Below are 56780 nucleotides of genomic sequence, written 5' to 3'. Positions count from 1 at the left end.
GCAGTTCAACATGTATCATCACTACACCGTCGACGAGCATCTGATCCGCTGCGTCGGCTTCCTGCAGGACATCGAGCGCGGCGGCATCGAGGAGTTCACGCTCGCCAGCGATCTCTTCCGCAAGATCCGGCCCGAGCACCGTGCGGTGATTTACATCACGACGCTGCTGCACGACATCGCCAAGGGACGGCCGGAGGATCACTCGATCGCGGGCGCCAAGGTGGCGCGCCGGCTGTGCCCGCGGCTCGGCTTCAGCGCGGCCGACACCGAGCTCGTGGCCTGGCTGATCGAGGAGCATCTGACGATGTCCACGGTCGCGCAATCGCGCGACCTCTCCGACCGCAAGACGATCGAGAATTTCGCCGCCGTGGTGCAATCGGTCGAGCAGATGAAATTGCTCACGATCCTGACCACCGCCGACATCCGCGGCGTCGGCCCGGGCGTGTGGAACGGCTGGAAGGCGCAGCTCCTGCGCTCGCTCTACTATGAAACCGAACCTGTGCTGACCGGCGGCTTCTCGGAAGTCGACCGCGGCAAGCGCCTGACGGCCGCCTACGCCGAATTCCGCATGGCCTTCGCCGAGTGGCCGGCGGACGAGCTCGATGCCTATATCGGCCGGCACTATCCCGCCTATTGGCTCAAGGTCGAGTTGCCGCGCAAGATCCGCCATGCCCGCTTCGTCCGCTCCAGCGAACAGGCCGGCCACAAGCTCGCGATCAATGTCGGCTTCGACGAGGTGCGCGGCGTCACCGAGCTCACGATCTTCGCCGCCGATCATCCCTGGCTGCTCTCGATCATCGCCGGCGCCTGCGCCTCGGCCGGCGCCAACATCGTCGACGCGCAGATCTACACCACGACCGACGGCCGCGCGCTCGACACGATCTCGATCTCCAGGGAATACGACCGCGACGAGGACGAGGGCCGGCGCGCCACGCGCATCGGCGAGATGATCGAGGACGTGCTGGAAGGCAAGCTGCGCCTGCCCGAAGTGGTGGCGCGGCGCACCGTGCGCAGCAAGGCGCGGCCTTTCACGATCGAGCCGGAAGTGACCATCAACAACCAATGGTCCGACCGCTACACCGTGATCGAGATGTCCGGCCTCGACCGCCCCGGCCTGCTCTACGAGCTGACCACCGCGATCTCGAAGCTCAACCTCAACATCGCCTCGGCCCATGTCGCGACCTTCGGCGAGCGTGCCCGCGACGTGTTCTACGTCACCGACCTCCTGGGCGCGCAGATCAACGCGCCGACGCGCCAGTCCGCAATCAAGAGCGCGCTGACCCACGTGATGGCCGGCGACAAGGCGATTGCTGCACCGGCGGCGTGAGGTCTACCGTTCGAGTGCGGCTCTCTCCTCTCGTCATTCCGGGATGGCCCGAAGGACACGCCCGGAATCCATAACCCCGGCTGGTGGATATGGATTCTCAGGTGCGCAATTGTGCACCATAGCTCGCCGCTGCGCGACGCCCCGGAATGACCGAGGAGAGAGGTTGGCGCGCAACGCCTCTAGACCTCCACCCCCTCATGCCGCAGCAGCCACCTCTTCCGCTCGAGCCCACCGCCATATTTCACCAGCGAGCCATCCGCGCCGATCAGGCGGTGACAGGGCAGCACCACGCTGATCGGGTTGGAGCCGTTGGCATGACCGACGGCGCGAATGGCTTTCGGCATGTCGATCCTTGCGGCCAGCGCGCCATAGCCCATCGTGGTGCCGGCCGGGATCTTTGCCAACGCGGTCCAGACCTTCTGCTGGAACGGCGTGCCGGCGATGCGCCATGCGACGCCCGAGAGCTGGCCGAGATCGCCTTCGAAATATGCTGACAGCGAGGTCTTCATCGCCGCCGGCGCGGACCGATCAACCAGGTCCACGGCGCCGTATTGCAAGCGCAACAGCTCGCGCATGCGGTGCTCGTAGTCTTCCCAGTCGAGTGCACGCAAGGCGCCCTCGGCATCGGTGACGAGCAGCGCGATCCCGATTGGCGTCGTCAGGCGATCGAGGCCGAATCGTTCAGGCGGTTTGGTTGATCGAGCGGGCATTGCGACACCAGGCCATCGAAACACGCCATCGCACTTGCCATGCCGGCCGTGCTAACGTCCACCCGAAAGCTGACGCTTTGGGGGGCTCAACTTGATTCTGATCACCAATGTCCTGGTGGCGCTGGTCGCCGCACTGCACGCCTACTTCCTGATCCTGGAGATGTTTCTCTGGGACAAGCCGCTTGGCTTGAAGACATTCCGCAATACGCCCGAAAAGGCCGAGATCACGAAGGTGCTGGCGGCCAACCAAGGGCTCTATAACGGCTTCCTCGCCGCCGGCCTGATCTGGGGCCTCGTCCACGGCAACCCGGCCTTCGCATTCCAGATCAAGGCATTCTTCCTGCTCTGCGTGATCGTGGCCGGCGCCTACGGCGCGGCGACCGTCAGCACCCGCATCCTGCTCGTGCAGGCGCTGCCGGCGGCGATCGCGCTGGTTGCGCTGCTTCTGACCTGATTCTCCTGACCTGAGACGCTACGGCGCAGCGTCGCGATCCTTGCGCGGCGCCGGACCTTCCTCCACACTCTCCGGCAGCGATGGCGACCGTTGCAATCAACGGGAAAAGACCGTCGACCGGAAATTCCGTCAGGAGGAACAACCCAACATGAGCAATCGCAGAGCCTTCATAGCTGCCACGGCGGCGCTCGCCTTCGCGTTCTCCGCCAGCCAAGCCCTCGCCCAGAAGAAATATGACACCGGCGCGAGCGACACCGAGATCAAGATCGGCCAGACCGTGCCGTTCTCCGGCGCCTATTCCGTCTACGCCAATATCGGCAAGACCCAGGCCGCCTACTTCAAGATGATCAACGATCAGGGCGGCATCAACGGCCGCAAGATCAATCTGATCCAGTATGACGATGCCTATTCGCCGCCGAAGACGGTCGAGCAGGTGCGCAAGCTCGTCGAAGGCGACGAGGTGCTGTTCACGTTCCAGATCATCGGCACGGCCGCGAACGCCGCCGTGCAAAAATATCTCAACGGCAAGAAGATCCCGCAGCTGCTGGCCTCTACCGGCGCCGCACGCTTCAACGACCCGCAGAACTATCCCTGGACCATCGCCTACAATCCCAACTACGTGTCCGAGGGACGCATCTACGCCAAGTACATTCTCGCCAATCACCCCAATGCCAAGATCGGCGTGCTCTACCAGAACGACGACATGGGCCGCGACTATCTCGCCGGCCTCAAGAGCGGCCTCGGCGACAAGGCAGCCAAGATGATCGTCGGCGAGGTGTCCTACGAGGTCACCGACCCGACGGTGGACTCACAGGTGGTCAAGCTGAAGTCGCTGGGCGCCGATCTTTTCTACGATGCCTCGACGCCGAAGTTCGCGGCGCAGGCCATCAAGAAGGTGGCCGAGCTCGGCTGGACGCCGGTGCACATCCTCGACATCAATGCGAGCCCGATCTCGGCGACGCTGAAGCCGGCCGGCCTCGACATCTCCAAGGGCATCATCTCGACCCAATACGGCAAGGAGCCGAGTGATCCGCAGTGGAAGGACGATCCGGGCGTGAAGGCGTTCTTCGCCTTCATGGACAAGTATTTCCCCGAAGGCGACAAGCTCAACACGGTCAACACCTATGCTTATTCGGTCGCCGAGTTGCTGACGCAGGTGCTGAAACAGTGCGGCGACGACCTGTCGCGTGAGAACGTGATGAAGCAGGTCGCCAACATCAAGGACTTCACCCCGAGCTTCGCGCTGCCCGGCATCAAGATCAACACCGGACCGAACGATTATCGCGTCAACAAGCAGATGCAGATGATGAAGTTCAACGGCGAGCGTTGGGAGCTGTTCGGCCCGATCATCGAGGACAACGGCCCGGCGGGTTAGTCACTGCGTAGGGCGGATTAGCCCTGCAGATGCGCAAAGCGCATCTGCTCGGCGTAATCCACCTCTTCGACATCCGCGGCAACAGAAGTGGTGGGTTACGCCTGGCGGACTGCGCTTCGCGCAGCCGCAAGGCTGACCCACCCTACGAACTGCGCGTCTCCACCCACCTTGCGTTGCAGCAACGCCTCATCCACAATCGCACTCAGCGGTGACGTCCTGTGCGCAAGAGCATCCGGGCAGATCATCGGCAATAACAAACTGAGGAAATTGCGAATGAGGAATGGAATGCTGCATCTGGCCGCGGCAACGGCGCTGACCCTGGCGCTGTCGGTCACCACGGCCAGTGCCCAGAAAAAATATGATCCGGGCGCCAGCGACACCGAGATCAAGGTCGGACAGACCATGCCGTTCTCGGGACCTGCGTCGGCCTATTCGTCGATCGGCAAGACCCAGGCCGCCTATTTCAAGATGATCAACGACCAGGGCGGCATCAATGGTCGCAAGATCAATCTGATCCAGTATGACGACGCCTATTCGCCGCCGAAGGCCGTGGAGCAGATCCGCAAGCTCGTCGAGAGCGACGAGGTGCTGCTGACCTTCCAGATCATCGGCACGCCGGTGAACGCGGCCGTGCAGAAATATCTCAATTCCAAGAAGGTGCCGCAGCTGTTCGCGGCGACCGGCGCCTCAAGGTTCACCGATCCGAAGAACTTTCCGTGGACCATGGGCTACAATCCCAACTACTTCGTCGAAGGCCGAATCTACGGCCAGTACATTCTGAAGCAGCATCCGGCCGCCAAGATCGGCGTGCTTTATCAGAACGACGACCTCGGCAAGGACTATCTGAACGGCATCAAGGCCGGCCTCGGCGACAAAGCCGCCAAGATGATCGTGACCGAAGCGTCCTACGAGGTCTCCGATCCGACCGTCGATTCGCAGATCCTCAAGATCAAGGACGCCGGCGCCGATTTGTTCTTCAGCGCCACCACGCCGAAGCAGGCCGCACAGGCGATCAAGAAGATCGCCGAAATGGGCTGGCATCCGATCCAGATCGTCGACATCAACGCCACCTCGGTCGGCGCGGTGCTGAAGCCGGCAGGCCTTGATGCGGCCAAGGGCCTGATCAGCGTCAACTACGGTAAAGAACCGCTCGATCCAACCTGGAAGGACGACGCCGGCCTGAAGAAGTATTTTGACTTCATGGCGAAGTACTATCCTGACGGCGACAAGGACTCGAACTTCAACACCTATGGTTATGGCACAGCCCAGCTCCTGGTCCATGTGTTGAAGCAATGCGGCGACAACCTGACGCGCGAGAACGTCATGAAGCAGGCGGCGTCGCTGAAGGACGTCACCAGCGATATCGCGCTGCCCGGTATCAAGGCCAACACCTCGGCGACCGACTACCGCGTCAACAAGCAGCTTCAGATGATGAAGTTCAACGGCGAGCGCTGGGAGCTGTTCGGCCCGATCCTGGAGGATGCCGGCCCGATCGATTAGTTCTCGGAAACAACTGCCTCAACGACGTCATGCCCGGGCTTGTCCCGGGCATCCACGTTCTTGGAGCGGCAAGGCAAGGGCGTGGATGGCCGGGTCAAGCCCGGCCATGACGGCGGAGGGAGATGCGCGCAGAGACATCTACTCCGGTATCTCCCCAAAATTCTTCCCCACCGGCAGCACCGCGTGCCGGATCAGCCGTGAATCCTCCACCGCGGCCTGGCGATGCTTCACCGCTTCGCGATAGACGGGATCGCGGATCATCTCGACGAAGGCGGCGACGCTTGGATATTCGGCGATGAAGCAATGGTCCCAGCGCTCCTCTTGCGGGCCGATCAGCATCAGCTCGAATTTGCCCTGCCAGACGATGCGGCCGCCGAGGCGCTCGAACACCGGGCCGCTCTCGCGGCCGTAGGCCGCATAGGCTTCCGCGCCGCTCGCCTTGCGGCCGTCGGGATAGGCCGCCTCTTCGCGCAAGCGCACGAGGTTCAGCATGTGGATCGGGCCGGGACGGTCGTTGTCCCGGAACTGCGCAAAAATCTCCTTGCTCGGATCGATATGGCCCATGCCGGTTCCCTCTTGTTTTATGCGGGCGATCCTAGCTCTGCCGCCGGGCGAGCGGAACTGCGGCAGGCGAATGCCGCACCTCCTAATCGCGCGTTAAGCTCTGGGTAACCGGGCCTTAAACAGCGACCGGTAGCGTGCGACGGGGCGGACTGACCGGGCGTTTTGCGTATGGCGTGGGGAAAGAAGAAGGGTGGGCGGAAGGAGCCGTTGTTCGGCTTGCCTGCTGCGCTCGCCGATCTGCGCCTGACCGCGGCCGACCGCGTCCCCGGCGGCGAGGACAAGCCGAAGAAATCAACGAAATCATCCGCCAAGCGCAAGAGCGAGGATGCCGGCGACGAGCCGCCGCGCGAGCGGAAGGCACAAGCCGGCCGCAGCGGCGCCAAGCGCCGGTCGAAATCGGGCGGAGGCTTCAGCCTCGGCCGCCTCGTCTATTGGGGTGCGGTGCTCAGCCTGTGGGGCATGATCGCGGTGATCGGCGTCGTGATCTATGTCGGCGCCCATCTGCCGCCGATCCAGTCGCTGGAGATTCCCAAGCGGCCGCCGACGATCCAGATCGTCGGCATCGACGGCAGCATGCTGGCGCAGCGCGGCGAGATGGCCGGCGCCAACGTCTCGCTGAAGGACCTGCCGCCCTATCTGCCGAAGGCCTTCATCGCCATCGAGGATCGCCGCTTCTACTCGCATTTCGGCATCGACCCGATTGGCATCCTGCGCGCCCTCGTCACCAACGTACTCCATCGCGGCGTCTCGCAGGGCGGCTCGACCTTGACGCAGCAGCTCGCGAAAAACCTGTTCCTGACCCAGGAGCGGACCATGGCGCGCAAGCTGCAGGAGGCGGAGCTCGCGATCTGGCTGGAGCGCAAGCATTCCAAGAACGAGATCCTGGAGCTCTATCTCAACCGCGTCTATTTCGGCTCGGGCGCCTATGGCGTCGAGGCCGCGGCGCAGAAATATTTCGGCAAGTCGGCGAAGGACGTCACCGTCGCCGAAGCCGCGATGCTGGCGGGCCTCGTCAAGTCGCCGTCGCGGCTGGCGCCGAACCGCAATCCGGAAGGCGCGGAAGCGCGCGCGCAGATCGTGCTCGCGGCGATGGCGGATGCAAAATTCATCACCGAAGCACAGGCGCAGGCCTCGATCGGCCACCCCTCCTACAACGTGAAGCCGGCCGGAGCCGGCACGCTCAACTACGTCGCCGACTGGATCGGCGAGGTGCTGGACGATCTGGTCGGCCAGATCGACGAGAGCATCAAGGTCGAGACCACGATCGATCCGAAGCTGCAGAGCGTGGCGGAAGCCGCCATCATCGACGAGCTCGCGGCCAAGAGCGTCAAGTTCAATGTCAGCCAGGGCGCGCTGGTGGCGATGACGCCCGACGGAGCGGTACGCGCCATGGTCGGCGGGCGGAACTATTCCGACAGCCAGTACAACCGCGCAGTCACTGCGAAGCGCCAGCCGGGCTCCTCGTTCAAGCCGTTCGTGTACCTGACCGCGCTCGAGCAGGGGCTGACGCCGGACACGGTGCGCCAGGACGCCCCGATCGAGGTCAAGGGCTGGAAACCCGAGAACTACACCCACGAATATTTCGGCGCGGTGACGCTGACGCAGGCGCTGGCGATGTCGCTCAACACCGTCGCCATCCGCCTCGGTCTCGAGGTCGGGCCGAAGAACGTGGTGCGCACCGCGCACCGGCTCGGCATCTCCTCGAAACTCGAGCCCAATGCCTCGATCGCGCTCGGCACCTCCGAAGTCTCGGTCGTCGAGCTGGTCGGCGCCTATGCCCCCTTCGCCAATGGCGGCTTCGCGGTGGCGCCGCACGTCGTCACGCGGATCAGGACGCTCAGTGGCAAGCTGCTCTACATGCGGCAAGCGGAAGAGCGCAACCAGGTGATCGACCCGCGCTATGTCGGCATGATGAACACGATGATGCGGGAGACGCTGATATCAGGCACCGCCAAGAAGGCGGAGATCCCCGGCTGGCCGGCGGCCGGCAAGACCGGTACGAGCCAGGATTACCGCGACGCCTGGTTCATCGGCTACACCGCCAACCTCGTCACCGGCGTCTGGCTCGGCAATGACGACAACTCGCCGACCAAGAAGGCGACCGGCGGCGGCCTGCCCGTCGAAGTCTGGTCCCGCTTCATGCGCACGGCGCACGAGGGCGTGCCGGTGGCCGCCTTGCCGAACTCGCAAGCGAGCTGGGGCCTCTCGAACCTCGCGCAGGCGGCATCGCAGGTGTCGCCGCCGACGGCGACGACAGCGCCGGGGCCGGCACCGGCGAGCAGTGGCGGCTATCGCCCGCCTCCGACGCGCGCCAATGTGCGGCCGGAAGCCGCAGCAGGCCTCGACGGCTGGCTGATGGACCGGCTGTTCGGCGGAAATCGGTAGCTTTGAGCTGAGGTCCCCAGGGCCTCAAAACGAAAAACGCGAAAACAACCCCATGCACAGTAGCCGGTGGTATCAGGCGCGCCGCGCGGTGGGTTGTAGGAAACGTTTGATCCGGCGGGACAAATCGAGCGTGCCGCGCAATCGTCGCGAACTATGGCGGGGATCGCGCAAAGCGCGCTGACGTCGCCCTACTCACAACTGTCATTCCCCGCCACCGGGTCTCGCCTTCGGCGAGCCCGATGACAGGCTCCAGCGGGGAATCCAGTACGCCGAGGCGTCGAGATTCAAAGCAGCTGCCGCGACGTGCTGGATCGCCCGCCTTCGCGGGCGATGACAGTGATGGATACGGCCAGCAGCGTTTGCTCCGGCTGACATCGCGCCACGGCTTCGGCAAGTCCTGCCCAACAAGTCCTGCCCAACAAGTCCTGCCCAAGACGGCAAGATTTACCGATGCCGAAATATCCCTGAACGCCAAAACACCAGTCTCTTCAAGGCTCCGACATCGGCCCAGGAATTGCTCTCTTAGGTTGAGTCCAAAAGACTCGGGTTTAGTGGGAAGGAGCGTTCCATGATTACAGGTCCATCCAGCGCGGCGTTGCCCTATCTGCGTCCTGCATCAACGTCCGGTTCCAACGCGACAACGACATCAGATCTCCAGCCGGAGGCGTCGACTGCAACTGACGCTGCGACCAGCAGCCCCGGAATCAGCGTATCGCAACTCAAGCCGCTGCAAGGCGCCAAGCCGATCTCGGTGGCTGATAACCCGGTCCTGCGCGACCTGATGGCAACGAATTGGCTGATGACCCACGGCGCGAACGCGACTCAACCGGCCGTCTCGGACGATGCGCCTGAGAACACCTATGCCCAGGTGAAGGTTGACGGCAAAGTGGTGGCCACACTGTACAATGGCGGGTCCTCGACGATGACCAACGCGGCGGCCGCAAAGATCGGCAAGCTCGAGGATCCTCCCGGTCTGAGTGGACCTGATCTGGCGCAATGGCGAGCCGACAATTACGCCAAGCTGCTTGGCGGTACCGTCGAAAAAGCATCCACCGCGATCAAGCAATCGCAATGGACACCGCGTCAGAGCCATTCTGCGACCTATAGTCGCGATCAACTCGACGCGGCCTTCCAGGCGATGCTGGCCGAGGGCCCGAAGGCCGCCGTGCAACTGCAATCGTCCTATCTCGCCTCGCGCGCGCAGCCGGGGACAAGCGCAGATATCAGCGCCTGACCTGAGAGATGGTCTGAGGACGCGCGGCATCCGGGCGACGAGTCAAAGCACATCAAGCAAGATCATCCCGGCTGACGCCGAACAACGAGCAGCTATCGCCGGCGTTCAGCGTCCGCGATGTCGCGCGACGAGAGCTGCTCGCCTTAGATAGTCCGATGGGTCAGTCGTTCGGGGAAATCGGAAAGCGTGGCACGAGACGCACTGATGTCGCCCCGTCCTCCGCTGTCATTCTCCGCGAAAGCGGGGAATCCAGTACGCTGCGGCTTCTCGGCTTAACAATAACCGCCTCTGGAATACTGGGTCGTCCGGTCAAGCCGGGCGACGACAGTGAGTGTTGGGCTAGCAGCGAGGCCTAGTCTGCGACGAGGATCAATCCTCGACCCCATAGCGGTGCAGGTCGTTGCCGTGCGTATCGAGCCACTTCTTGGCGCGCTCCATCGACGGGCAGGCCTTTCCGCAGACGCGCCAGAACCGCGCTGAGTGGTTCATCTCGACGAGATGGGCGACCTCGTGCGCGGCGAGGTAGTCGAGCACGTAGGGCGGCGCGAGGATCAGGCGCCAGGAGAACGACAGCGAGCCGGCCGAGGTGCAGGAGCCCCAACGGCTCGACTGATCGCGGATCGAGAGGCGCTTGACCCTGACGCCGAGCTCGACGGCATAGGCCTCCGCCGAGCGCTGGAGATCGTGGCGCGCCTCGCGCTTGAGGAAGTCGCTGACGCGGCGGTCGACATGCTCGACCCCGCCGGCGACGCAGAGAATGCGTTCACCGCTGTCGCGCACTTCCGTCCATACCGTGCCGCGCGTGCCGGCACGATGAACGATACGATGGGGCGTGCCGCGTAGCGGTATCACTGTGCCGGGTTGGAACGGCGCAGCCTTCGGCAAACGGCCGAGACGTGCAGCGATCCACGCGCCGTGACGCTGCGCGAAGTCCTTGGCTTCGGCCAGCGTGCCGCGCGGCGGGATGGTGAGGATGGCTTCGCGATCGCTCGGATGAATTCTGAGCGTGTAGCGGCGCGCACGGCGGTGCCGGCGCAATCGAATCGCAAAAAACTGCGATCCATGGGTGATGACCAGGGTCTTCGGCTCGTGGGGCCGTCGATAGAGGAGTGCGCGAGTGGCCATGTCTGTCAGTCCGGGGGGCAGGAGGGCGCCCGGATTCTGCCATAACCGCCGCCAGGGAAAGCGCTCGGCGCAAAAACAAATCATTTGCCCAATATACAGCGGTCTAGCGTCCGGGAGACCCTACAGACTGGGGTTGGAACCCGGTTTTTTCGCCCCCGCTGGACGCATGCGGCACCCCCAAGGGCTGAGGTGGGACTCACTCCTATAAGGCTACCTAAATACCGCGAATCTGGAGGGAACCAGCCCCTGCCGGAACCTCCGACGGGGCGCCGATTTTCAGCGGGAAAGCCGAAAAACGCGTTTATTCGGCCGCAAGAGCCTGCAACGAGCTCGGATTCGCAGCCGAGACCATGAAGTCATGGATGCGCGGCACGATTTCCGACTTGAATCGCGAGCCGTTGAACACGCCGTAATGCCCGACGCCCTTCTGGACGTAATGAACGCGGCGATGATCGGGGATCGAGCTGCACAATGTGTGCGTTGCTTCGGTCTGACCGAGCCCGGAGATGTCGTCGTTCTCGCCTTCGACCGTCATCAGCGCCACCCGCGTGACCTTCGAGGGGTCGACGCGTGTTCCGCGATGGGTCATCTCGCCCTTCGGCAGCGAGTGCTTCACGAACACGGTGTCGACCGTCTGCAGATAATACTCGGCGGAGAGATCCATCACCGCGAGATATTCGTCGTAGAAGTCGCGATGCTTGTCGACGAGGTCGCCGTCGCCCTTCACCAGATTGGCGAACAGGCGCTTGTGGGCGTCCATGTGCCGGTCGAGGTTCATGCTGATGAACCCGTTGAGCTGCAGGAAGCCCGGATAGACGTCGCGCATCATGCCCGGATGCGGGAACGGCACCTTGGTGATGACGGTGTTGCGGAACCAGTCGATGCCGCGCTCCTGGGCGAGCTTGTTCACCCCGGTCGGATTGCGGCGGGTGTCGATCGGGCCGCCCATCAGCGTCATCGAGGTCGGCACGAAGGGGTCGCGCCGCGCTTCCATGATCGAGACGGCGGCAACGACGGGAACGGAGGGCTGGCACACCGCCATGACATGGGTGTTGCCGCCAAGGACGTGCAGCATCTCGATGACGTAGTCGATGTAGTCGTCGAGATCGAAGCGACCTTCGCTCAGGGGCACCATGCGGGCGTCGGCCCAATCGGTGATGTAGACCTCATGCGCCGGAAGGAACGCCTCGACCGTGCCGCGCAGCAGCGTCGCGTAGTGGCCGGACATCGGCGCCACGATCAGCACGCGCGGCTGCGGGCTGCGCAAGGGACGGGCGAACTTGCGATCGAAGTAGAGCAGCTTGCAGAACGGCTTTTCCCAGACCGAGCGGACCTCGACGGGAACGCGGATGCCGTTGACCTCGGTGTCGTTGAGGCCCCATTCCGGCTTGCCGTAACGGCGCGTGGTGCGTTCGAACAATTCACAGGCCGCGGCGACGGACTTGCCGACCTCGGTGCGCGCCCACGGATTGAGGGGATTCTGAAACAGGAGCTTGGTCGCATCGGTGACCGCACGCGCCGGATTGAGAGAGGCCTGCCCCATCTCGTACATCCAGTACATCGGCGTCGTCAGGACCGGACTGCCTTCGGCCGCCAGGGGCGGCGCGCCGCCGAACTCACCAATAGGCATCGTTAAAATCCTCTTCGCATCGCAACATACTGCCGAATGCGTAATATTGCGTCAATGCATGGTTCCGTACATCTACGGAGCCGGAACGGCTAAATCAGCCTGAATCCACGGGAAAGTGAGATTATTCACCGCTCGAGAGCAGCGAGCCGTGCTTCTTGGCGCTCCGCAAAAGGGCAAGGAATGCCCCAAAAGATGCAACCAGCAGCACCGCATTGATGGCCAACGCACGCAACATCAGATCGATCCGGAGGGTCTGTTCGATCAGGAGCGCCCGCATTCCCTCGAACACATAGGTCGGCGGCAGCGACCAGGCGACGTACTGCAGCCATGCCGGCAGCACGCTGACGGGATAGTAGACGCAGGCGAGCGGCATGATCGCGAACATCAGGGTCCAGACGATGCTCTCGGCGCCAAGGCCGTTTCGTAAGACCAGCCCCGAGACGAAGATGCCGACCGCCCAGCTGGTGAAGATCAGATTGCAGAAGAACGCGATCAGCGGCAGACCGAGGGCATAGACGTTGAAGTGAAACAGGAACAGCGCGAGCAGCGTCATCGGGATGACGCCGATCGCGAGCCGGATCATGCTCATGATCATCAGCGACAGCAGAAACTCGATCGGCTTCAAGGGGCTCATCATGAGGTTGCCGATGTTGCGCGCCCACATCTCCTCCAGGAACGAGATCGAGAAGCCGAGCTGGCCGCGGAACAGGATGTCCCAGAGGATGACGGCGCCGATCAGCGTGCCGCCGGCGCGCGCGAAGAAATTGGCGTTCTCGGCGATGTAGAGCTGGAGAAAGCCCCAGGTGATGACCTGGAGCGCGGGCCAATAAAGCAGCTCGAGCAGCCGCGGCCAGGACGACATCAACAGATACCAGTAGCGCAGGATCATCGCGCCGATGCGATGGATGGAAATGCCGCGGTGGAGGGAGAGCTCGGTCATCGCGCCGCCTCCTTCGCACCGTTCACCCGCCCGCGCGCGACGTCCAGGAACACCTCCTCCAGCGTGGTGCGGTTGTAGCGCGCCATGATGGCCTCCGGCGTGTCGTCGTCCTCGATGCGGCCGCGCTTCATGATGATGACGCGGTCGCACAGACGCTCGACCTCGAGCATGTTGTGCGAAGCCAGAAGGATGGTCGCGTTGTTCTCCTTGCGATAGCGCTCCATATGCGCCCGCACCCAGTCGGCCGTATCCGGGTCGAGCGAGGCGGTGGGCTCGTCCAGCAACAAAAGCGCGGGCTGGTTGATCAGCGCCTTCGCCAGCGCGACGCGGGTCTTCTGCCCGGCGGAGAGCTTGCCGTTGGCGCGGTCGATGAATTCGGTGAGATCAAGCTCGTCGGCCAGCCTGGCGATGCGATCGGAGACGTTCTTCACTGCGTAGAGCTTGCCGAACACGGTGAGGTTCTGCCGCACCGTGAGCCGCATCGGCATGTCGACATAGGGGCTCTCGAAATTCATCCGCCCCAGTACCGCCGCGCTCTCCTCCGGCATCCGATGCCCGAGCACCTGCACGCGGCCGGAGGTCGGCAGCACCAGGCCCATGATCATCGCGATGGTCGTGGTCTTGCCGGCGCCGTTGCCGCCCAGAAGCCCGGTGATGCTGCCACGCGGCAGCGAAAAGGAGATATCATCGACGGCGCGGGTCTGCTTGTAGACCTTGACGAGGTGATCGACCGCAATGGCCGCAGAGGAGCCGCGCTCCGCGACAGTCGGCGGACTTGAAGCTTTGTCGTTCCCGGTCATGCTAGCCGTTCTTCTGCTATTGCAGCGGATAGCGCAAGGCTTGTAATCCGGGTGGTTCCGCGAGCCCCGCGTTTGTGACCGAGAAGGCACCGCCACATTGGCCGAGATGACTGAGACTGCCGATACCGACTTCCGCCACGCACAGCGGCATATCCGCCTGGACACGATCCTGCGGCTGCGCTGGCTGGCGGTGCTCGGCCAGCTCGCGGCGATCTTCATCGTGGCGCAGGGGCTGGAGTTCAACGTCGAGATCGTCCCCTGCGTCAGCATCATCGCGCTGTCGGCGGCGCTCAACCTGGCGCTACAGACCGTGTCCAATCCGCTGCAACGGCTAGAGCCGATGCAGGCGGCCGGACTGCTGGCGCTGAACATCGTGGAGCTGGCGGGGCTGCTGTTCTTCACCGGCGGACTGCAGAACCCGTTCTCGTTCCTGTTCCTCGCGCCGGTGCTGATCTCGGCCACGGCGCTGCCGGCCCGCCTCACCTTCGGCCTCGGCCTGCTCGCGGTGGCCTGTGCTTCGGTCCTGTTCTTCTTCCATCTGCCGCTGCCCTGGGATTCCGACGATCCGCTGGTGCTGCCGCCGATTTATCTCATCGGCATCTGGCTCTCGATCGTGCTCGCGATCGGCGTCACCAGTCTCTACTCGTTCCAGGTGACGGAGGAGGCGCGCAAGCTCGCCGACGCGCTGGCTGCGACCGAGCTGGTGCTGACACGCGAGCAGCATCTGACCCAGCTCGACGGCCTGGCTGCCGCAGCCGCGCACGAGCTCGGCACGCCGCTCGCGACCATCTTCTTGATCTCGCGCGAACTGGAAAAGACGGTGAAGGACCCGAGTTTCGCCGCCGATCTGAAGACCCTGCGCGAGCAGACCCAGCGCTGCCGCGACATCTTGAGCAAGATCACCCAGCTTTCCTCGGAAGGCGCACCGTTCGACCGCATGAAAATGTCGGAGCTGATCGAGGAGGTGGTGGCCCCGCACCGCGATTTCGGCGTCGACATCAAGGTGCGGATCGCGGTGGCGGCCTTCGCCGAGCCGATCGGCTCGCGCAACCCCGCGATCCTCTACGGGGTCGGCAACATCGTCGAGAACGCGGTCGACTTCGCCCGCACCACCGTCGAGGTGAATGCATGGTGGAACAAGGACACGATCGAGCTCGTGATCTCCGACGACGGCCCGGGCATTCCGCCTGATATCCTTAACCGGATCGGCGAGCCCTATTTGTCGCGGCGGCGCAATCTGGATGACGGCGGCGGCGAGCGGCGTGGGCTCGGGCTTGGCGTGTTCATCGCGCGCACCTTGCTGGAACGCACCGGGGCCAAGGTCTCGTTTACCAACCGGACCTTTCCGGAACACGGTGCTGTGGTTCACATCAATTGGCCGAGAGAGCGTTTTGAGACTATCGAGACGCTCGAAGAAACAATAGGATAGGCCGCGACCTTGCGTCGCACAGCAGGGCCGATCGACTATTTGCGGCCTTGGCACCGCCTGATTGCGACGCCATATGTGGATGTGCAGAGAGAGGACAACACCTTGAACGCCATCGCCGAACTGAACGAACAGACCGACCGCTCGCTTCTCATCGTGGAGGACGACAAGCCGTTCCTGGAGCGGTTGTCGCGCGCGATGGAGACCCGTGGCTTTGCGGTGACGTCGTGTGACACCGTCTCGGATGGCCTCGCGCAGATCGGCAAGGCCGCGCCCGCATTCGCCGTCGTGGATCTGCGGCTCGGCGACGGCAATGGTCTCGACGTCGTCTCCGCGCTGAAGAAGAAGCGCCCCGAAGCCCGCGCGATCGTGCTGACCGGCTATGGCAACATCGCCACCGCCGTGACCGCCGTGAAGATGGGTGCGATCGATTATCTGTCGAAGCCCGCGGATGCCGACGACGTCGTCGCCGCGCTGCTCTCGACCAGCTCGGAGAAATCCGAGTTGCCGACCAACCCGATGTCCGCCGACCGCGTCCGCTGGGAGCACATCCAGCGCATCTACGAGATGTGCAACCGCAACGTCTCGGAGACGGCGCGCAGGCTGAATATGCACCGTCGTACGTTGCAGCGGATTCTGGCGAAGCGCGCGCCGCGGTAACGGTCTCGTAGGGTGGGCAAAGGCGCGTAGCGCCGTGCCCACCGCTTCTACTCCAATCCTGATCGGCTTGGATGGTGGGCACGCTTTCGCTTTGCCCACCCTACGGCGTCCGCGTTCGCCGCGCCGCTATTCCCAAAAATCCGCGTGGCCCTGCGGGTCGACCAGACGGTTGATCCGCAGCGCTGCCGCCATCGCGAAACGCACCGTCATCTGCTTGCGCGTGGCAGCGGCGATCTTGTGCTCGGGCGCCTCGCACTGCATGTGCGCGCCATAGGCGTCCGCAATGATCAGGCCGGTGTCTTGCGGAAAGATCTCGCAGGGCAGATCCTGCGTGAAGGCGAAGAACAGCCGGTCGCAATGGGCGCGGTATTCGTGCCATTTCTGGTCGGCACGCAAATCCTCGACCGACGATTTGATCTCCACGATCCAGATCTCGCCGCGCTCGTTGAGCGCCACCAGATCGGCGCGCCGGCCCGACGGCAGCGGCAGTTCGCTGATGCAGGTAAAGCCGAGCGAGCGCAGCAGCCGCGCCGTGCCGCGCGCGATCGCCAGCGCGGTCTCGGACTGGCGGCGATCGGGCGGCGGAACCAGGGCGATGTTGCGGGCGGTGCTGTCCATGGGGGGAGCTTAGCCGATTCCGGCAGGCGCGGACACTCCATCCGTCATTCCGGGGCGCGCGGAAGCGCGAGCTATGATGCGCAATTGCGCATCTGAGAATCCATAGCCACAGGGAGGGGTGTGGCGCGAGCCGTCAACTCCAAGTCGTCACAAAACGACTTCCTGTGGTTATGGGTCCCGGGCTCGCGCTACGCGCGCCCCGGGACGACGCTACATGTATGGCGGCATCACCACCACGCCCTCGTTGCCGCGCAGATCCAGCACGCCTTCCAGCCTCTCGCCCTCGCGATCCAGAAACGTCGACAGCAAGATCTCGCTACCGAAACGGATCGCGCTGGAGGTCACGGCGATCGGGTCGGGCCCGAGATTGAGCACGACGATGATCGCGGTGCCCTCGGCCTCGCGGCGATAGATCAGGAGATCGCCTTGCGCGGCGATCGGGTGATAGTCGCCTGCGACCAGCGCCGGAGATGCCTTTCGCAACGCGATCAGCCGCTTGTACAGACTGAGGATCGAACGCGAATCGGCTTCGAGATTGACGACGTTGTCGTGGATGTGGTCCTCCGGCAGCGGCAGCCATGGCCTTACGCCGGAGAAGCCGCCGGTCTGCGAAGAGTCCCACTGCATCGGCGTACGGCAGCCGTCGCGCCCGACGCCGATGCCGGGCACGTTCTTCTCAAAGGGATCGCGCACGTCCTCAGGGGAGATCGCGAGCTGATGCATGCCGATCTCGTCGCCGTAATAGAGCGTCGGCGTACCGCGCAGCGTCAGCAGCAGCATGGCGGCGACGCGGGCCTGCTCCGGCCCGACACGGCTTGCGACGCGCGGACGGTCGTGATTGCCGAGCACCCAGTTCGGCCAGGCGCCCTTCGGCAGCGCCTTCTCGTAATCCTCGACGATTGTCTCGATCGAGCGCGCGCTCCAGAACGTCGAGAGCAGCGCGAAGTTGAACGGCATCTGCGCGCCGGTGAGATCGTTGCCGTAATAGGCCATCAACCGGTGCAGCGGCAGATAGATCTCGCCGATCAGCACGCGGTCGCGATACGCGTCCGTGACGCGCCGCATCTCGGCGATGACGTCATGCACCTCCGGCTGGTCGGTGGAGTATTGCGTCAGGATCTTCTCGTTCGGCGGCCGGCCCTCGACGTAATGCGGGTTCGGCGGGTTGTCGCGGAATTCGGCATCCTTGATCAGGTGCCAGATCACGTCGACGCGGAAGCCGTCGACGCCCTTCTCCAGCCAGAACCGCATCGCGTCGTAGATCGCCGCGCGGACATCCGGATTGCGCCAGTTGAGGTCCGGCTGCTCGGCAAGGAAGGCGTGGTAGTAATATTGACCTGTCGTCTCGTCGAAAGCCCACGCGCTGCCGCCGAATTCGGACAGCCAGTTGTTCGGGACACCGCCATCGGCGGCCGGATCGCGCCAGACGTACCAGTCGCGTTTGGGATTGTCGCGCGAGGACCGGCTCTCGACGAACCAGGGATGCTGGCTTGATGTGTGGTTCGGCACGAGGTCGAGGATCAGTTTCAGGCCGTTGTCATGCGCAGCCGCAAGCAGCGCATCGAAATCCGCCATCGTGCCGAACAGCGGATCGATACCGGTATAGTCGGAGATGTCGTAGCCGAAATCGGCCATCGGCGAGGGAAAGATCGGCGACAGCCAGATCGCGTCGACGCCAAGCGATTTCACGTAAGGCAGCCGGCGCAAGATGCCGGCGAGATCGCCGACGCCGTCACCGTCTGTGTCCTGAAAGGAGCGCGGGTAGATCTGATAGAAGATACCGTCGCGCCACCAATTGTCGCCGCCCTGAGCCATGGCCGGAATACCACTCACTAATCTACCCTGCGCGAGAAAACGCGAAAGGAACGCCCCGGTTCAAACCAGCAGGCCAATTGGGACGGCCGTGTGACGACCGGCTGTTCCCGGGTCTAGACACAAATCTTTTGCTTGGCGGCATGGCAAAAATCGGCATTGTGGCGCGATGACCGAGCAAAACAATACCCAAGAATCACAGCAAGCCAAGGCCGGCGCGATCATCGTCCCCGTGACGCTGTTCGAGCAGAACTGCACCATCATCTGGGACGAGCCCGGCAAGAAGGCCGTTGTGATCGACCCCGGCGGGGACGTGCCGAAGATTCTGGACGCGATCAAGCAGACCGGCGTCACCGTGGAGAAGATCTGGCTGACCCACGGCCATATCGACCATGTCGGCGGCGCGGCCGAATTGCGCGATGCGCTGAAGGTGCCGATCGAGGGGCCGCATGTCGCGGATAAATTCCTGCTCGACAACGTGGTCGAGAGCGGCGCGCGCTTCGGCATGACGGAGGTGCGCAATTTCGCGCCGGACCGCTGGCTCGACGAGGGCGACAGCGTGTCGATCGGCGGCTTGCAGTTCGACATTCTGCACTGCCCGGGCCACTCGCCCGGCAGCGTGGTGTTCTTCAACAAGGACTTGCGCTTTGCCCATGTCGGCGACGTGCTGTTTGCGGGCTCGGTCGGGCGCACCGACCTGCCCGGCGGCAGTCACGCCACGCTGATCAACTCGATCAAGACCAAGCTCCTGCCGCTCGGCGACGACGTCGGCTTCATCTGCGGTCACGGCGCCGGCTCGAGCATCGGCCAGGAACGGATGACCAATCCGTTCATCACCGGCGAGATGTAGCCTTTTACTTGAGCATGATCTTTTCGGAAAACCGCTTCACACTTTTCCGGATCATGCTCTACTCGGCGGCCTCCGCCAACGCCGCGGTGTCACTGAGGTTGCGTTCGCCCCAGTCGCGGATCGCGGCGACGACCGGCACGAAGCTTTTGCCCTTGCGGGTCAGGCGATACTCGACCTTGGGCGGCACCTCGCCAAAATCCTTGCGGTCGATCAGGCCGCTTTGCGTCAGCGCCTTCAATTCGCGGCTGAGCACGCGCGGGGTGATCTCGGCGCTGCCGGCCATGCCGCGCAACAGGCCGCTCCTGATCTCGCCATAGCGCCGCGGACCGTCCCTGAGGTCCCAGACGATGCGGAGCTTGTACTTGCCGCTGATCATCTTCTGAAAGGCCGTAACCGGACAGGTGCGCGCCGGGGTTGCCCTTGTCATGTCGCCTCCTCCATACGCAGCCAGCGATTCTTGTTTTGACGCGTTTTCTTTACGCGAACCGGTATCCACTTCGCTCGAAAACGCTATGCGATAAGGATAGGAACAACGTCGAAAAAGTCCATACTATCAATTTTGTCCATACTTGCAGGATCGCCTGCAAGGCGCAGATGATGGCGCACCAGACGAACAGGGAGCGTCACATGAAGCACTTCATGATCAGGTACGAATTCAGGAACGGCACGACGGAAGCCTGGCACCAGGAGATCGGCCGCTTCATCAAGGCGATCGAGGGCGATCCGGAGTTGAAGGGGCGGATCGGCTATCGGGTCCTGAAGAACCGCGACGACGCCAGCTACTTCCACCTCGCCAGCGTCACCGACGAGGCCGCGCAAAAGGCGCTGCAATCGCGCGACTTCTTCAAGGCCTATCAGGAGATGACGCGGAAGGTCGCCGGCGGCGAGGTGACGGTGGCGCCGATCGAATGGATCGATCAGACGGCGTAGCCGTCGCTTATCGAGCGACGAACTACTTCATCAATCCCGCGGCGGTCAGTGCGCGCGTGATGATCTGGCCGAGATCGAAGCCGCGCGCCGCCTCGCGCTTCGGCTCGGCCGGCTCTTCGGCGACGGCGGCGCGGATCGAGCGGGCGAGATGCGGCGCGGGTGAAAGCGCCGGCTTCGACGTCGCAGGCACGGCCTTCCTCCCGGCCGCGTCCGGAATCCAGCCGGTGAGGCCGAAGAACTTTGCGATGTGGTACGACGAGGAAATACCGGCCTCGATCAGGAACGCGCCTTCGATGCCGTAACGCTGATCATTATCGGCGAGGCCGAGCGGCGTGCCGTGGGCCATGTCGGTGATGGCGTAGGACTCGACCAGGGTTTCGCCGTCCTTGTTCCACCAGGCCTGGCGCGGATAGCCGTCGACAATGGTCTCCGCCATCGGCACGGCCGGCAGATCGTGCAAATCGAGCCACTGCTTGACGATCTCGCTGGCGTTGCCGGGATTGACGGTGCGGTCGGCGCTGCCGTGCCACACCGACATCTTTGGCCACGGCCCGCGATGGTTCGAGGCGCGCCGCACGAAATCGCCGAGCTCGCGCTCCGGCCGCGCCGGCGAATGGAACATGCCGTCGAGCGCCTCGCGCAGGTTGGAGGCGATGCCATAGGGCAACCCGGCGATCACCGCACCGGCCGCAAAAACTTCCGGATAGGTCGCGAGCATCACCGACGCCATGCCGCCGCCGGCGGAGAGACCGGTGATGAAGACGCGCTTGGGATCGATGCGATGTGCTTCGGCCATATGCGCGATCATCTCGCGGATCGACCGCGCCTCGCCCCCGTCCCGCGCGGTGTCTTCCGGATTGAACCAGTTGAAGCAGGTGTTGCCGTTGTTGACGCGCTGCTGCTCGGGCATCACCAGCGCGAAGCCGTAATGCCTCGCGAGCGTCGACCATCCCGCGCCGAGATCGTAAGCAGCGGCGGTCTGGCCGCAGCCATGCAGCACGACGACGAGCGCACGCGGCTTCTGCAGTTGCGCCGGCACGAACGCGAACATGCGCAGGTTTCCGGGATTGTCGCCGAAGCCCGTGACTTCTTCCAACGGGCTGGATACGTCCGCGCTCCGGCCGAATTCGGCAAGGCGCAGACCATCCACCTTTGGCAGATGTCTCAAGAGAGCGAGATTTTTGGCAAGCGACACGGCAACTCCTGGCAGGCGACGTTCAACGTTCACCCAAACCAAATAGTTGCTGCGGTGCAAAATAAAAAGCCCGTGTGCTGTCTATCACCCGAAATCACGCAAAAATCCGCAGGAATACGCATGAATTAACCGCAATGCCTCAACTTCGTGCAGAGACGCGGCGCATCCACGCCAGAAATGCGGCGCAGATCGTGATTAACGCCGCAAACGCGGCGAGCGAAACGAAGAAGCCTGCGCGCGCCGATTGCAACGCTTCAACCGCGAAGAACGCCGCGCCGATTGCGGCCACTCCGGCCGCATTTCCGATCTGCGCTGTCGTGCCATAAATGCCGGACGCCGAGCCTGCCGCGACAGGCTTCACCGTCGAGAGCACCGCACCGGATAGCGGCGCCATCACCAGCCCCTGCCCGTAGCCGAAGATGATCATGACGAGTGCGAGCGGGATCGGCGCCGGCGCATCGATATAGCCCGTGACCAGCGCGAGTGCGGCGAGGCCCGCGATCTGCAACATGCAGCCTTCGATCAACACCTTGGTCCCGCGATGGCGCGCCCGCGTGCCGCTGTGGCGCGACGCGACCACGAAAGCCAGTGCGAGCGGAATGAAGGCCATGCCGGCTGCGAGCGGCGGGATCTTCAGGCCGCGCTGCATGAACAGCGTCATGACGAGATAGAACGAGAGATTGGCGACGAAGAAAAAGAACGCCGCGCCGAGCCCGCGCAGGAAGGCTGTGTCGGACAGCAGCGTCAGATCGATCAGCGGCATGCCGCCGGCGCGCGCCACCGCATGCTCTAGCTGCACGAACGCGACAAGGATCGCGCCGCCGACCGCCATCACGGCCCATAGCCACGGCGCCCAGCCGACATCGTGACCGAACAGCAGCGGTCCGATCAGGCACAACAGCCCCGCGAACAGCACCATGCTCCCCTTGATGTCGAGCCGGGTCCCGGCCCGGCGCGGCACTGACGGCATGATGCGCCAGGCGGCGGCCGCAATGACGAGGCCGCAGGGCACGTTGACGAAGAACACCGAGCGCCAGCCGGTACCGGCGAGGTCGATCGTGACCAGGAGACCACCGAGCAGGAAGCCTGCGGCGCCCGCAAGCCCGAGCACGATGCCGTAGATGGCGAAAGCGCGGCTGCGCTGTTCGTCGGTGAAGAGCAGATGCAGCGTCGCCAGCACCTGCGGCACCATCAGCGCTGCAGTCGCGCCCTGCGCCAGCCGTGCGATGATCAGCTCCGCGCCCGATTGCGCCAACCCGCACCACAGCGAGGTCACCGTGAAGCCGAGCACGCCGGCCAGGAAGACGTTCTTCGTGCCGTGGATGTCGCCGAGGCGGCCGCCGGTGACGACCAGCGTGGCGTAGGCGATCAGGTAGATCGCGATGACGGACTCGATCTGCGCCGGCGTTGCATGCAGATCGACCGCGATGGTCGGGATGGCGACGTTGACGATGAAGGCATCGACGCCGAACATGAACTGCGCAGCGACGACGATCGCCAGCACGCCCCAGCGGCGCGCCGAATCGACTTGTTTTGTGACGGTTTGATGCATTTTCGCGCGAGCCTTCGGCGATTTATTTGCGCGCAAAACTCGCAGATCGGCGTCATTGGCGCGATTACCTCCGAGGTAGGACTTGCCGCTTTGGCCCGATTGCTGCATGGCAATTCCGGCTGGTTTTGCGGGCTCGGAAGTTTTCCGGATGTACGACTACGACATGGTGGTGATCGGCTCGGGCCCGTCGGGGCGCCGGGCCGCGGTGCAATGTGCCAAGCTCGGCAAGGCCGTGCTGGTGGTGGAGAAGGGCCGACGGGTCGGCGGCGTCTCGGTCCATACCGGGACGATTCCTTCAAAGACCCTGCGCGAGACCGTGCTCAATCTCTCCGGCTGGCGCGAGCGCGGCTTTTACGGACGCTCCTACAAGGTGAAGCAGGACATCGCGGCGAGCGACCTGATGATCCGTCTTCAGAAGACGCTCGACCATGAGGTCGAGGTACTCGAGCATCAGTTCAGCCGCAATCTGGTGCGCACCGCCAATGGCGAGGCGCGGCTGGTCTCACCGCACGAGGTCGAGATCACGAGCTCAATTGGCGAGGTAAAGGTGGTGTCGGCCGCCTTCATCCTGATCGCCTGCGGCACGCGCCCGTTCCGCCCCGACTACGTGCCGTTCGACGGCACCACCGTGCTCGACAGCGACGAGATCATCGAGCTGGCAAAGCTGCCGCGCAGCCTGGCCGTGATCGGCGCCGGCGTGATTGGCGTCGAGTACGCCACCATCTTCAGCGCGCTCGACGTGCCGGTGACCCTGATCGAACCGCGGCCGACCTTCCTCGATTTCATCGACAAGGAATTGATCGACGAGTTCGTGCACGAGCTGCGCGACCGCAACGTCGCGCTGCGGCTCGGCGCCAAGGTCAACTCGATCGAGAAGACTGCGCAGGGTGGCATCGTCACGCATTTGTCGGACGGGCGGCACGTCACCACGGAAATGCTGCTGTTCGCGGCCGGGCGCGTCGGCGCCACCGATCGGCTCAACTTGGAGGCCGCCGGCATCGTCGTCGACCATCGCGGCCGCATCTCGGTCGATCCCGTGACCTTGCAGACCAGCGTGCCGCACATCTACGCCGCCGGCGACGTGATCGGCTTTCCGAGCCTTGCTTCCACCTCGATGGAGCAGGGACGCGTCGCCGCCTGCCACGCGCTCGGCATGGAGCCGCTCGCGCCGCCGGAGTTCTTCCCCTACGGCATCTATTCGGTGCCGGAGATATCGACGACGGGACTCACCGAAGAAGAGGTGCGCACGCGTGGCATTCCCTACGAGGTCGGCATCGCACGCTTCCGCGAGACCTCGCGCGGCCACATCATGGGGCTGAACAGCGGCATGATGAAGATGATCTTCTCGACCAAGACGCGCCGGCTGCTCGGCGTGCACATCCTCGGCGAAGGCGCCACCGAGCTGATCCATATCGGCCAGGCCGTGCTGAACCTCAAAGGCACCATCGACTATTTCATCCAGAACACGTTCAACTATCCGACGCTGGCGGAGGCGTACAAGATCGCCGGGCTGGATGCGTGGAACAGGATGACGCGGTAATCTTCTCCTCGCCCTCTTCTCGTCATGCCCGGGCTTGTCCCGGGCATCCACGTTCTTCGTAGCGCCGCAAAGGTCGTGGATGGCCGGGACAAGCCCGGCCATGACGGTGTGGAAGCGTCTGCACGCAAGAATGGGGAGAAAGAGAAGAGAGTGGTCTTCGCTGCGCATGCCTGCATTCCGCCGCGCGGGACACCGCGCGATTGCCTTCGCTATCGCCAGCACGTAGCCTCGCCACCTCAACAAACAGAAAATTCAGCCGGAGAGAACGCCATGGCGCGCCTGAAGTTCGGAGCCTTCCTTGCCCCGCATCACCCGATCGGGGAACATCCGATGCTCCAGTTCCGGCGCGATCTCGACCTGGTCGAGCAGCTCGACGCGCTCGGCTATGACGAGTTCTGGTGCGGCGAGCACCATTCCTCCGGCTGGGAGATGATCGCCTCGCCCGAGATGTTTCTGGCCGCGGCCGGCGAGCGCACCAAGCGGATCAAGCTCGGCACCGGCGTGGTGTCGCTGCCCTATCATCATCCCTTCAACGTCGCCCAGCGCATGGTGCAGCTCGACCACATGACCGGCGGCCGCGCCATTTTCGGCTCCGGCCCCGGCGCACTGGCGTCGGACGCGCACACGCTCGGCATCGACCCGATGACGCAGCGCGACCGCCAGGACGAGGCGATCGGCGTGATCCGCCGCCTGTTCAACGGCGAGCGCGTCACCGCCAGGAGCGACTGGTTCACCATGAATGACGCCGCACTCCAGATCCTGCCCTTGCAGGAGGAGATGCCGTTCGTGGTGGCCTCGCAAATCTCGCCCTCTGGCATGACGCTCGCCGGCAAGTACGGCATCGGCATCATCTCGCTGGGCTCGATGACGACGCAGGGCCTGATGTCGCTGCAACAGCAATGGCAGTTCGCCGAGGACGCCGCCAAGAAGCACGGCACCAAGGTGGATCGGGCGAACTGGCGCGTGCTGCTGACCTGGCACCTCGCCGAGACCCGCGAGCAGGCCCGCCGCGAAGCCGGCGCCGGCCTGATGCGCTGGCACAACGAATATAATGTCGGCACGCTGCAGCGGCCGGGCCTGACCGCGTTCGCCTCACCCGACGAGGCCGTGGACAAGACCGCTTTCGTCGAGGGTGCGGCCTCCGTCATCGGCACGCCCGACGACCTCGTCAAGATGATCAAGAACGTGATGCAGGTGTCGGGCGGCGTCGGCGCCGTGATCGGCTTCGTGCACGATTGGGCCAACCCCGAGAATACCCGCCGAAGCTGGGACCTGGTGGCGCGCTACGTCGTGCCGGAGATCAACGGCTATATCGACGGACTGCGCAAGTCGCAAAAGTTCGTGATCGAGAACCGCGCGATCTTCGAACGCGCCGGGCAGGCCGTGATGGCGAAGATCATGGAGAACGAGAAGGCTGCAGAGGCCCTGAAGGTGACCGGCGCCGGCCGCGTCGCCATTCCCGCCGTCAACGCCCCGGATTTGCAGAAGGAAGCGGCGAAGCGGTAGGCTTCGTCGGAATTACGCTTGTAACGACGTTCACAAGAAAGACATGCCGGCCTGTGCTATGCTGACCCCAGTCAGCTGGCGCGGGCCGTAGTCATCTGTGTTCGCGCGCCTGTTCGGTCGGTCAACCGGAGCAATCGTCATGTCGATGCAGAATGTCGCCCCTGCGCTTCCGTTCACCGCACCCAGGCGCAACGAGCTGACGCACATCCCCGGCGACGAGGGCTGGCCGATCATCGGCAAGACCTTTCAGGTGCTCGCCGACCCCAAGGGACATATCGAGGCGAACGGCGCCAAATACGGCCCGGTCTACCGCACCCATATTTTCGGCGAGACCAATGTCGTGCTGCTCGGCCCCGAAGCCAACGAGCTCGTGCTGTTCGACCAGCAAAAGCTGTTCTCCTCGACGCATGGCTGGAACAAGGTGCTCGGCCTGTTGTTTCCGCGCGGCCTGATGCTGCTCGATTTCGACGAGCACCGGCTGCATCGCAAGGCGCTGTCGGTCGCGTTCAAGTCGGGGCCGATGAAGTCGTACCTGAGCGATCTCGACCACGGTATCGCCGCGCGCGTCGCGCAGTGGAAGGCGAAGCCTGGCGAGATGAAGCTCTATCCGGCGATGAAGCAGCTCACGCTCGACCTCGCCGCGGCGTCGTTCCTCGGCGCCGATATCGGGCCGGAGGTCGACGAGATCAACCGCGCGTTTGTCGACATGGTCGCGGCCGCCGTCGCCCCGATCCGCCGGCCGCTGCCGGGCACGCAGATGGCGGCCGGCGTGAAGGGACGCAAGCGCATCGTCGCCTATTTCCGCGAGCAGATCCCGCTGCGACGCGGCAATCACGGCGGCGACGATCTGTTCTCGCAGCTCTGCCGCGCCACCCACGAGGATGGCGCCCTGCTGTCCGAGCAGGACATCATCGACCATATGAGCTTCCTGATGATGGCGGCGCACGACACGCTGACCTCGTCGCTGACCTCCTTCATCGGCGAGCTCGCCGCCAATCCGGACTGGCAGGATAGATTGCGCGCGGAGGTTCTTGCGCTGGGGCTCGCACCGGGTTCGCCGAGCAGCTTCGACGACCTCGAAAAAATGCCGCTGTCGGAGATGGCGTTCAAGGAGGCCCTGCGGATCAAGCCGCCGGTGCCGTCGATGCCGCGCCGCGCGATGCGCGATTTCACCTTCAAGGGTTTTACGATTCCGGCCGGCACCGCGGTCGGCGTCAATCCGCTCTACACCCACCACATGAAGGACATCTGGCCGGAGCCGGATCGCTTCGATCCCTTGCGCTTCACCGAGGAAGCCCAGCGCAACCGGCATCGCTTCGCCTGGGTGCCGTTCGGCGGCGGCGCGCATATGTGCCTCGGCCTGCACTTCGCCTACATGCAGGCAAAATGCTTCGCGCGGCACTTCTTGCAGAACATCGAGGTGTCGCTGGAGCCGGGCTACAAGCCGGACTGGCAGATGTGGCCGATCCCGAAGCCGCGGGATGGCTTGAGGGTGCGGGTGAAGGCGGTGTAGGCGCCCTCGCCGTCATTGCGAGCGAAGCGACGAAGCAATGACGAAAGTTGCAGAGATATCGCGGGCTCAACTCTCGTGCCCCGGACGCGCTGCAGCGCTTGCGCTGCTGCGCAGAGCCGGGACCCAGCAAGCCAGAGGGTAAGCTGCGGATAGACGGGCCCCGGCTCTGCGGAGCGGCACTTCACGCCGCACCGCATCCGGGGCTCGAGACCTATCCGCTACGCCTCATCAAACGCCTTGCGCAACGCTGACAATCCCTGCTGCTGCTGGCTCCAGTTGCGACCGCCGGTGATGGCGCCGTCGATGACGAGGTCGTGGCCGTTGATGAAGCTCGACTCGTCGCTCGCCAGGAACACCGCAGCAAGGGCGATGTCATCAGGAATGCCGGCGCGCGGGATCGGCTGCGCGGTCTTGTAGACATCGCGCATCACCGCCGGCGTCTTCTCGGCGGCCTCTGTCGACAGCCCCAGCGCCTTGCCGAAAATGCCGGTCGCGATCGCGCCGGGCGAGATCGAGTTGACCCGCACGTTGGACTCGCCGAGCTCCATCGCCACGCATTTGGTGAGATGGATCACCGCCGCCTTGGCCGCGCCATAGACGACCGAGGAGGAAAAGCCGGCGAGACGGCCTGCGATGCTGCCATTGTTGATGATGCTGCCAGAACCCTGCTTCTTCATGACGGGCGCGGCATGCTTCATGCCGAGCATGACGCTGCGCACCAGGGTCGCCATCGCCGCGTCGAACCGCTCGACATCGAGACCTTCGATGCCCCCGGTCTGCGCCGGGCCGCCGGCATTGTTGAACAGGCAGTCGATCCGGCCGAACTTCTCCACCGCGAGCGCGATCAGCGCCTGCATCTGCGCTTCGACCGTCACGTCGGTCTGGCGAAAGATGCAATTGACCCCGAGCTGCTTCGCCAGCGCCTCGCCTTCCGGTATGCGCCGCCCCGCGATCACAATTTTGGCACCTTCGGCAACGAAGACTTCCGCGGTACGCAGGCCGATCCCGCTCGTCGCGCCCGTAATCACCGCAACCTTGCCATCCAACCTACCCATGGAATGTTCCTGTTTTCGAATGATTTGATGTCAAATGGCGGACGCCGATCGATCTCGGCGCCGCGACAGTCACTATTCCTGCCGGTCTGCGACAAGGCAAGCTTTGCTTGTGCATGCGACATGCGTAACATTCCCGCTCCTTTCTCGATTTACGCGCGCATAGCGCAACCGGGCCGGGCATGGAGAAGCTGATCGACGAATTCCGCAAGGGCTGGCAGGGCGTGGCAGCGCCATCGCTCGCTCTGAGCCTCGGCTTCGCGGTCGCCTGCCTGCTGGTTGCGACGGTGGCGCGCTGGGGTCTCGCGCATGTGCGGCCCGACGTCTACTTCACCCCGTACTTTCCGGCCGTGTTCTTTGCCGCCGCATTCGGCGGCTTGCGGATCGGCATCATCACCGCGCTGGTCGGCGGCGTGCTCGGCGTCGTCGTCAATTTCAGCGACGCTCTTGCCGATCGCTCCAGGTTCACCTTGCTGACCCTTTATTGGGGCGTCTCCGCCCTCACCATCTGGGGCGTCGAGCATTATCGCGGGATGCTGGCGGAACAGCGCCGGATTTCCAAACGCCTGATCGAGGAAGAAGAATACCGCAAGCTGCTGGTCGACGAGCTCCAGCACCGGCTGAAGAACAAGCTGTCGACCGCGCACGCCGTGCTGCACCAGGTGCTGCACGACCAGCCGCAGGTCTGGGCCCGGATCGATCCGCGGCTACGGTCGCTGGCCGCAACCGACGATCTGATCTCGCGGATCGACAAGGGCGGCTGCGATATCCGCGATCTCCTGATCGCGGAGCTCGGACCTTACGGCCATGTCCGCTTCACGCTCAACGGCGACCGGCTGTTCCTGCCGCCGAAGCTCGCGGTCACACTGTCCCTGATGTTTCACGAGCTCGCCACCAACGCGGGCAAATATGGTGCGTTCTCCGCGCCGCGCGGATTATTGCAGGTGTCGTGGACCGTCAGCGGCGACCGTCTGACCGTCACCTGGGACGAAACCGAGGGCCCGAGCATCGACAAGGTCTCCGAGCCCGGCTTCGGCACCAAGCTGCTGAAGTCGGCGCTGTCGGCTTTCGACGGCAAGTCCGAGGTCTCGTATCTCAAGACCGGCCTGCATTGCATCATGCAATGCCGCATCCCGCAGAACGGTTAGGCGCGACACGAGCGCAAGAGACGCGCGCTCCGCTCGCAGTTTCGTTGCGCGCGTTGACGCTCCGTTAATGACGATGGGTCGGGCGCGTCGCATCGCCGCAAAACACCCCCGTATTTCTCCGCACCCCTTAACCAAACCTAAGAGGGAACTGCGCAAGATCGCGCTCATTGCAAAGGCGCGCTGAAACAACAAGATTCATGACTTCTATGAACGACAACAGATATTCCGGCGCGAGTGAAGCCGAGCTCGGATTTCTCAAGGAAATCGTTAGAATGCTGCCTGCCGGCCTGACCGTGCAGGACGCGCAGGGCGAGCTTCTGCTGGTTAACGATGTCGCGGCCGCCCAGCTCGGCATGGACGGCAGCCGTCCGTCGCCCGATCTGACGCCGCGCCGGGAAGCCTGCCAGCGGGCACTGAGGTCCGGCGAGGCGGTCATCTCCGAGGAAGCGCTCCAGGATGGAGCTGCACGCCAGGTGCTGCTGACCACCCATCGCCCCGTCCGCGTTGCCGGACGCGAGCTGCTGATCTCGGCCTCCTCCGACATCACCGAACAGAAGAACTTCGAGGACCAGCTGTTCCGCTCGGCCTATTTCGACGAGCTGACCGGCCTGCCCTCGCGGCGCGTGATCGAGCATCGCGCCGGCAGCCTGCTCGCGCGCGACGGCAAAGGCGAGCGGTTCGCGCTCGCCTTTCTCGACGTCGACAATTTCAAGCACATCAACGACTATTACGGCCACGCCGTCGGCGACGCGCTGCTGGTCGAGCTGTCGAAGCGGCTCGGGCGCGACCTGCGCGATTCCGACATGCTGTCGCGCATCTCCGGCGACGAATTCCTGCTGCTGCTCTCCCCGATCCAGAGCCAGGAGGAAGTCGCCGAATTCATGCAAGCGACGCTGGAGCGGCTGACCGCACCGTTCTTCATCGACAATTCGGAGGTCTTCGCCTCCACCTCCGTCGGCGTCAGCCTCTATCCCGACCACGGCCGCAGCTTCGAGACGCTGCGCCAGAACGCCGACATCGCGATGTACCGCATCAAGAACAGCGGCAAGGGATCGGCGGCCTTCTTCGACGCCAGCATGGAGCGCGAGGCGCTGGCGCGGATGAAGATCGAGCAGTCGCTGCGGCTCGCCATCCTCGAAAAGCGCTTCTGCTGCGCGTTCCAGTCCAAGGTCGACATCCGCACCCAGGCCGTGACCGGCATCGAGGCATTGGTGCGCCTGCGCGACGACGAGGGCGTGATCCAGGCGCCGGGCTCGTTCATCAACCTTGCCGGCGAATTGGGATTGATCGACGAGCTCACCCATCTCGTGCTCGCCGAGATCGTCAAGTCGATCGACCCGATCAACGACAGCTTCGGCGCGGAAGCGACCATCAGCATCAACGTCGCCGCCAAGCAGGCCGGCAACCCCGAATTCATGCGCAGTTTCGCGCGGGCGCTGGACGAGACCGGCTTTCCGCAGCGCTTCATGATCGAGGTGACGGAAGACGCCTTCGTCGCCAAGAATCATTTCCAGACCGAGATCCTGCCGATGTTCCGCAAGCTCGGCGTCGGCATCTCCATCGACGATTTCGGCACCGGCTATTCCTCGCTCTCGGCGCTCGCCGACATCACCGCCGACGAGATCAAGATCGACCGCTCGTTCATCACCGACATCCATAAGCGCCCGCGCAGCCAGGGCATCTTGCGCGCGATCGAATCCCTGAGCGAAGCGCTCGGCATGACCGTGATCGCCGAAGGCCTCGAATCCTACGAGGAGCTGGCCTATCTCCAGGCCGCGACCAAGATCCGCTACGCGCAAGGCTATTATTTCGCCCGGCCGATCTTCCTGGAGGAGCTGAAGCTCGCGACCCCCGCCTCCAGCGAATCCCGTCCCGGTGTGTCCAACCGCCCGACGCAGCAGAACCGGCAGGGCTATTCGCGGGCGAGCGGGTATCGGCGGTAAGGCGACAACGGCGCAACGAGTACCGCCGTCGTCCCGGGTTCGCTTCGCGCCCGGGGACGACGGCAATTGCTGAGCTGCTTACGTGCCATTTCCCCCTTTGAAATTGCTGCCCTTTTGCTAATACACAGGCGGACTTCCCTGAGGTACGCCATGCCCTCCTCCCCCGACGTCAGCGATCCCGCCTATGTCCGCGCGCGGGCGATGGTGACGCTGTTCGAGCGGCTGGAGCATCTGTGCGAGGGCGCGATCGCGATCGATCGCGGCGGGCGGGTGATCTACGTCAACGAGAAATATCTGGCGTCGCTTGGCCTCAAGCACACCACCGAAGCGATCGGCCGGCCGATCGAGGAGATCATCCCGAACAGCCTGATGCGGAACGTCGCCGAGAGCGGCGAGCCGATCCTGCTCGACATCATGGAGCTCGGCGGCGAACAGCTCGTGGTGACGCGTATGCCGATCGAGGACGAGGACCGCAACGTCATCGGCGCGATCGGGTTCGTGCTCTACGACCACCTCGAGAGTCTCAAGCCGCTGCTTGCCCGCGTCACCCAGCTCGAGAGCGATCTGCGGCTGGCGCGGCGGCAATTGTCCAACGCCCGCGCGGCGCGCTTCACCCTTGCCGACTTCGTCGGCACGACACCGGCGATCGCGCAGGCCAAGGAGTTCGCCAAGCGCGCGGCCCGGCAGAGCGTGACCGTGCTGCTCACCGGCGAGACCGGCACCGGCAAGGAGCTGCTGGCGCAGGCGATCCACAATGCGTCCTCGCGCGCGGAAAAGCCGTTCGTCAGCGTCAATGCCGCGGCGATCCCGGAAACGCTGATCGAGTCCGAATTCTTCGGCACCGCGCCTGGCGCCTATACCGGCGCCGACCGCAGGGGACGCGAGGGCAAGTTCCGGATCGCCGATGGCGGCACGCTGTTCCTCGACGAGATCGGCGAGATGCCGCCGCAATTGCAGGCAAAGCTGTTGCGCGTGCTGCAGGAGCGCGAGATCGAGCCGCTCGGCTCGGACAAGATCAGCAAGGTCGATGTGCGCGTCATTGCCGCGACCAATGTGGATTTGCGCAAGCGCGTCAGCGACGGCGCCTTCCGCGCCGATCTCTACTACCGCCTCAACGTGCTCTCGATCGACCTGCCCCCTCTGAGAAAATGCCTCGACGATCTGCCCGACATCTGCGCGCGGCTGATCGAGGATTTCAGCGCCTCGGGCGATTTCCTCAATGTCAAGATCACGCCGAGCGGATTGTCGGCGCTCGCGCGCTACGACTGGCCCGGCAACGTCCGCGAGCTCCGCAACATTCTGGAACGCGCACTGATCCTGAGCGATTCGGGGCGCCTGACCGGCGACGATTTCGTTCACATCCTGCCGGTCAGCGCGGATGCCGGCCCTGGACCGGCGCTGCAGATGACCGGCTCGGTCGTGCCCTATGCCGAAGCCGAGGCGGAGTTCGAGAAGCAGACGCTCGAACATGCGCTCGCCGCCAGCAACGGCCAGATCTCGGAAGCCGCGCGGATGCTGCGCATCTCGCGCGCGACGTTCTACAAGAAGCTCGCCAAGTTCGGACTGGCGTCGGGATCGCCGCCTGTCTGACTTTCGAGACGGCACATGTCCGGAGTCTCGGACTCCTGACACCGCCATATCGGCGCTCGCCTGTAGCATTCGCGCATGATCGGCCGCTTTTTCAGGCATTCCCGTGCAAAGCTCCGGATCTGGCGCAGGGCTTGCTCTGAGGCAGCCTGAGGAAACGCAAGGGCTGATGTGAAGCCAGAGGATCGTTAACGCGAACGCATCGCGGCCTGCGACGATCCGGCACGCGCACGTCAAGAGACTGTCACATGCGCCTCGTGCAAGCTCCGCCGGAAGGTGGAATTGCAATGTATGCACACTTGTGCAAATCGCTGTGATCAAGGCAGTTCATTCAAGGAGGAAATCATCGTGCGTCGATCGCTCATTCTCACGGCAGCCATCCTCGGCCTGGCCGCGAACACCTCCGCGCAGGCCGACGACCTCAAGGTCGCGCTGATCTACGGCAAGACCGGCCCGCTCGAAGCCTATGCCAAGCAGACCGAAACCGGCCTGCAGATGGGTTTTGAATACGCCACCAAGGGCACCATGACGCTCGACGGCCGCAAGATCGTCGTCATCACCAAGGACGACCAGGGCAAGCCCGACCTGTCGAAGGCCGCGCTCGCGGAAGCCTATCAGGACGACAAGGCCGACATCGCGATCGGCACGACCTCGTCGGCCGCGGCGCTGGCCATTCTTCCCGTCGCCGAGGAGAACAAGAAGATCCTGATCGTCGAGCCCGCCGTCGCGGACCAGATTACCGGCGAGAAGTGGAATCGCTACATCTTCCGCACCGCGCGCAACTCCTCGCAGGACGCGATCTCGAACGCGGTGGCGATCGGCAAGCAGGGCGTCACCGTGGCGACGCTGGCGCAGGACTACGCCTTCGGCCGCGACGGCGTCGCCGCTTTCAAGGAGGCGCTCGCCAAGACCGGCGCGACGCTCGCCGCGGAAGAATACGCCCCGACCAACACCACCGACTTCACCGCGGTCGGCCAGCGCCTGTTCGACGCTCTCAAGGACAAGCCCGGCCGCAAGGTGATCTGGGTAATCTGGGCCGGCGCCGGCAATCCGCTGGCCAAGCTGCAGGACATGGATCCGAAGCGCTACGGCATCGAGCTCTCCACCGGCGGCAACATCCTGCCGGCGCTCGCGGCCTACAAGGGCCTGCCCGGCATGGAAGGCGCGACCTATTACTACTACGACATCCCGAAGAACCCGGTGAACGACTGGTTCGTCGCCGAGCACCAGAAGCGCTTCAACGCGCCGCCAGACTTCTTCACCGCGGGCGGTTTTGCCGCCGCAATGTCCGTCGTCGCCGCCGTCACCAAGGCGAAGTCGACCGACACCGAGAAGCTGATCACGGCGATGGAAGGCCTGGAGTTCGACACGCCGAAGGGCAAGATGGTGTTCCGCAAGGAGGACCATCAGGCGCTCCAGAGCATGTATCACTTCAAGGTCAAGGTCGATCCGAACGTCGCCTGGGCCGTGCTCGAGCCGGTGCGCGAGCTGAAGATCGAGGACATGGACGTTCCGGTCCGCAACAAGCGCTGATATCGAATCCCCTCTCCCCGCCCGTGCGGGGAGAGGATCCTTCCCTATTCCAGAGTTCTCCCGATGGCCCTGACGCTAGAGACGCGCGACCTCACCATCCGCTTCGGCGGTCATGTCGCGGTCAACAACGTCACCTGCACGTTCCGCCCCGGCGAGCTCACCGCCATCGTCGGGCCGAACGGCGCCGGCAAGACCACCTATTTCAACCTGATCTCGGGCCAGCTGCGCGCTTCACACGGCAGCATCCTGTTCGACGGCACCGACATCACGCAGCATTCCGCGCCGCTGCGCACCCGCGCCGGCCTCGGCCGCGCCTTCCAGCTCACCAACCTGTTTCCGAACCTCACCGTGGAAGAGAACGTCCGCCTCGCGGTGCAGGCCGCTGATGGCACCCATTACGACATGCTGCGGCCCTGGATGGTCCGCCGCGACCTGATCACCCGTGCCGATGCCATCCTCGACCAGGTCGCACTCGGCAATCGCCGCGGCGTCGCCGCCACTGCGCTGTCGCATGGCGACCAGCGCAAGCTCGAGGTCGCGCTGATGATCGCGCTCGAACCCAAAGTGTTCATGTTCGACGAGCCGACCGCGGGCATGAGCATCGACGAGGTGCCGGTCGTGCTGAACCTGATCGCACAGCTCAAGCAGGACAAGAGCAAGATCATCCTCCTCGTCGAGCACAAGATGGACGTGGTGCGCTCGCTCGCCGACCGCATCATCGTGCTGCACAACGGACAACTTGTCGCCGACGGTCCGCCGGCCGAGGTGATCGCCTCACCGATCGTGCAGGAGGCCTATCTCGGCGTTGCTCCAAAGAGTGCCGCATGACCGATCTGCTCAAACTCTCCGGCGTGCACACGCATATCGGCCGCTACCACATCCTCCAGGGCATCGACCTCGCAGTCCCCCAGGGCCAGACCACCATGCTGCTCGGCCGCAACGGCGCCGGCAAGACCACGACGCTGCGCACCGTCATGGGTCTGTGGCAGGCCTCCAGCGGCGAAATCACGCTCGCAGGCGAGCGCATCGAGAGCCGCGCCACGCCCGACATCGCGCGGCTCGGCGTCGGCTACGTGCCGGAGAGCATGGCGGTGTTTTCCGACCTCACGGTGAAGGAAAACCTGGTGCTGGCGGCGCGCGACGGGCCGCTCGACGATACCCAGCTCGACTGGATCTTCGGCTTCTTCCCCGCGCTGCGCCGGTTCTGGCTGTCGCGCGCGGGAAGCCTCTCGGGCGGACAGAAGCAGATGTTGTCGATCGCGCGCGCCATCGTCGAGCCGCGCAAGCTGCTGCTGATCGACGAGCCGACCAAGGGGCTGGCGCCCGCGATCGTCATGGCACTGATCGAGTGCCTGAAGGAGATCAAGCGCAAGGGCGCGACGATCCTGATGGTCGAACAGAATTTCTTTGCCGCCCGCGAGCTCGGCGACAACGTGCTGGTCATGGACAACGGCACCATCGTCCATCGCGGCGAGATGGCGGCGCTCGCCGCCGACGTGCCGCTGCAGGAGCGGCTGCTCGGCCTGAGCCTGGAGGCGCATCAGTGACAGAACTCGCCGCAAATGATCCGCTGCCGAAGCCGAAGCGCGATCTCGCGCCGATCCTGCTGCCGATCGCGCTGGCGCTTGCGATGATTCCTCTGGTGGGGTCACCCAGCACCTGGCTGACGCTGACCGCCGCGAGTCTTGCCATGGGCATGATGATCTTCATCATGGCTTCGGGGCTGACGCTGGTGTTCGGCCTGATGGACGTGCTCAATTTCGGCCACGGCGCCTTCATCGCCGTCGGCGCCTATGTGGCAACCCTCGTGCTGGCGCCGTTCGCGGCCTCGATGCAGGCGGATTCGCTGTGGATCAACCTCGCGGTGCTCGCGCCCGCCGCACTGCTGTCGATGGCGGTGTCCGGCGCGCTCGGCCTGGTCGTCGAGCGCGTATTGATCCTGCCCGTCTACGGCCAGCACCTGAAGCAGATCCTGATGACGACCGGCGGCCTGATCGTCGCCGAGCAGACGCTCTATGCGCTGTGGGGACCGCAGATCATCCCGACGCCCCTGCCGACATCGCTGCGCGGCTCCTTCATCCTCGGCGACGTCGCGATCGCCAAATACCGCGTGCTGGCGATGCTGATCGGCCTCGCGGTGTTCATCGCGATCCAGCTCGTGCTCAACCGCACCAAGCTCGGCCTACTGATCCGCGCCGGCGTCGAGAACCGCGAGATGGTCGAGGCGCTCGGTTATCGCATCCGCCGCCTGTTCCTCGGCGTGTTCATGACGGGATCGGCGCTCGCCGGCCTCGGCGGCGTGATGTGGGCGCTCTATCGCGAGCAGGTCCATGCCTCCATGAGCGACGACCTCACCGTCCTGATTTTCATCGTCGTCATCATCGGCGGCCTCGGCTCGATCGGCGGCTGCTTCATCGGCGCCATCCTGGTCGCGATGGTGGCCAATTACGGCGGCTTCCTGGTGCCGAAACTCGCCCTCGTCTCCAACATCCTGCTGATGGTCGCCATTTTGATGTGGCGGCCGCGCGGCCTCTATGCGGTGACCAGCCGATGATGCTCCTGTCAGGCGATCCGCCGAAGAGCCGCGTGCTCACGCTTCTCCTCATCGTCATCATCCTGGCGCTGGCGGCGACGCCGTTCCTGTTCCCGGGCGCCAAGGCGCTGAACGTCGCGGCCAAGATCTGCGTCTTCGCCGCGCTCGTCGCCTCCTACGACCTCCTGCTCGGCTATACCGGCTCGGTGTCGTTCGCCCACACCATGTTCTACGGCATCGGCAGCTACGCGATCGCGATCGCGCTGTACGGCATGGGCCCGAACTGGGCCGCGGTCGCAACCGGCATCGTCGTCGGCCTGCCGCTCGCGGCGCTGCTCGCGCTCGCGATCGGCCTGTTCTCGCTGCGGGTTGCCGCGATCTTCTTTGCCATGATCACGCTCGCGGTCGCCTCCGCCTTCCAGGTGCTGGCTTCGCAGCTCTCCTGGCTGACGGGCGGCGAGGACGGGCGCAGCTTCCAGCTGCCGGAATTGCTGCGGCCCGGCACGGTGCTGATCTCCAAGAACCTGTTCGGATTCGAGATCAACGGCCGCATCCTCACCTTCTACCTGGTGTTCGCCGTCTCGGCCCTGATGATCCTCGCTCTGTTGCGTGTCGTGAACTCGCCGTTCGGACGCGTGCTCCAGGCGATCCGCGAGAACCGCTTTCGCGCTGAGGCGCTCGGCTTTCGCACCGTCTTCCACCTGACCTACGCCAACTGCCTCGCCGCGCTGGTCGCCGCCAGCGCCGGCATTTTGAACGCGCTGTGGCTGCGCTATGCCGGCCCCGACACCTCGCTCAGCTTCTCGATCATGCTGGACATTCTGTTGATGGTGGTGATCGGCGGCATGGGCACGATCTACGGCGCGATCGTCGGCGCCACTATCTTCATCCTCGCCCAGAACTATCTGCAATCGCTGATGGGCGTCGCCTCCAAGGCGGCGAGCGAAGCCGGCCTGCCGTTGCTGCCGGGGCTGTTGCATCCCGACCGCTGGCTGCTGTGGCTCGGGCTGCTGTTCATCGCCAGCGTCTACTTCTTCCCGACCGGCGTCGTCGGACGTCTGCGCAATGCCGGCCGCGACAAGAGCGCGGGCGCTTCGCATTAAGCTGCGGTTAATGATGCAGCGCAGCGGTTGTGATGGGCACGGCACAACCGCGACGTGATTCCCGCCCCACTGCATACGGGCGCGGCTGCACAACCGGATTAATGCTTAGGTAACTGGCTTTCCTAAGGTTTGCGCCATTTGTGCGGTGTATTCCTGTCCTTCCAGGGAGGGGGAATGCGCCAGGTCTTTTCCACGGTGACAGCCGGAATGTCATCAGCCGCGACCAACGGCTGGGCGGCCTTGGCGCGGCGTGGTCCTGTCCTCTGGCTGACCCTGTGCGGCGTGTTGCTGGTCGCCGGGATCTTCGCCGTGACCGCCATGGCCGTCGGCGAATTCCGCGAGCGCACCCTGGCCAACCGCGAGCGCGAGCTGGAAAACACGGTGCAGCTGATCGCACGGCACTTCGATCAGCAATTCCAGGATTCCGACGTCGTCGCCGCCGACCTGATCGGGCAGATGAACCTGCCGGAGATCACCTCGCCGGCCATGTTCCGCGAGCGCATGTCCGGGCTCGCGACGAACCAGATGCTGCGGAGCAAGATCAGCTCCGTCTCCTATCTCGGCGACATCGCGATCTACGATGCCGACGGCGAGCTGATCAACTGGTCGCGGGCCGAGCCGCTGCCCAAGATCAACGTCTCCTCGCGCGCCTATTTCCAGACGTTCAAATCCGATCCGATGGCCGAATCCGTCATCCTGGAATCCGTCCGCAGCTTCATCATCGGCAAATGGACCACGATCGTCGCGCGGCGGCTGAGCGGCGCGGACGGCACCTTCCTCGGCGCCATGGTCCGGCGGATCGATCCGGACAGCTACCGGCAGTATTTCGCTTCTGTCGCGCTTGCCGAGGGTACGGCGATCTCGCTGTTCGATCGCGAAGGCAAGATGCTGGCCCGCTATCCGCATGTCGAAGAGCTGATCGGCAGGAATTTCAAGGACGCGCCGCTGATGCGCAAGATGCTGGCCGAGGGCGGCCGGCACACGCTGCGCGTCAAGGGACCGATCGACGGCGAGGACCGCCTCGGCTCGGGGGCCTCGCTGTCGCATTTCCCGCTGGTCATCGTCGCGACCAACACCACGAGCGCCGCGCTGGCCGACTGGCGTCAGCAGACCGGCTTCATGGTCACCACGGCAACGCTTTCGGCGATCGTGATCGCGTTGATCCTCTTCCTGATCATCCGCCAGATCAGCCGGCAGAACCGGGAAGCCCAGGAGCGGATCGAAGCGGAACGGCTGCGGCTCGACACCGCCCTGAACAACATGTCGCAAGGGCTGATCCTGTACGACGCCGCCGGATTTATCGTCACCTGCAACCGCCGCTACTCCGAGATGTTCGGCCTGTCCGACGACATCATCAAGCCCGGCTGTCACATCCGCGAGGCGATGCAGCATCGCAAGGAACGTGGCACGTTCGGCGGCGACGTCGAGACGTTTTGCGCCGATGTGATGCGGGTCGTCGCCGAGGGCAAGGCCTCCAGCAGGATCCACGAACTGCCCAACGGCCGCGCCTTCCAGGTCATCAACACCCCGCTGGCGCAGGGCGGATGGGTCGCCACGATCGAGGAAATCACCGAGCGGCGCAATCTGGAGCAGGAACGCGACCGCAACTACATGTTCCTGCGCGAGATCATCGATCACATCCCCTCGCAGATCACGGTGAAGGATGCCCTGACGCGGCAATATCTGCTGGTCAACCGGACCGCCGAGGAGCAGTTCGGCCAGTCGGGTGACGTCATCGTCGGCAAGACTCCTTTCGACATGTATCCGGAAGCCGCCGCCAGGATCGTCAACGACGACGACAGCAAGGCGCTGCAGGCGCCCGGGGGATTGTTCAAGGACGAGCACGCCTGGCAGAGCCAGACCAAGGGACCGCGCTACATCACCTCGACCCGGATCGGCATTCGCGACAAGTCCGGCGAGCCGCGCTACCTCATCAGCGTCGTCGAGGATGTCACCGAGCGGCGGCGCGCCCACGACAAGATCGCGCATATGGCGCATTACGATGCGCTGACCGACCTGCCGAACCGCACGCTGTTCCGCGAACAGATCGAACGCGAGCTGGCGAAGGTCGCCGGCGGCGGGCAGTTCGCGCTGCTCTATATCGACGTCGACGAATTCAAGGGCATCAACGATTCGCTCGGCCATCACGTCGGCGACGAGCTGCTGAAGGCAATCGCGACCCGTCTCCGCGGCTGCCTCAAGAAGAGCGACCTGATCGCGCGGCTCGGCGGCGACGAATTCGCCGTGATCCAGACCGGAATCCAGTCCTCGGCGGACGTGCTGTCGTTCGTGACGCGGATCTACGAGGCGATCCGCCAGCCCTATCACTGCCTCGGCCATCAGCTCTCCACCGACGCCAGCATCGGCATCGCGCTGGCGCCGCAGGACGGGACCGATCTCGACCAGCTCATCAAGCACGCCGATCTTGCGATGTACGGCGCCAAGGCCGAAGGACGCCGCACCCACCGCTTCTTCGAGCCGGAGATGGATGCGAGCGCCAAGGCGCGCCTGACCATGGAGCAGGATCTGCGCCAGGCGCTGGTGAACGGCGGCTTCGAGATCCACTACCAGCCGCTGGTCGACCTGCGCACCAACGACGTGTCGGGCTGTGAGGCGCTGCTGCGCTGGCGGCATCCCGAACGCGGCTGGGTGTCGCCGGCTGAGTTCATTCCGATCGCCGAGGATACCGGCCTGATCAACGAGCTCGGCGACTGGGTGCTGCGCATGGCCTGCAACGAGGCCGCGACCTGGCCGGCGCATGTGCGGATTGCGGTCAACGTCTCGCCGGTGCAGCTCAAATGCGACACACTGGCGCTGCGGATTGCCGGCGCACTCGCCGCCTCCGGGCTCTCTCCCTCCCGGCTCGAGCTCGAAATCACCGAGGCCGTGCTGATCCGCGACGACGAGGCCGCGCTCTCGATCCTGCACCAGCTCCGGTCCATCGGCGTGCGCATCGCGCTCGACGATTTCGGCACCGGCTATTCCTCGCTGAGCTATCTGAAGCGCTTCCCGTTCGACAAGATCAAGATCGACCGCTGCTTCGTCGCCGACATCGCGGAGACCAGTGGCGCGCCCGTGATCGTGCAGGCGGTGGTGAACATCGCCGCGGCGAGCCACATGACCACCGTCGCCGAGGGCGTCGAGACCGAGGCGCAGCGGGAGATGCTGCGCGCGCTCGGCTGCACGGAGATGCAGGGTTATCTGTTCAGCAAACCGAAGCCCGCCGCCGAGGTGCGAAAGCTGTTCGGTCCGAACGATGCCGCGCCGGTGGCGGCGGTGGCCTGAGATGGCGAAGCCGAGGAAAACGTCAGCGAAAGGCGTCGACGTCGCGGATTCCTATGCCGTGCGGCTGATGCAGCATCTGGTGGTGCCGACCTTCGTGATCGACCCCAAGCGCCGCGTCGTGATCTGGAACAGAGCCTGCGAGCGGCTGACCGGCGTCCCCGCCGCGGAGGTGATCGGCACGACGAAACACTGGCAGGCCTTCTACGAGACCCGGCGCCCCTGCCTCGCCGACCTGGTCGCGCTCGACCGTCCCGAGCAGCTGCCGGAGTTTTATTCGGAATATGCCGCGCGCGGCCACAACGGGCTCGGCTTTTCCGCGGAGAACTGGTGCGTGATGCCCAAGCTCGGCAGCCAGCTCTATCTCGCGATCGACGCCGGTCCTATCCACGACGAGGCCGGCCATCTGATCGCCGTGGTGGAGACGCTGCGCGACCTCACCGATCAGAAGCGCGCCGAGATGGCGCTGAAGGAGCTCGCCACCAAGGACGGGCTGACCGGCCTGTCGAACCGGCGCGCCTTCGACCAGATGCTGATGAGCGAATGGGCCCGCGCCCAGCGGACGCAGAAGCCGATGGCGCTGCTGTTCGTCGACGTCGATCATTTCAAGCTGTTCAACGACCGGCACGGCCACCAGAGCGGCGACGAATGCCTGCGTGCGGTCGCTGATGTCGTCAGCCGCCACGCCGTGCGCCCGCTCGACCTCGCCAGCCGCTATGGCGGGGAAGAGTTCGCGCTGATCCTGCCCGACATGGATTGCGATGCCGCCTGCGCCATCGCCGAGGAGATCCGCGGTGCCGTCATGGCCTTGCGGATCGCTCATGGAGCTGTTGGAGCCGGCGACCACGTCACCCTCAGCGTCGGCGTCGCCAGTTATATTCCCACTGGGGCCGACGGCAGCCCCGACCGGCTGCTGGGTGCGGCCGACGAGGCGCTCTATGCGGCAAAACGGCTCGGCCGCAACCGCGTCATCTGCTCCGAACGCCTGCTGGCGGAGTTCGCGCGCGCCGATCGCGGCTCGCCCGGGATTCAAGTCGCCGCCAATCGCCGGTCCAGCCGGGGCTGACGTTCATCCCACCGAAGGTTCTATTGCGTTCGGCCTCACCAACAGGTGATGTTGCGCCGGAACAACACGCACATTTTCTTCTCGAAAAGCCGCAATTTCTCGGGCGCTCGTTTGAATATAGATAAGTCGTTGCCTGGAGCCGTATTCGCTTTGAAATTTCCCCGCCCATCTCGCAGTCCCCTCCCCTCCGCTAAAAACGCCATCGCCTGGTCGCGAGTGACGGCCGAACCCGGCTCGGCCGCCAAGACCAACCGCTGATGACCGAAGCAGCCGGTTCGTTTCGCGGACGTGTCCACCGCGGAACGCAGCAAATTGGTGGCACCTGCATCGAGCTCGAGGCCGCGGGCGAGCGAATCCTGCTCGACCTTGGCCTTCCGCTGGATGCCGACGGCGCGTCCGACGATCTTCTCCCGCCTGTGGCCGGGCTTCGCGTCGAAGATCCAACCCTGCGTGCGGTTGTCCTCTCGCACGGACACGGCGATCATTGGGGTTTGCTCCCCCTGTGCAGACCCAATGTCCCCCTCGCCATGGGCGCTGCGACCGCGCGCATCATGGGTGCGGCAGCTCCTTTCGTGCCCAACGGCTTCGTGCCAAATGTTTCATTCGAGCTGAGCGATCGCAGGACTTTCCAGATCGGTCCGTTCAGCATCACGCCCTATCTCGTCGATCACTCGGCCTATGATGCCTATGCGCTGCTGATCCAGGCTGCCGGCCGGCGTCTGTTCTACAGCGGCGACATCCGTGCGCACGGTCGCAAGGGCGGTCTGTTCGAGCGATTGGTGAGCAATCCGCCCCGCGGTATCGACACGATGCTGATGGAGGGGTCGAGCCTCGGCCGTCTCGACGAGCACACGCAATTCCCGACGGAGGACGACATCGAGGCGAGGCTGACCCAGAGTTTTAAACAGCCAGGCTTCGTCATCCTCTCGGCGTCCGCGCAGAACATCGATCGCATCGTCAGTATCTATCGCGCCTGCAAGCGCAGCGGCCGGACGCTGCTGCTGGACCTCTATGCGATGGAGATATTGCGGGCCACCGGCAACGAGCGCTTGCCGAACGCCGGCTGGCCCAATTTGTCGGTCTATGTGCCGGAATATCAGCGGCGACGGATCGCAAGGAACAAGCGCTTCGACCTGCTGGATCCCTACAAATCCGCACGGATCTACCGCGAGCGCATCACCGAGATCGCCGATCGCACCGTGATGCTGTTTCGTCCGGCAATGGCCCACGACGTGGAGGCCGCAAATCTCTGGCCCGGCACCAGAGCGATCTGGTCGCAATGGGACGGATATCTGAAGGACGGTCCTGGCGCCAGACTGAAGGCGGATCTCGCGACACGCGGCGTTCCCATCGAGATCATCCACACCTCGGGCCATGCCAGCATCCTGGATCTCAAGCGGCTCGCGAACGCAATACAGCCGGACAGGCTGGTGCCCGTTCACACATTCGAAGGCGACAGTTTCTCCAGATATTTTGACAACGTCACGCGACGCAGCGATGGCGAATGGTGGGAGGTATGAGATGAGCTTCAGACGCGGAATCCGGGGCGACGACTTTCGCAAGGCACTCGAGACACTCGCCCAGCAGGATGGGTGGTGGAAGGACGTTCTCGCCGATCCCACACTCATCATCGGCATTCGGGACGAGTACCTGAACGTCTATTGGCAGGGACAATCCATCTTCAAAGTGTCATTCAAGGGCGGGAAAGTGACCGCCTCGACGCATGAAAAGTATCTGCTGAATCCGGACTTGAAGGATCAGATTTCGCTCGTCGAGGGGAAGTTCGCCTTCGGCAACGCCGAGCCAAGAATGCTGACGCGCGACTACGAAGGCGCAGCGACGCTGGCGAAGCTCAAAAGGGCGGCATCGCTCTATTCCGGACAGGAGAAGGAAGGCGTCCACGAGATCGCGACGGCCAATGACTCCGTCGTCGACGTCGAGATTGCGATCAACGCTTCCGGCATCCCCGACGTCGAGCGGAACCTTCCGCGCATGGACCTTGCGAACTTCGAAACGACGGCGAACGGCGTCGATATGGTGTTCTGGGAGGCCAAGACGTTCAGCAACCCCGAGCTGGAGAACGGCGATATTGTCGGTCAGATCGCGGACTATCAGAAGGTGATCGACCTTCACAAGACGGAGATCGAAGACAGCTATCGATGCGTTGCGAATAATCTGGCCGGCATGGCGAAATGGAGCAACGGACATCGCAATGTGGCTGCGGCGATCCGCGCTGTTGCGGACGGGGCCAAGCTCAACGTGAGCAGCGCCAATGTCGGGCTGCTCGTGTATGATTTCACCGCGATTCAACGCGATCGCAAGGACAAGGACGGCAAGACGCTGAGCGACAGAGTGATTGAATCGCTCGCGAAGGTGGGCGTGGGTCCGGAGCGGATCAGGCTCAAAGGCACGACAAAGGGTCTCACCATCTAAGTTGGCACGCGGGAGAAACCTGGCTTTGCATCTTCCCGAGCACGAAGAACTCACCTTCGCGATCGGCGACATCCACGGCTGCTTTGACAAGCTGACGTCGCTGCTCGCCGCGTGCGAGGAGCTTCGCGGCGAGCGGAGCGCGCAGTTTGTGCTTGTCGGAGACTATATCGACCGGGGACCCCAAAGCCGCGAGGTGATGGATTTTCTCGTCGGCAGCGAGGGGAAGCAGGACCGCCCCTTCGTCTGTCTGCGGGGCAACCATGAGGAGATGCTGCTTCGCGCGGCCGACATGGAGCGCACCGACCGCGACCTCATGAATTGGTGGGGCAACGGCGGCGAGCAGACGCTCGACAGCTACGGGATCGACGATCCCGCCGATCTGCCGAGCGAGCATCTCGACTGGATACGCGCGCTTCAGCTGACGAAAATCGAGCATGGGCGGCTGTTCGTCCATGCTGGACTACGGCCGGACGTGCCGCTGGCGTCACAATCCGAGCGGGACCTGCTGTGGATCCGGGAACCCTTCCTGTCGTCGGATCACGACCACGGGCTTTTCGTTGTCCATGGCCATACGCCGGTCCGGACCGGGACACCCGATCTGCGGGCCAACCGATTGAACCTGGATACCGGCGCCTGCTTCGGCGGCCCGCTCACCGCGGCCGTGTTCGCCACCTCGGAGACGGGCCCGTTGATGTTCGTGACCGATTCCGGCGAGATCTCGGGACCGGCCGCCCTCCGGGATTGAAGAGCGAAGCATAAGACCAGGAATTGGGCGATGCCGGGCGTCCGGGCCCGGGCAAAGCGGAGGTTGCCCACCCCCCGCCAATCGGCTAAATGAACCTCGACTAGCACCCGTAGCTCAGCTGGATAGAGCGTTGCCCTCCGAAGGCAAAGGTCACACGTTCGAATCGTGTCGGGTGCGCCAGTCTCCTTACTCTTTACCGAGACTGTGTGCCGGACCGAGACTGTGCGCCGGCTTTTGACGCTGTGACGGCACCATCCATCAAATGTTGCGGCTCGCAATCTGGCCTTCGCAACGTCGCGCGCGCGTCCGACTAAGCACGTCGAATGGAAAAGCGGTCACAAATCTCTGACCAGCTGCGCAATTGATTGCACCCTTAAATTGTACTATTGTTCATGGGTTGCGGAAAATGAGCCTGATCGCAGCATGTTTCTGGTCGCGATCATCGGGGCAGGTCCGATTGTAGGCGTGATGTCGCAGACGGATATCCGGTTATTGTCGGACTGAAGCACCCCGGGAGCGCTCGTCCCGCAAGCAATGAGCCAACACGGAACCTGCTTGACGACGTCAATCCAGTGGCGGCGCCAGGAACAGGGCTTCGCAATCAACCGAGTCGGGAGGGGTGCTTCAGATGAAAACCATCGCCCAGTTCGTCGAGGATCGCATTACGACGCTTTCCGACCTGAAAGACGCACTCCAGACCGCGATGCAATTGGAGTTCTCCACCATCCCGCCTTATCTTTGCGCGCAATGGTCGATCAACAGCGACCCGGGCGGCGTCGGCGGTATGATTGAGGACATTGTGGTGCAAGAGATGTATCACTTTGCCTTGGCAGGCAACATGCTGACCGCGATCGGCGGCGTGCCATCCATTGCCAATGCGGCCTTCATTCCGAGCTACCCGACCAATGTCCTGCCCGGAGGAATTCTGCAAAAGCTGCCCGTTGATCTGAAGCCGCTTACGCCAGATCAAGTTCAGGTCTTCATGCAGATCGAGTATCCGGAATTTCCACCGGTCGCGCTCACCGCAAGAACGGGACCCGCGACGATCGGTGATTTCTACGATGCGATCGCCGAGGGCTTCACCACAGTCAATCCCGCGATCAATGCCAGCGCTTTCGCGGTCAATTCGGGGGAAGCAACGCCGATCAAGAGCATCGACAATGCGCAGGCGGCGATCCTGCTGATCAAGGGCGAAGGTGAAGGTACGGAAGGCTCTCCTAACCAACCCCCAACCGGCAATGCAACATTCGCCCACTATTATGTCTTCAAGGAAATCTACACCGAGAAAACGCTGGTGCAGGATGCGGCTGGCCATTGGAGCTTTACGGGAGCACCAATCCCGTTTCCGACCTGGTTCGATTTTCAGCAATCGACCGTCACACCGAGTCCGTCGCTTGCGTTCAATCAGGCCCTGTCGCAGCTCTTGATCGGCCTTCAAACGTGCTGGACAAGCGGTACAAGACCCAGCATCGGCGCCATGTTCACACTTCAGTCGCTTGGCACGGACCTCATCCAGCAGGGCATTCGTCCTGAGTTCCTATGGGCGCCTCCGTCGGCATGAACTCCGGATCTGCAGCCTGCCTCCCTCACGTCAGCATCGAGATGATCGACTGGATCTGATCGGAGGCGGACGTCACCAGGGCGTCATACGACGTATGACCGTGCGCGGCAGCCTTCAAAATGCATTCGGCGACAGCGGCTTTCAGACCGAACACCGACTGATCGGCCGGTACGCTCGCCATCACGGTCTCGAGGGCCTGGCGCATGGTCTGAATGAGCTCGGAGCTGTATTGCATTGGCTGTCCTCCGCGCTCCCATGTAGGAACGCGTGCCTAAGCTCGCCACTCACAAGCCCGAGATTGCCCTTTGAAGAGCCTTGGACAAATCGCCTCAATTCAAGCGCCAGATGGCCGCATTGAGCAGGCCGGCAAAGGCGACCCAGGCTGCGTAAGGCACGAACAACGCGGCGGCCAGCCTGTCCCGTGATGTCTCGAGACTGATGTAGGTTACGATCGCGACGAACAGACAGATGAGGATGACGAGCGCGGCGCCGATCTGGTGCATCGTGAACATCACCGGGGACCAGACGAAATTGAGCGCCAGCTGCGCGGCCCAAACCTGCATCGCTCGACCCGACGGCTCACGGCGAAAAGTCCGCCAGCCCGCAACCGCGATCATGATGTAAAGGATAGTCCACGCCACCGGGAACGCCCAGTTCGGCGGCACGAAACCCGGCTTGGCAAGGGCCGCATACCATTCTCCCGGAAGATTGGTCGCGCCGATCAACCAGCCGATGCCGACCACACCGACGACGAAGACCAATAGCTGAAGCATCCATCACCTCGCGCTTCTCCTCGGGCAATTGTATCATCGCCCCATGAGCGAATCCGGCACGGCGACTGGCGAGGCCTCGCCCGTCCGCAAGATCATCCATATCGACATGGATGCCTTCTATGCGTCCGTGGAGCAGCGCGACAATCCGGAGCTGCGCGGCAAGCCGGTCGCGGTCGGCGGCTCCGCGGAACGCGGCGTCGTCGCGGCCGCCAGCTACGAGGCCCGCAAGTTCGGCGTTCGCTCCGCCATGCCGTCGGTGACCGCGAAGCGGCAATGTCCCGATCTGATCTTCGTCAGGCCGCGCTTCGAGGTCTACAAGGCGATCTCCAGGCAGATCCGCGACATCTTTGCCGAGCACACGCCTGTTATCGAGCCATTGTCGCTCGACGAGGCCTATCTCGACGTGACGGAGAATTTGCAAGGCATCCCGCTGGCGCGGGACGTCGCCTTGCTGATCCGTGAGAAGATCAAGGCCGAGACCGGCCTCAATGCTTCGGCGGGCATCTCCTACAACAAGTTTCTCGCAAAGCTCGCCTCCGATCATCGCAAGCCCAACGGTCAGTTCGTGATCTCGCCGGAAATGGGGCCCGCTTTCGTCGAGACGCTGCCCGTCGGCAAGTTCCACGGGATCGGCCCCGCGACCAGTGCGAAAATGAATGCGCTCGGCCTGTTCACCGGCCTCGACATCCGCAACCAGTCGCTGGAATTCATGAACGCGAATTTCGGCAAGTCGGGCGCGTATTACTATTGGATCTCACGCGGCGTCGACGATCGACCGGTCCGGGCCAACCGCATTCGCAAGTCGATCGGCGCGGAGACGACGTTCTCGACCGACCTCGACGAATACGGCGCGCTGGCCACCGAGCTCGAGCCGCTCGTCGACAAGGTCTGGCGCCATTGCGAGACGACCGGCAACCGCGGCCGCACCGTCACCCTGAAGATCAAATTCGCCGACTTCGAGATCATCACGCGCAGCAGGTCCGTCACGGCGCCGGTTGCAGGCCGGGACGATCTGGGGCGGCTGGCCTGCGGCTTGCTCGAAGCCGAGATACCGCTACCCAAGCGCGTCAGGCTGCTGGGGGTGTCGCTTTCTTCCCTCCAGGACAGCGACGATGCGGAGCCGCAGCTGACTTTCGGTATTTGAACCAGACTGGAAAGACCCTCCGCGAACACGACATCTTTGTCCGCGGCGCGGCTCCAAACCAATCATGGAAGGTGGCGGGATTTTCAGACCCGCCACCGATAAAGGTCGATCCGCTCGGGCCAATCAATGCCTCATATGCTCGAACACGACGATCACACCCGTCGGCTCCGGCTCGTGGGCCATCAGGCGCGTGAGGTCGGCATCGCTCCAGTCGGCGAGGCTGACGACTTCGCCGGTCTGGCGCTCGGCGCTGACCGACGGCGTCGGCTCGAGCACCTTCAGGCCCGTTTCGTCGACGAAGAAGGTGTGTTCGCCGAACATGCTGTTGAGCTGCGGCATGGCGGGATGTTCGTCGGGCAGCACCTGGGCGCCGAGTTGGTTGACGGTCTGCTTCACCTGTTCGGATGTGAGCTTCATGAGCTGCTCCGTTTCTGTCGTGCCGGGTTTCAGTGAGTTGAGCCAAAACGGGCGTTCCCTGCGCCTGTGTCGCCTGGCTCAAATTCCCGAACGGGTGTTGCGCACGAATGTTCCGGAAAAATGCATTTCGTGATCGCGAGTTTCATCCGCCGCGCTCACGGCACGGGATCGCCACACGATGCACACGATCCGCCTGTCGATGGCGCTATTCGGCGGCTTCGACGATCCGGATGTCGCGGTCGGCACCGTCGCCGAGCAGGTCGTGAGCGGCCTTGTAGGCGGGACTTTCATACGCCGCCCTGGCGCGCTCGACGCTGTCGAACTCGATGAGAACGACGCGTTCCATCAGGCCGTGCTCGTAGGCCGCAACCGGCATCCCGCGCGCGAGCACGCGTCCACCGGCGGCCTCGATGGCCGGACGCGACAGCTTGGCGTAGGCCGCCATGGCGTCGGGGCTCTTGATCGCACGGTAGGTGGCAACCCAATAGGCTTTTGCCATTTTGTTTCTCCTTGTTCTCGTGACCTAATGCTCGCTTCGGTTCTCGCCAACCGACAGCGCGCAGACGCGTGACAGATATGTGTAGGGCAGACCGGTCTCCTCGGCCCAGGCGTTGAACTGTGCCTGCACTTTTGCGAGATCGCCCTTTGATTTGACCTCTTCGGCGATGTCGAGGCCGGCATCGCGCAGGCAGGCGACGACATCCCTGGAGGTGACAAAACCATCCCAGCCGACGAAGCGCAGCAGCATCTGCCCGGTGTTGCCGCCGAGCCGGCTGCCGCGCTTGGTCAGGAGATCGAGCAGGCTGACCTCGTTGGATGGCGGCCATTTCGCCAGAAACTTGCCGAAGCTGCCGTGCTCTTTTGCGATCTCCTGGACGAAGCTGGCGTTGTCGCGCACCGACATGATCTTGGCGCCGTTGCGCACGATGCGCGTGTCGCGCAAGAGGCCCTCCCAATAATCCTCGGGCTGGAAGGTGAGCTTGGCCGGCTGGAAATGCAGGAACGCCGCTTCAAATCCGTCCCATTTCGAATCGATCACGCTCCAGGCAAAGCCGGCACAAAACACCCGCCTGGTCATCTCGGCGAGGATGCGATCGTCGCCTAGCTTGGCCAGCCTCTTCAGGTCGGGCTTTTCGGGCATCAGCTTGTCCAGCGCCTTGGGGCCGCCCTTGCGTTTCTCGGCGCGGGCACGAATGGTCTTGAAGGAGGTCATGCGGATACGGGCGTTTGAGGATGCGCCACGACATCAGAATTCGATGACACGGTCCAGCCCTGCGGTGCCCGGCCACCTGCGCACGCCAATGCGCCGCAGCATGCGGCCGGCCATTGGCCTGACGACGAGAGGCAGCCATTCTGGTCTGCTTCTTGCTTTATAAATAACGTTTTGGAATTCCCAGACCTTTTCAAACCCGCCCATGGATTTTCAATGCGCTGCCTGGTCGTGGCCGATTTGCACTACTCGCTGCCGCAGCTCGACTGGCTGGTCAGCGCGGCGCCGCAGTTCGACCTCGTGATCTTTGCCGGCGATGCCCTCGACATCGGCTCGATGGTGGATTTTCGCGCGCAGATCGTGGTGGTGAAGAAATACCTCGCGCTGCTGGCGGCGCAGACCCGCGTGATCCTCTGCTCCGGCAATCACGACCTCGACGAACGCAATGCGGAGGGCGAAAAGATCTCGCGCTGGATCTCGGAGGTGCGGGAGCTCGGGATCATTTGCGACGGCGACAGCCTCGCCATCGGCGACACGCTGTTCACGGTGTGCCCGTGGTGGGATGGCCCGCTGGTCAAGCAGCGCATCGTCGCGCAGCTGCGCGACGCCGCCGCCAATCGCCCGCAGCGCTGGATCTGGGCGCATCATGCGCCGCCGGCGAATTCACCGACCAGCTGGGGCGGCAAGCGCTTCTTCGGCGATGTCGATCTGGTGCAGTGGATCATGCAGTATCAGCCGTCGATGGTGATCTCGGGCCATGTGCACCAGTCACCCTTCATCGCCGACGGCTCGTGGTTCGACCGGCTCGGGCAGACCTGGGTCTTCAACGCCGGTCTGCAACCGGGACGGCCGCCGACGCATATCGTGCTCGATCTCGCTGCGGACAAGGCGTTCTGGCTGGCAGCGGGCGAAGCGCAGTGGATCGACCTCGGCGCGCCGCTGAAGCGGCCCGCAAACACCGTCGAGGAGCCGCCGGACTGGCTCACATCCTTGGATCGGATTGCCGATCCGAGCCTGGCGAGACCTCGAGCGGCGGCAGGTTGATCATGCTCTGGAGCACCTCGCCGACCATGGCGAGATGCGTGCCGTGGCCGGCATATTGCCGCTTGAGGTCGGCGAGATAAGTGTTGGCGACGTTGAGCCGCTGCGCCAGTGTGCGCGCGAGCAGCAGCGCGACCTCAGGCCGCTGAATCAGGAATGACGCCGCGTCCTCGAACTCATAGATCACCGAATCCGAGCTGGCCCGCACCGTCGCGGTGTGCGGCAGCCCGAGCAGCACGGACATCTCGCCGAACACGGCGCCGGGCTCGGTGATGGTCGCGACCACCGTGTCGCTCTTGAGCACGTCGAGCTTACCCTCGACGAGCACGTAGAGGTGGCCGCTGCTGGTGCCGCCCTCGGTGACGACCGACGTTCCGGCCTTGACCTGCCGCTCCGTTCCGCCGGTGCAATGATCCAGAACTGCGCGCATCGCCGAAGCTCCCATCGCTGGGGAAATCCAGGCGATACTAGAGCACGATCCGTGCCAGGCGGCAACGCGCGGAGGGCTATCGCGACAAGCGCTTTGCGAGGTGAACCGACAGCCAGTCTCCGAGACCGGTATCCCGGAAGCCAGCCTTCTTCGCCAGACCGCGCATCTCGGCATTTGTCCGCGCAGTCTCGGCCGCAATCATCTCGTGGCCAAGATCGGTCGCCCGCGTCTCCATCGCCGTCATCATCTGCAAGCCGAGGCCCAGGCGCTGGAACGCATCGGCGACCGAAATGGCAAACTCGCCATGCCGTGCAGTCGCATCATAGGCGTAGTTCGCTTCGCCGATGATGGTGTGCTGCCCTCCCTGCCTGACTTCGGCGAGCAGGGTGAAATGACCGGGACGGCCCGTCCCCGCCACGCATTCGGCCGCGACCAGGGCGACGTCGGTGCGCGCGCCCATGAAGCGCTTGTTGCGCGACGTCGTGGACAGGCCGGTGAAATAAACCGACAGGTTCTCGACATCGGATACGCCGGCGGTCCTGATGCAGACCGTGCCCTTCGCTTCGGCCAGTTCGACCGGCTCGACGACGGCTCCCGGAAACAGCTGTGACATGCGTGATGCTCTCGGCAGGTTGCGTGGCTCGCACACCTAACCGAGGCCGCGCTTTCGCGGCTTGGACACCACTGCCAATCATGCGGCTGAAAACGAACAGCTCGTTGTCCCGTGCCGCGCATCACACACGGGAGAGTGACGGCACCTCGTCGGGCATGATCGCCTGGAGGCCGCCGAAGCGGCGCTCGCGGCCGTGGAAGGACGCCAGCGCCGCGGAGAGATCGCCCGCGTCGAACTCGGGCCACATCCGCTCGGTGAAGTGCAGCTCGGCATAGGCGCCTTCCCAGAGCAGGAAGTCCGACAGCCGCTTCTCGCCGGAGGTGCGGATGATGAGATCGACGTCGCGAAGGCCTGCTTCACCTGTGACGAGCTGCGAGAAGGCTTCGCGGGTGAGGCTCGTCAGTGCCGCCGCCTTCGCTGCGGCGTTGAGGATAGCGTCGCGCGCGGAATAGTCGACCGCGATGCGCAGGTGAAGCGCGCTGCCGTGCGCCGTGGCGTCCTCCGCGCGCGCGATCGCATTGGCGATGCCGTCGGGCAGACGGTCACGGCGGCCGATCACGGTGAGGCGCACGCCGTTCCTGGCGAGGCTCTGCACCTCGTTGGCGAGATAGAAGCGCAGCAGCGTCATCAGCGCGGCGACTTCGGTTTTCGGCCGTCGCCAATTGTCGGTGGAGAAGGCGTAAAGTGTCAGCGTCCCGATGCCCTGCTTGGGTGCGGCCTCGACGATGCGGCGGATCGCCTCCACGCCGGCCTCGTGGCCGCGCAGGCGCGACAAGCCGCGGCGCGTCGCCCACCGGCCGTTGCCGTCCATGATGATGCCGACGTGAAGCTTCTCGTTGCGAGAGGTCATGTCGCTTTGCATTGCAAAGTCTCCGGTCAAAAAAGGGGGATCAGGTCGAGATGATACCGAGACGGCCGAGCGGCGGCGCGTCGCGGCCGGCGGCCTTGGCGGCGTCGCGCACCAGCCGCTCGAGCACGGCGAGATAGTCGAGGAAGCGGCGGCGGCCGGCCTTGGTCAGGCGGCAGGTCGTGTGCGGGCGGTTGCCCTCATAGCCCTTGGTCACCTCGACGAGGCCGGCCTCCTGGAGCACGGCGAGATGCCGGCTGAGATTGCCGTCGGTGAGGCCGCAGAGCTGCTTGAGGTCGGCGAATGCCAGACCCTTCGGATGCGCCATCAGCGAGGTCAGAAGCCCGAGCCTCGCCTTCTCGTGGATGATGCGGTCGAGCCCTTCATAGGAGAAGGGTGCGCTGTCAGTCTTCGACATCATGGTCTCCGGACGCGAAATACAGAATGCCCGCCATCACCGACTGCCCGATCACGAAGGGCAGCCCCATGGTCCACGGCGATAGCGTGTGAGTCCGGCTCGCGAGCACCACGACCGCGAAGCCGGAAATAAAATACCAGGCGCCGGCGAGCGCGACGGTGCGCGGCAGCGAGCGGACGGAAGCGAAAATGCCGAGCGACACCAGGATCTGCCACAGGCCGGGCAGCAGCCACAGCGTCTCGCTCGCGAACTTCCACATCACCACCGCGAGCAGCACGCCGGCGACGCCCGCGGGCAGGAACTGCTCGACCGCCTGATGGATCATGGCATCGGCCAGGCCCGAGTGATGGCGGCGCGAGCGCGCGCGCATCTCGATGCCGATCATCAAAACGGAGAGCACCGCGGCCATGAACCAGCCGAAGAAGAAGCCGACCGGCTCGCTGGTGGGATCGCCGAGCAGCCAGAATTGGAGGATTGCGGTGAGAAGCGCGACGGCGCCCGTCGCAGCGATCGTCGCCGGGCCGTAGCCGCGGAACGCCGTGCCCGCCGCAATCTGGTTGCGGATCGCCACGATGTCGGCCAGTGCCTTGTCGAGATCGCGCATTGGCAACGCCAAAACCCCGCTCCGCCCAATTAACCGGGACCGCCCGTCCCGTCACTTTGTATCGCAAAGTATATCGCACCGCAAAGTAAAGGCAAGCCCGGAAGTCGCAGCCGGATGGTTCGATCCGCACAAACAACTGTTGGTTGCGCCGCACGACCTCGGCCGGATAAGATGGCTTCAAAAGCATTCCGGGGGGAAGGAAGTATGTGGCTTAAGTCATTTGTCGTCGCGTCTCTGTTGCAGGTGAGCGTCGCCGGCATCGCGCATGCGAAAGGACCATTCGGCAGCGTCAATGTCGGCAACTGGATCGGCGGCGCCTTCAGCAATGACGAGACGGGCGCTTTCTCCCATTGCGCCGCGACGACGCCTTATGCGAACGGCGTCATCCTCGTCGTGAGCCAAAATGCCGCCGGCACATGGTCGCTCGCCTTTGCGAGTCCCAGCTACCGCTTCAACAAGGGCGAGAACGCCGCGATCGACGTGACCTTTGACGGGCAGGAGCAAGCCAGGCTGTTCGCCACGGCGTACCAGCCTAACATGCTCACGGCCATCATGCCGGTCAATGTTGTGCGTACGTTTCAGAAGGCTAGCCTGATGGTGGCGACAGCCGGCCGCGCCGTTCTGAATTTCGATCTGACATCGACCGGGCCGGTGATCGCCGCATTGGCCAATTGCGTGACCAAGGTGAAAGCCGACGGGCTCGACAAGGCCGGCGACTTCACCAAGATGGCCGCCAAGCCGCAGCCTGCGCCGGACAAGCAGGCGCCGCCGGCCGGCAGCAAAGTTGCCAGGGCCAAGACCGGCACCGGCTTCGTGGTCAGTGCGAACGGCCATGTCGTCACCAACAACCATGTGATCGACGGCTGCGTCGGCGACATCAAGGGCAACCTCACCGGTGAGGCCGCGATGGTGCTGCGCGTCGTATCGAGCGACGTCAACAACGATCTCGCTTTGTTGCAGGCGCCGTCGACGACGACATTCAAGGACTTTGCGCGGATCCGCGATCGCTCGATCCGCTCCGGCGATTCCGTCATCGTAATCGGCTTTCCCTTCCATGGCTTGCTCATGTCGGACTTCACCGTGACGACCGGTATCGCGAGCTCGCTCAGCGGCATGCGCAACGACACGCGTTTCCTGCAAATCAGCGCGCCGGTGCAGCCCGGCAATAGCGGCGGCCCGCTGTTCGACACCACCGGTCAGATCGTGGGCGTGGTCACCGCAAAGATCCCCGCGCTGCGCATCGTCGCTGCGACCGGCAACATTCCGGAGAACATCAACTTCGCCATCAAGACCGGCATGCTGCGCGACTTCCTCGACAATTCCGTGGTGCCCTACCAGACCGCCGAGCCGAAGGGTGAGCTCAAGACCACCGACATCGCCGGCAACGCGCGGCCGTACACGATGCTGATCTCGTGCAATGGCACGGAGCAGGCCGACGCGAAGCGGTAGACTGCGCTTCAGGCTCCGCTGTCATGCCCCGCGAAGGCGGGGCATCCAGTACGCCGCGGCTTCTAGATTCGACACGACCGTCTCGGAATACTGGATCGCCCGATCAAGTGTTCAGCCCGGGGACATGACCGACGGGTGTTCGGGGACATAGCCGACACATCATAGTGCAGGGATTTGGCAGCGTGGGAGGCCAAGTCCATGC

The 56780-nt window shown here is 64.0% G+C and carries 53 protein-coding genes and 1 tRNA gene (1 of these 54 running past the window's edge); 31 read left to right on the top strand and 23 right to left on the bottom strand.

The window, feature by feature from the left end:
* Positions 1 to 1327 carry the final stretch of a [protein-PII] uridylyltransferase gene (locus IVB46_RS12850; RefSeq protein WP_247313056.1) on the top strand. It extends 1466 nt beyond the left edge of the window, so 1327 of the gene's 2793 nt are visible here — the last part of the coding sequence; the start codon falls outside the window, past its left edge; it ends in the stop codon at positions 1325 to 1327.
* Between the two features lie 179 nt (positions 1328 to 1506).
* On the opposite strand, the gene IVB46_RS12845 is transcribed toward IVB46_RS12850, so the two are convergent.
* A complete protein-coding gene (locus tag IVB46_RS12845) occupies positions 1507 to 2037 on the bottom strand; it encodes a methylated-DNA--[protein]-cysteine S-methyltransferase (protein WP_247313059.1) in 531 nt (176 codons plus the stop codon).
* A 97-nt stretch (positions 2038 to 2134) separates the two neighbouring features.
* Between IVB46_RS12845 and IVB46_RS12840 the strand changes: the two genes are divergently transcribed.
* From IVB46_RS12840 to IVB46_RS12830, 3 genes are all read left to right on the top strand, one after another.
* A complete protein-coding gene (locus IVB46_RS12840) occupies positions 2135 to 2491 on the top strand; it encodes a DUF1304 domain-containing protein (RefSeq protein WP_247313212.1) in 357 nt (118 codons plus the stop codon).
* A gap of 148 nt (positions 2492 to 2639) precedes the next feature.
* On the top strand, positions 2640 to 3866 hold the full coding sequence (locus tag IVB46_RS12835) for an ABC transporter substrate-binding protein (RefSeq protein ID WP_028155312.1): 1227 nt from the start codon (positions 2640 to 2642) through the stop codon (positions 3864 to 3866).
* A gap of 273 nt (positions 3867 to 4139) precedes the next feature.
* The gene (locus tag IVB46_RS12830; protein WP_247313065.1) at positions 4140 to 5366 is read left to right on the top strand and encodes an ABC transporter substrate-binding protein; all 1227 of its coding nucleotides are present in this window, start codon (positions 4140 to 4142) and stop codon (positions 5364 to 5366) included.
* A gap of 138 nt (positions 5367 to 5504) precedes the next feature.
* Here IVB46_RS12830 and IVB46_RS12825 read toward each other — a convergent pair whose 3' ends face one another.
* The gene (locus IVB46_RS12825) at positions 5505 to 5930 is read right to left on the bottom strand and encodes a DUF1330 domain-containing protein (protein ID WP_028149366.1); all 426 of its coding nucleotides are present in this window, start codon (positions 5928 to 5930) and stop codon (positions 5505 to 5507) included.
* Positions 5931 to 6098: 168 nt separating this feature from the next.
* Here IVB46_RS12825 and IVB46_RS12820 point away from each other — a divergent pair, with 168 nt between their 5' ends.
* Entirely contained in the window at positions 6099 to 8315 is a 2217-nt protein-coding gene (locus IVB46_RS12820; RefSeq protein WP_247313068.1) for a penicillin-binding protein 1A, read from the top strand.
* A 568-nt stretch (positions 8316 to 8883) separates the two neighbouring features.
* Positions 8884 to 9549 (top strand): hypothetical protein, encoded by a 666-nt coding sequence (locus IVB46_RS12815; RefSeq protein WP_247313071.1) that lies wholly within the window; start codon positions 8884 to 8886, stop codon positions 9547 to 9549.
* Positions 9550 to 9918: 369 nt separating this feature from the next.
* On the opposite strand, the gene IVB46_RS12810 is transcribed toward IVB46_RS12815, so the two are convergent.
* From IVB46_RS12810 to IVB46_RS12795, 4 genes are all read right to left on the bottom strand, one after another.
* Positions 9919 to 10758 carry a SprT family zinc-dependent metalloprotease gene (locus IVB46_RS12810; protein WP_247313073.1) on the bottom strand — a complete coding sequence of 280 codons (840 nt, stop codon included), beginning with the start codon at positions 10756 to 10758 and terminating at the stop codon, positions 9919 to 9921.
* Positions 10759 to 10975: 217 nt separating this feature from the next.
* Positions 10976 to 12304 carry a polyhydroxyalkanoate depolymerase gene (gene phaZ, locus IVB46_RS12805; protein ID WP_071909004.1) on the bottom strand — a complete coding sequence of 443 codons (1329 nt, stop codon included), beginning with the start codon at positions 12302 to 12304 and terminating at the stop codon, positions 10976 to 10978.
* A 121-nt stretch (positions 12305 to 12425) separates the two neighbouring features.
* Positions 12426 to 13244, bottom strand: a complete 819-nt coding sequence (locus tag IVB46_RS12800) for an ABC transporter permease (protein ID WP_063980053.1) — start codon at positions 13242 to 13244, stop codon at positions 12426 to 12428.
* Positions 13241 to 14044 (bottom strand): ABC transporter ATP-binding protein, encoded by an 804-nt coding sequence (locus IVB46_RS12795; protein ID WP_247313076.1) that lies wholly within the window; start codon positions 14042 to 14044, stop codon positions 13241 to 13243. The genes IVB46_RS12800 and IVB46_RS12795 overlap by 4 nt, the downstream gene beginning before the upstream one ends.
* A gap of 106 nt (positions 14045 to 14150) precedes the next feature.
* Between IVB46_RS12795 and IVB46_RS12790 the strand changes: the two genes are divergently transcribed.
* A complete protein-coding gene (locus IVB46_RS12790; protein ID WP_028149359.1) occupies positions 14151 to 15473 on the top strand; it encodes an ActS/PrrB/RegB family redox-sensitive histidine kinase in 1323 nt (440 codons plus the stop codon).
* A gap of 102 nt (positions 15474 to 15575) precedes the next feature.
* Positions 15576 to 16130: an ActR/PrrA/RegA family redox response regulator transcription factor gene (locus tag IVB46_RS12785; protein WP_014491094.1), complete on the top strand. Its 555-nt coding sequence runs from the start codon at positions 15576 to 15578 to the stop codon at positions 16128 to 16130.
* A gap of 126 nt (positions 16131 to 16256) precedes the next feature.
* Here the strand turns inward: IVB46_RS12785 and IVB46_RS12780 are convergent, their stop codons facing one another.
* Positions 16257 to 16748, bottom strand: a complete 492-nt coding sequence (locus tag IVB46_RS12780; protein WP_028170389.1) for an MmcB family DNA repair protein — start codon at positions 16746 to 16748, stop codon at positions 16257 to 16259.
* Positions 16749 to 16958: 210 nt separating this feature from the next.
* Positions 16959 to 18563: an alpha-amylase family glycosyl hydrolase gene (locus tag IVB46_RS12775; RefSeq protein ID WP_247313215.1), complete on the bottom strand. Its 1605-nt coding sequence runs from the start codon at positions 18561 to 18563 to the stop codon at positions 16959 to 16961.
* Positions 18564 to 18729: 166 nt separating this feature from the next.
* On the opposite strand from IVB46_RS12775, the gene IVB46_RS12770 reads away from it, so the two are divergent.
* On the top strand, positions 18730 to 19410 hold the full coding sequence (locus IVB46_RS12770) for an MBL fold metallo-hydrolase (RefSeq protein WP_247313079.1): 681 nt from the start codon (positions 18730 to 18732) through the stop codon (positions 19408 to 19410).
* A gap of 58 nt (positions 19411 to 19468) precedes the next feature.
* Here the strand turns inward: IVB46_RS12770 and IVB46_RS12765 are convergent, their stop codons facing one another.
* Positions 19469 to 19837, bottom strand: a complete 369-nt coding sequence (locus tag IVB46_RS12765) for a helix-turn-helix domain-containing protein (RefSeq protein ID WP_247313082.1) — start codon at positions 19835 to 19837, stop codon at positions 19469 to 19471.
* A gap of 200 nt (positions 19838 to 20037) precedes the next feature.
* On the opposite strand from IVB46_RS12765, the gene IVB46_RS12760 reads away from it, so the two are divergent.
* Positions 20038 to 20340, top strand: a complete 303-nt coding sequence (locus IVB46_RS12760; RefSeq protein ID WP_223153830.1) for a hypothetical protein — start codon at positions 20038 to 20040, stop codon at positions 20338 to 20340.
* A gap of 22 nt (positions 20341 to 20362) precedes the next feature.
* Here the strand turns inward: IVB46_RS12760 and IVB46_RS12755 are convergent, their stop codons facing one another.
* Both IVB46_RS12755 and IVB46_RS12750 read right to left on the bottom strand, forming a co-directional pair.
* Positions 20363 to 21535, bottom strand: a complete 1173-nt coding sequence (locus IVB46_RS12755; protein WP_247313086.1) for a PHB depolymerase family esterase — start codon at positions 21533 to 21535, stop codon at positions 20363 to 20365.
* Positions 21536 to 21674: 139 nt separating this feature from the next.
* Positions 21675 to 23087: an MFS transporter gene (locus IVB46_RS12750; protein ID WP_247313089.1), complete on the bottom strand. Its 1413-nt coding sequence runs from the start codon at positions 23085 to 23087 to the stop codon at positions 21675 to 21677.
* Between the two features lie 148 nt (positions 23088 to 23235).
* Between IVB46_RS12750 and sthA the strand changes: the two genes are divergently transcribed.
* From sthA to IVB46_RS12735, 3 genes are all read left to right on the top strand, one after another.
* Positions 23236 to 24627 (top strand): Si-specific NAD(P)(+) transhydrogenase, encoded by a 1392-nt coding sequence (sthA, locus tag IVB46_RS12745; protein ID WP_063980061.1) that lies wholly within the window; start codon positions 23236 to 23238, stop codon positions 24625 to 24627.
* Positions 24628 to 24897: 270 nt separating this feature from the next.
* Entirely contained in the window at positions 24898 to 26133 is a 1236-nt protein-coding gene (locus IVB46_RS12740; protein ID WP_247313092.1) for an LLM class flavin-dependent oxidoreductase, read from the top strand.
* A gap of 139 nt (positions 26134 to 26272) precedes the next feature.
* The gene (locus IVB46_RS12735) at positions 26273 to 27646 is read left to right on the top strand and encodes a cytochrome P450 (RefSeq protein ID WP_071908995.1); all 1374 of its coding nucleotides are present in this window, start codon (positions 26273 to 26275) and stop codon (positions 27644 to 27646) included.
* A gap of 218 nt (positions 27647 to 27864) precedes the next feature.
* Here the strand turns inward: IVB46_RS12735 and IVB46_RS12730 are convergent, their stop codons facing one another.
* Positions 27865 to 28701: a glucose 1-dehydrogenase gene (locus IVB46_RS12730; protein WP_166347726.1), complete on the bottom strand. Its 837-nt coding sequence runs from the start codon at positions 28699 to 28701 to the stop codon at positions 27865 to 27867.
* Between the two features lie 179 nt (positions 28702 to 28880).
* Here IVB46_RS12730 and IVB46_RS12725 point away from each other — a divergent pair, with 179 nt between their 5' ends.
* The 10 genes from IVB46_RS12725 to IVB46_RS12680 all read left to right on the top strand — a co-directional run bounded on the left by IVB46_RS12725 (position 28881) and on the right by IVB46_RS12680 (position 42893).
* Positions 28881 to 29846 (top strand): sensor histidine kinase, encoded by a 966-nt coding sequence (locus IVB46_RS12725; RefSeq protein ID WP_085404077.1) that lies wholly within the window; start codon positions 28881 to 28883, stop codon positions 29844 to 29846.
* A gap of 206 nt (positions 29847 to 30052) precedes the next feature.
* Positions 30053 to 31789, top strand: coding sequence for an EAL domain-containing protein (locus tag IVB46_RS12720; RefSeq protein WP_247313095.1), 1737 nt, complete (start codon positions 30053 to 30055; stop codon positions 31787 to 31789).
* A 150-nt stretch (positions 31790 to 31939) separates the two neighbouring features.
* Positions 31940 to 33379, top strand: coding sequence for a sigma 54-interacting transcriptional regulator (locus IVB46_RS12715; RefSeq protein WP_247342893.1), 1440 nt, complete (start codon positions 31940 to 31942; stop codon positions 33377 to 33379).
* Between the two features lie 345 nt (positions 33380 to 33724).
* Positions 33725 to 34909 carry a substrate-binding domain-containing protein gene (locus tag IVB46_RS12710; RefSeq protein WP_247313103.1) on the top strand — a complete coding sequence of 395 codons (1185 nt, stop codon included), beginning with the start codon at positions 33725 to 33727 and terminating at the stop codon, positions 34907 to 34909.
* 63 nt (positions 34910 to 34972) lie between these two features.
* Positions 34973 to 35737: an ABC transporter ATP-binding protein gene (locus IVB46_RS12705; RefSeq protein ID WP_247313106.1), complete on the top strand. Its 765-nt coding sequence runs from the start codon at positions 34973 to 34975 to the stop codon at positions 35735 to 35737.
* Entirely contained in the window at positions 35734 to 36456 is a 723-nt protein-coding gene (locus tag IVB46_RS12700) for an ABC transporter ATP-binding protein (protein WP_247313109.1), read from the top strand. The genes IVB46_RS12705 and IVB46_RS12700 overlap by 4 nt, the downstream gene beginning before the upstream one ends.
* On the top strand, positions 36453 to 37463 hold the full coding sequence (locus IVB46_RS12695; protein ID WP_208083669.1) for a branched-chain amino acid ABC transporter permease: 1011 nt from the start codon (positions 36453 to 36455) through the stop codon (positions 37461 to 37463). Before IVB46_RS12700 ends, IVB46_RS12695 begins: the two co-directional genes overlap by 4 nt.
* On the top strand, positions 37460 to 38545 hold the full coding sequence (locus IVB46_RS12690) for a branched-chain amino acid ABC transporter permease (protein WP_247313112.1): 1086 nt from the start codon (positions 37460 to 37462) through the stop codon (positions 38543 to 38545). Before IVB46_RS12695 ends, IVB46_RS12690 begins: the two co-directional genes overlap by 4 nt.
* 174 nt (positions 38546 to 38719) lie before the next feature.
* Complete coding sequence (locus IVB46_RS12685) at positions 38720 to 41830, top strand: EAL domain-containing protein (protein WP_247313115.1); 3111 nt, start codon at positions 38720 to 38722, stop codon at positions 41828 to 41830.
* A 1-nt stretch (position 41831) separates the two neighbouring features.
* Complete coding sequence (locus IVB46_RS12680; RefSeq protein WP_247313118.1) at positions 41832 to 42893, top strand: diguanylate cyclase; 1062 nt, start codon at positions 41832 to 41834, stop codon at positions 42891 to 42893.
* A 35-nt stretch (positions 42894 to 42928) separates the two neighbouring features.
* On the opposite strand, the gene IVB46_RS12675 is transcribed toward IVB46_RS12680, so the two are convergent.
* Entirely contained in the window at positions 42929 to 43378 is a 450-nt protein-coding gene (locus IVB46_RS12675; RefSeq protein WP_247313222.1) for a hypothetical protein, read from the bottom strand.
* Between IVB46_RS12675 and IVB46_RS12670 the strand changes: the two genes are divergently transcribed.
* The 5 genes from IVB46_RS12670 (at position 43271) to IVB46_RS12650 (ending at position 47632) form a co-directional block, all read left to right on the top strand.
* Entirely contained in the window at positions 43271 to 44413 is a 1143-nt protein-coding gene (locus IVB46_RS12670; protein WP_247313217.1) for an MBL fold metallo-hydrolase, read from the top strand. The two genes, IVB46_RS12675 and IVB46_RS12670, sit on opposite strands and share 108 nt — an antisense overlap.
* 1 nt (position 44414) lies before the next feature.
* Entirely contained in the window at positions 44415 to 45326 is a 912-nt protein-coding gene (locus tag IVB46_RS12665; RefSeq protein WP_247313121.1) for a hypothetical protein, read from the top strand.
* Between the two features lie 25 nt (positions 45327 to 45351).
* On the top strand, positions 45352 to 46071 hold the full coding sequence (locus IVB46_RS12660; protein WP_247313124.1) for a metallophosphoesterase family protein: 720 nt from the start codon (positions 45352 to 45354) through the stop codon (positions 46069 to 46071).
* Between the two features lie 103 nt (positions 46072 to 46174).
* Positions 46175 to 46251 (top strand) — tRNA-Arg (locus IVB46_RS12655).
* A gap of 448 nt (positions 46252 to 46699) precedes the next feature.
* Positions 46700 to 47632 carry a ferritin-like protein gene (locus IVB46_RS12650; protein WP_247305781.1) on the top strand — a complete coding sequence of 311 codons (933 nt, stop codon included), beginning with the start codon at positions 46700 to 46702 and terminating at the stop codon, positions 47630 to 47632.
* A 25-nt stretch (positions 47633 to 47657) separates the two neighbouring features.
* Here the strand turns inward: IVB46_RS12650 and IVB46_RS12645 are convergent, their stop codons facing one another.
* On the bottom strand, positions 47658 to 47867 hold the full coding sequence (locus IVB46_RS12645) for a hypothetical protein (RefSeq protein ID WP_014491045.1): 210 nt from the start codon (positions 47865 to 47867) through the stop codon (positions 47658 to 47660).
* Positions 47868 to 47961: 94 nt separating this feature from the next.
* Positions 47962 to 48405 (bottom strand): TspO/MBR family protein, encoded by a 444-nt coding sequence (locus tag IVB46_RS12640; RefSeq protein WP_175617967.1) that lies wholly within the window; start codon positions 48403 to 48405, stop codon positions 47962 to 47964.
* A 43-nt stretch (positions 48406 to 48448) separates the two neighbouring features.
* On the opposite strand from IVB46_RS12640, the gene dinB reads away from it, so the two are divergent.
* The gene (gene dinB, locus IVB46_RS12635; RefSeq protein ID WP_247305785.1) at positions 48449 to 49549 is read left to right on the top strand and encodes a DNA polymerase IV; all 1101 of its coding nucleotides are present in this window, start codon (positions 48449 to 48451) and stop codon (positions 49547 to 49549) included.
* 123 nt (positions 49550 to 49672) lie between these two features.
* On the opposite strand, the gene IVB46_RS12630 is transcribed toward dinB, so the two are convergent.
* The 3 genes from IVB46_RS12630 to IVB46_RS12620 all read right to left on the bottom strand — a co-directional run bounded on the left by IVB46_RS12630 (position 49673) and on the right by IVB46_RS12620 (position 51179).
* Positions 49673 to 49966, bottom strand: a complete 294-nt coding sequence (locus IVB46_RS12630) for a hypothetical protein (RefSeq protein ID WP_247305788.1) — start codon at positions 49964 to 49966, stop codon at positions 49673 to 49675.
* 205 nt (positions 49967 to 50171) lie between these two features.
* Complete coding sequence (locus tag IVB46_RS12625; protein WP_028151136.1) at positions 50172 to 50465, bottom strand: DUF1330 domain-containing protein; 294 nt, start codon at positions 50463 to 50465, stop codon at positions 50172 to 50174.
* Between the two features lie 24 nt (positions 50466 to 50489).
* Positions 50490 to 51179, bottom strand: a complete 690-nt coding sequence (locus IVB46_RS12620) for a DNA-3-methyladenine glycosylase I (protein ID WP_247305792.1) — start codon at positions 51177 to 51179, stop codon at positions 50490 to 50492.
* A gap of 213 nt (positions 51180 to 51392) precedes the next feature.
* Between IVB46_RS12620 and IVB46_RS12615 the strand changes: the two genes are divergently transcribed.
* On the top strand, positions 51393 to 52220 hold the full coding sequence (locus IVB46_RS12615; protein ID WP_247305795.1) for a metallophosphoesterase family protein: 828 nt from the start codon (positions 51393 to 51395) through the stop codon (positions 52218 to 52220).
* Here the strand turns inward: IVB46_RS12615 and IVB46_RS12610 are convergent.
* The 5 genes from IVB46_RS12610 to IVB46_RS12590 all read right to left on the bottom strand — a co-directional run bounded on the left by IVB46_RS12610 (position 52159) and on the right by IVB46_RS12590 (position 55129).
* Positions 52159 to 52647 (bottom strand): cyclic nucleotide-binding domain-containing protein, encoded by a 489-nt coding sequence (locus IVB46_RS12610; protein ID WP_247305799.1) that lies wholly within the window; start codon positions 52645 to 52647, stop codon positions 52159 to 52161. The two genes, IVB46_RS12615 and IVB46_RS12610, sit on opposite strands and share 62 nt — an antisense overlap.
* A gap of 76 nt (positions 52648 to 52723) precedes the next feature.
* The gene (locus tag IVB46_RS12605; protein ID WP_247342890.1) at positions 52724 to 53260 is read right to left on the bottom strand and encodes a GNAT family N-acetyltransferase; all 537 of its coding nucleotides are present in this window, start codon (positions 53258 to 53260) and stop codon (positions 52724 to 52726) included.
* Positions 53261 to 53381: 121 nt separating this feature from the next.
* Complete coding sequence (locus IVB46_RS12600) at positions 53382 to 54122, bottom strand: di-trans,poly-cis-decaprenylcistransferase (protein ID WP_063980082.1); 741 nt, start codon at positions 54120 to 54122, stop codon at positions 53382 to 53384.
* Positions 54123 to 54150: 28 nt separating this feature from the next.
* The gene (locus IVB46_RS12595; RefSeq protein WP_247306917.1) at positions 54151 to 54525 is read right to left on the bottom strand and encodes a transcriptional regulator; all 375 of its coding nucleotides are present in this window, start codon (positions 54523 to 54525) and stop codon (positions 54151 to 54153) included.
* Positions 54512 to 55129: a hypothetical protein gene (locus IVB46_RS12590; protein ID WP_028155350.1), complete on the bottom strand. Its 618-nt coding sequence runs from the start codon at positions 55127 to 55129 to the stop codon at positions 54512 to 54514. Before IVB46_RS12590 ends, IVB46_RS12595 begins: the two co-directional genes overlap by 14 nt.
* A gap of 204 nt (positions 55130 to 55333) precedes the next feature.
* Between IVB46_RS12590 and IVB46_RS12585 the strand changes: the two genes are divergently transcribed.
* Positions 55334 to 56578 carry a serine protease gene (locus tag IVB46_RS12585; RefSeq protein ID WP_247305806.1) on the top strand — a complete coding sequence of 415 codons (1245 nt, stop codon included), beginning with the start codon at positions 55334 to 55336 and terminating at the stop codon, positions 56576 to 56578.
* Positions 56579 to 56780 lie beyond the last annotated feature (202 nt).

The sequence above is a fragment of the Bradyrhizobium sp. 61 genome (assembly GCF_023073075.1).
Classification (GTDB): domain Bacteria; phylum Pseudomonadota; class Alphaproteobacteria; order Rhizobiales; family Xanthobacteraceae; genus Bradyrhizobium; species Bradyrhizobium barranii.
This window is presented reverse-complemented; position numbering and strand designations above follow the sequence as displayed.

Excerpts from the sequence above, each read along its gene's own strand:
- IVB46_RS12845 (WP_247313059.1), bottom strand. The coding sequence starts at position 2,037 with ATGCCCGCTCGATCAACCAAACCGCCTGAACGATTCGGCCTCGATCGC.
- IVB46_RS12835 (WP_028155312.1), top strand. The coding sequence starts at position 2,640 with ATGAGCAATCGCAGAGCCTTCATAGCTGCCACGGCGGCGCTCGCCTTC.
- IVB46_RS12830 (WP_247313065.1), top strand. The coding sequence starts at position 4,140 with ATGAGGAATGGAATGCTGCATCTGGCCGCGGCAACGGCGCTGACCCTG.
- IVB46_RS12825 (WP_028149366.1), bottom strand. The coding sequence starts at position 5,930 with ATGGGCCATATCGATCCGAGCAAGGAGATTTTTGCGCAGTTCCGGGAC.
- IVB46_RS12820 (WP_247313068.1), top strand. The coding sequence starts at position 6,099 with ATGGCGTGGGGAAAGAAGAAGGGTGGGCGGAAGGAGCCGTTGTTCGGC.
- IVB46_RS12815 (WP_247313071.1), top strand. The coding sequence starts at position 8,884 with ATGATTACAGGTCCATCCAGCGCGGCGTTGCCCTATCTGCGTCCTGCA.
- IVB46_RS12810 (WP_247313073.1), bottom strand. The coding sequence starts at position 10,758 with ATGATTTGTTTTTGCGCCGAGCGCTTTCCCTGGCGGCGGTTATGGCAG.
- phaZ (WP_071909004.1), bottom strand. The coding sequence starts at position 12,304 with ATGCCTATTGGTGAGTTCGGCGGCGCGCCGCCCCTGGCGGCCGAAGGC.
- IVB46_RS12800 (WP_063980053.1), bottom strand. The coding sequence starts at position 13,244 with ATGACCGAGCTCTCCCTCCACCGCGGCATTTCCATCCATCGCATCGGC.
- IVB46_RS12795 (WP_247313076.1), bottom strand. The coding sequence starts at position 14,044 with ATGACCGGGAACGACAAAGCTTCAAGTCCGCCGACTGTCGCGGAGCGC.
- IVB46_RS12790 (WP_028149359.1), top strand. The coding sequence starts at position 14,151 with ATGACTGAGACTGCCGATACCGACTTCCGCCACGCACAGCGGCATATC.
- IVB46_RS12780 (WP_028170389.1), bottom strand. The coding sequence starts at position 16,748 with ATGGACAGCACCGCCCGCAACATCGCCCTGGTTCCGCCGCCCGATCGC.
- IVB46_RS12775 (WP_247313215.1), bottom strand. The coding sequence starts at position 18,563 with ATGGCTCAGGGCGGCGACAATTGGTGGCGCGACGGTATCTTCTATCAG.
- IVB46_RS12770 (WP_247313079.1), top strand. The coding sequence starts at position 18,730 with ATGACCGAGCAAAACAATACCCAAGAATCACAGCAAGCCAAGGCCGGC.
- IVB46_RS12765 (WP_247313082.1), bottom strand. The coding sequence starts at position 19,837 with ATGACAAGGGCAACCCCGGCGCGCACCTGTCCGGTTACGGCCTTTCAG.
- IVB46_RS12760 (WP_223153830.1), top strand. The coding sequence starts at position 20,038 with ATGAAGCACTTCATGATCAGGTACGAATTCAGGAACGGCACGACGGAA.
- IVB46_RS12750 (WP_247313089.1), bottom strand. The coding sequence starts at position 23,087 with ATGCATCAAACCGTCACAAAACAAGTCGATTCGGCGCGCCGCTGGGGC.
- sthA (WP_063980061.1), top strand. The coding sequence starts at position 23,236 with ATGTACGACTACGACATGGTGGTGATCGGCTCGGGCCCGTCGGGGCGC.
- IVB46_RS12740 (WP_247313092.1), top strand. The coding sequence starts at position 24,898 with ATGGCGCGCCTGAAGTTCGGAGCCTTCCTTGCCCCGCATCACCCGATC.
- IVB46_RS12735 (WP_071908995.1), top strand. The coding sequence starts at position 26,273 with ATGTCGATGCAGAATGTCGCCCCTGCGCTTCCGTTCACCGCACCCAGG.
- IVB46_RS12730 (WP_166347726.1), bottom strand. The coding sequence starts at position 28,701 with ATGGGTAGGTTGGATGGCAAGGTTGCGGTGATTACGGGCGCGACGAGC.
- IVB46_RS12725 (WP_085404077.1), top strand. The coding sequence starts at position 28,881 with ATGGAGAAGCTGATCGACGAATTCCGCAAGGGCTGGCAGGGCGTGGCA.
- IVB46_RS12720 (WP_247313095.1), top strand. The coding sequence starts at position 30,053 with ATGAACGACAACAGATATTCCGGCGCGAGTGAAGCCGAGCTCGGATTT.
- IVB46_RS12715 (WP_247342893.1), top strand. The coding sequence starts at position 31,940 with ATGCCCTCCTCCCCCGACGTCAGCGATCCCGCCTATGTCCGCGCGCGG.
- IVB46_RS12705 (WP_247313106.1), top strand. The coding sequence starts at position 34,973 with ATGGCCCTGACGCTAGAGACGCGCGACCTCACCATCCGCTTCGGCGGT.
- IVB46_RS12700 (WP_247313109.1), top strand. The coding sequence starts at position 35,734 with ATGACCGATCTGCTCAAACTCTCCGGCGTGCACACGCATATCGGCCGC.
- IVB46_RS12690 (WP_247313112.1), top strand. The coding sequence starts at position 37,460 with ATGATGCTCCTGTCAGGCGATCCGCCGAAGAGCCGCGTGCTCACGCTT.
- IVB46_RS12685 (WP_247313115.1), top strand. The coding sequence starts at position 38,720 with ATGCGCCAGGTCTTTTCCACGGTGACAGCCGGAATGTCATCAGCCGCG.
- IVB46_RS12680 (WP_247313118.1), top strand. The coding sequence starts at position 41,832 with ATGGCGAAGCCGAGGAAAACGTCAGCGAAAGGCGTCGACGTCGCGGAT.
- IVB46_RS12675 (WP_247313222.1), bottom strand. The coding sequence starts at position 43,378 with ATGATCGCCGTGTCCGTGCGAGAGGACAACCGCACGCAGGGTTGGATC.
- IVB46_RS12665 (WP_247313121.1), top strand. The coding sequence starts at position 44,415 with ATGAGCTTCAGACGCGGAATCCGGGGCGACGACTTTCGCAAGGCACTC.
- IVB46_RS12650 (WP_247305781.1), top strand. The coding sequence starts at position 46,700 with ATGAAAACCATCGCCCAGTTCGTCGAGGATCGCATTACGACGCTTTCC.
- IVB46_RS12645 (WP_014491045.1), bottom strand. The coding sequence starts at position 47,867 with ATGCAATACAGCTCCGAGCTCATTCAGACCATGCGCCAGGCCCTCGAG.
- IVB46_RS12640 (WP_175617967.1), bottom strand. The coding sequence starts at position 48,405 with ATGCTTCAGCTATTGGTCTTCGTCGTCGGTGTGGTCGGCATCGGCTGG.
- dinB (WP_247305785.1), top strand. The coding sequence starts at position 48,449 with ATGAGCGAATCCGGCACGGCGACTGGCGAGGCCTCGCCCGTCCGCAAG.
- IVB46_RS12630 (WP_247305788.1), bottom strand. The coding sequence starts at position 49,966 with ATGAAGCTCACATCCGAACAGGTGAAGCAGACCGTCAACCAACTCGGC.
- IVB46_RS12625 (WP_028151136.1), bottom strand. The coding sequence starts at position 50,465 with ATGGCAAAAGCCTATTGGGTTGCCACCTACCGTGCGATCAAGAGCCCC.
- IVB46_RS12620 (WP_247305792.1), bottom strand. The coding sequence starts at position 51,179 with ATGACCTCCTTCAAGACCATTCGTGCCCGCGCCGAGAAACGCAAGGGC.
- IVB46_RS12615 (WP_247305795.1), top strand. The coding sequence starts at position 51,393 with ATGCGCTGCCTGGTCGTGGCCGATTTGCACTACTCGCTGCCGCAGCTC.
- IVB46_RS12610 (WP_247305799.1), bottom strand. The coding sequence starts at position 52,647 with ATGCGCGCAGTTCTGGATCATTGCACCGGCGGAACGGAGCGGCAGGTC.
- IVB46_RS12605 (WP_247342890.1), bottom strand. The coding sequence starts at position 53,260 with ATGTCACAGCTGTTTCCGGGAGCCGTCGTCGAGCCGGTCGAACTGGCC.
- IVB46_RS12600 (WP_063980082.1), bottom strand. The coding sequence starts at position 54,122 with ATGCAAAGCGACATGACCTCTCGCAACGAGAAGCTTCACGTCGGCATC.
- IVB46_RS12595 (WP_247306917.1), bottom strand. The coding sequence starts at position 54,525 with ATGTCGAAGACTGACAGCGCACCCTTCTCCTATGAAGGGCTCGACCGC.
- IVB46_RS12590 (WP_028155350.1), bottom strand. The coding sequence starts at position 55,129 with ATGCGCGATCTCGACAAGGCACTGGCCGACATCGTGGCGATCCGCAAC.
- IVB46_RS12585 (WP_247305806.1), top strand. The coding sequence starts at position 55,334 with ATGTGGCTTAAGTCATTTGTCGTCGCGTCTCTGTTGCAGGTGAGCGTC.